Source organism: Amycolatopsis arida, assembly GCF_900115565.1.
GTDB lineage: Bacteria > Actinomycetota > Actinomycetes > Mycobacteriales > Pseudonocardiaceae > Yuhushiella > Yuhushiella arida.
Map to the genome: position 1 here is coordinate 340214 of NZ_FOWW01000005.1, position 55993 is coordinate 396206.

At 74.1% G+C, this 55993-nt stretch carries 55 protein-coding genes (2 of these 55 cut by a window edge); 17 read left to right on the plus strand and 38 right to left on the minus strand.

The window, feature by feature from the left end:
• Nucleotides 1-276, plus strand: partial view of a PspC domain-containing protein gene (locus BM051_RS17295; RefSeq protein WP_092531315.1) — the final stretch only. 966 nt of this gene lie to the left of the window's left edge; only the last 276 of its 1242 coding nucleotides appear in the window; its start codon lies off the left edge, out of view; its stop codon occupies nucleotides 274-276.
• Nucleotides 269-511 carry a hypothetical protein gene (locus BM051_RS17300; RefSeq protein ID WP_243859587.1) on the plus strand — a complete coding sequence of 81 codons (243 nt, stop codon included), beginning with the start codon at nucleotides 269-271 and terminating at the stop codon, nucleotides 509-511. The genes BM051_RS17295 and BM051_RS17300 overlap by 8 nt, the downstream gene beginning before the upstream one ends.
• Before the next feature lie 154 nt (nucleotides 512-665).
• On the opposite strand, the gene BM051_RS17305 is transcribed toward BM051_RS17300, so the two are convergent.
• Nucleotides 666-1442: a GIDE domain-containing protein gene (locus BM051_RS17305; protein ID WP_092531175.1), complete on the minus strand. Its 777-nt coding sequence runs from the start codon at nucleotides 1440-1442 to the stop codon at nucleotides 666-668.
• Nucleotides 1443-1467: 25 nt separating this feature from the next.
• Nucleotides 1468-3018: a glutamine-hydrolyzing GMP synthase gene (gene guaA, locus BM051_RS17310; protein WP_092531176.1), complete on the minus strand. Its 1551-nt coding sequence runs from the start codon at nucleotides 3016-3018 to the stop codon at nucleotides 1468-1470.
• Between the two features lie 193 nt (nucleotides 3019-3211).
• On the opposite strand from guaA, the gene BM051_RS17315 reads away from it, so the two are divergent.
• On the plus strand, nucleotides 3212-4243 hold the full coding sequence (locus BM051_RS17315) for a zinc-dependent alcohol dehydrogenase family protein (RefSeq protein ID WP_092531177.1): 1032 nt from the start codon (nucleotides 3212-3214) through the stop codon (nucleotides 4241-4243).
• Nucleotides 4244-4369: 126 nt separating this feature from the next.
• Nucleotides 4370-5818 carry an aldehyde dehydrogenase family protein gene (locus tag BM051_RS17320; protein ID WP_092531178.1) on the plus strand — a complete coding sequence of 483 codons (1449 nt, stop codon included), beginning with the start codon at nucleotides 4370-4372 and terminating at the stop codon, nucleotides 5816-5818.
• 9 nt (nucleotides 5819-5827) lie between these two features.
• Here the strand turns inward: BM051_RS17320 and BM051_RS17325 are convergent, their stop codons facing one another.
• The 3 genes from BM051_RS17325 to guaB all read right to left on the minus strand — a co-directional run bounded on the left by BM051_RS17325 (nucleotide 5828) and on the right by guaB (nucleotide 10366).
• Nucleotides 5828-7579, minus strand: coding sequence for an FAD-dependent oxidoreductase (locus BM051_RS17325; protein ID WP_092531179.1), 1752 nt, complete (start codon nucleotides 7577-7579; stop codon nucleotides 5828-5830).
• A 62-nt stretch (nucleotides 7580-7641) separates the two neighbouring features.
• A complete protein-coding gene (locus tag BM051_RS17330) occupies nucleotides 7642-8772 on the minus strand; it encodes a GuaB3 family IMP dehydrogenase-related protein (RefSeq protein ID WP_092531180.1) in 1131 nt (376 codons plus the stop codon).
• Between the two features lie 82 nt (nucleotides 8773-8854).
• Nucleotides 8855-10366, minus strand: coding sequence for an IMP dehydrogenase (gene guaB / locus BM051_RS17335; protein ID WP_092531181.1), 1512 nt, complete (start codon nucleotides 10364-10366; stop codon nucleotides 8855-8857).
• Between the two features lie 602 nt (nucleotides 10367-10968).
• Between guaB and BM051_RS17340 the strand changes: the two genes are divergently transcribed.
• Nucleotides 10969-11364 (plus strand): DUF5319 domain-containing protein, encoded by a 396-nt coding sequence (locus BM051_RS17340; protein WP_166677748.1) that lies wholly within the window; start codon nucleotides 10969-10971, stop codon nucleotides 11362-11364.
• Between the two features lie 83 nt (nucleotides 11365-11447).
• Here the strand turns inward: BM051_RS17340 and BM051_RS17345 are convergent, their stop codons facing one another.
• The 5 genes from BM051_RS17345 to BM051_RS17365 all read right to left on the minus strand — a co-directional run bounded on the left by BM051_RS17345 (nucleotide 11448) and on the right by BM051_RS17365 (nucleotide 15799).
• Nucleotides 11448-12356 (minus strand): anti-sigma-D factor RsdA, encoded by a 909-nt coding sequence (locus BM051_RS17345; protein WP_092531183.1) that lies wholly within the window; start codon nucleotides 12354-12356, stop codon nucleotides 11448-11450.
• 1 nt (nucleotide 12357) lies between these two features.
• On the minus strand, nucleotides 12358-12930 hold the full coding sequence (locus BM051_RS17350) for a sigma-70 family RNA polymerase sigma factor (RefSeq protein ID WP_092531184.1): 573 nt from the start codon (nucleotides 12928-12930) through the stop codon (nucleotides 12358-12360).
• 282 nt (nucleotides 12931-13212) lie between these two features.
• A complete protein-coding gene (locus BM051_RS17355) occupies nucleotides 13213-13809 on the minus strand; it encodes a response regulator transcription factor (RefSeq protein WP_003073605.1) in 597 nt (198 codons plus the stop codon).
• On the minus strand, nucleotides 13806-14804 hold the full coding sequence (locus BM051_RS17360; RefSeq protein WP_341770814.1) for a hypothetical protein: 999 nt from the start codon (nucleotides 14802-14804) through the stop codon (nucleotides 13806-13808). The genes BM051_RS17355 and BM051_RS17360 overlap by 4 nt, the downstream gene beginning before the upstream one ends.
• A complete protein-coding gene (locus BM051_RS17365; RefSeq protein ID WP_092531319.1) occupies nucleotides 14804-15799 on the minus strand; it encodes a MerR family transcriptional regulator in 996 nt (331 codons plus the stop codon). The genes BM051_RS17360 and BM051_RS17365 overlap by 1 nt, the downstream gene beginning before the upstream one ends.
• A gap of 360 nt (nucleotides 15800-16159) precedes the next feature.
• On the opposite strand from BM051_RS17365, the gene BM051_RS17370 reads away from it, so the two are divergent.
• Nucleotides 16160-16462 (plus strand): WhiB family transcriptional regulator, encoded by a 303-nt coding sequence (locus tag BM051_RS17370; protein WP_092531185.1) that lies wholly within the window; start codon nucleotides 16160-16162, stop codon nucleotides 16460-16462.
• A 102-nt stretch (nucleotides 16463-16564) separates the two neighbouring features.
• Here BM051_RS17370 and BM051_RS17375 read toward each other — a convergent pair whose 3' ends face one another.
• Complete coding sequence (locus BM051_RS17375) at nucleotides 16565-17194, minus strand: TetR/AcrR family transcriptional regulator (protein ID WP_092531186.1); 630 nt, start codon at nucleotides 17192-17194, stop codon at nucleotides 16565-16567.
• Nucleotides 17195-17288: 94 nt separating this feature from the next.
• Here BM051_RS17375 and BM051_RS17380 point away from each other — a divergent pair, with 94 nt between their 5' ends.
• Nucleotides 17289-18029, plus strand: coding sequence for an SDR family NAD(P)-dependent oxidoreductase (locus BM051_RS17380; protein ID WP_092531187.1), 741 nt, complete (start codon nucleotides 17289-17291; stop codon nucleotides 18027-18029).
• A gap of 1818 nt (nucleotides 18030-19847) precedes the next feature.
• On the opposite strand, the gene groL is transcribed toward BM051_RS17380, so the two are convergent.
• The 3 genes from groL to BM051_RS17395 all read right to left on the minus strand — a co-directional run bounded on the left by groL (nucleotide 19848) and on the right by BM051_RS17395 (nucleotide 22718).
• Nucleotides 19848-21467, minus strand: coding sequence for a chaperonin GroEL (groL, locus tag BM051_RS17385; protein WP_092531188.1), 1620 nt, complete (start codon nucleotides 21465-21467; stop codon nucleotides 19848-19850).
• Nucleotides 21468-21549: 82 nt separating this feature from the next.
• Entirely contained in the window at nucleotides 21550-21843 is a 294-nt protein-coding gene (gene groES / locus BM051_RS17390) for a co-chaperone GroES (protein WP_092531321.1), read from the minus strand.
• A 236-nt stretch (nucleotides 21844-22079) separates the two neighbouring features.
• Entirely contained in the window at nucleotides 22080-22718 is a 639-nt protein-coding gene (locus tag BM051_RS17395) for a LysE family translocator (protein ID WP_092531189.1), read from the minus strand.
• Between the two features lie 170 nt (nucleotides 22719-22888).
• Here BM051_RS17395 and BM051_RS17400 point away from each other — a divergent pair, with 170 nt between their 5' ends.
• Nucleotides 22889-24505, plus strand: coding sequence for an alkaline phosphatase D family protein (locus BM051_RS17400; RefSeq protein WP_177216960.1), 1617 nt, complete (start codon nucleotides 22889-22891; stop codon nucleotides 24503-24505).
• 145 nt (nucleotides 24506-24650) lie between these two features.
• Here BM051_RS17400 and BM051_RS30360 read toward each other — a convergent pair whose 3' ends face one another.
• Entirely contained in the window at nucleotides 24651-24776 is a 126-nt protein-coding gene (locus BM051_RS30360; RefSeq protein WP_279587056.1) for a hypothetical protein, read from the minus strand.
• Here BM051_RS30360 and BM051_RS28535 point away from each other — a divergent pair.
• On the plus strand, nucleotides 24775-25404 hold the full coding sequence (locus tag BM051_RS28535; RefSeq protein ID WP_134046202.1) for a hypothetical protein: 630 nt from the start codon (nucleotides 24775-24777) through the stop codon (nucleotides 25402-25404). The genes BM051_RS30360 and BM051_RS28535 overlap by 2 nt on opposite strands.
• Nucleotides 25405-25420: 16 nt before the next feature.
• Nucleotides 25421-27412, plus strand: a complete 1992-nt coding sequence (locus BM051_RS17410) for an N-acetylmuramoyl-L-alanine amidase (RefSeq protein ID WP_092531192.1) — start codon at nucleotides 25421-25423, stop codon at nucleotides 27410-27412.
• Between the two features lie 72 nt (nucleotides 27413-27484).
• On the opposite strand, the gene BM051_RS17415 is transcribed toward BM051_RS17410, so the two are convergent.
• On the minus strand, nucleotides 27485-28870 hold the full coding sequence (locus BM051_RS17415) for an XrtP-associated glycosyltransferase (protein ID WP_092531193.1): 1386 nt from the start codon (nucleotides 28868-28870) through the stop codon (nucleotides 27485-27487).
• Nucleotides 28867-29421, minus strand: a complete 555-nt coding sequence (gene xrtP / locus BM051_RS17420; RefSeq protein WP_341770815.1) for an exosortase P — start codon at nucleotides 29419-29421, stop codon at nucleotides 28867-28869. Before xrtP ends, BM051_RS17415 begins: the two co-directional genes overlap by 4 nt.
• A gap of 342 nt (nucleotides 29422-29763) precedes the next feature.
• Between xrtP and BM051_RS17425 the strand changes: the two genes are divergently transcribed.
• From BM051_RS17425 to wecB, 3 genes are all read left to right on the plus strand, one after another.
• Entirely contained in the window at nucleotides 29764-30552 is a 789-nt protein-coding gene (locus BM051_RS17425; RefSeq protein WP_092531194.1) for a choice-of-anchor protein CoaP, read from the plus strand.
• Between the two features lie 19 nt (nucleotides 30553-30571).
• Nucleotides 30572-30754 (plus strand): LPXTG cell wall anchor domain-containing protein, encoded by a 183-nt coding sequence (locus BM051_RS17430; protein ID WP_092531195.1) that lies wholly within the window; start codon nucleotides 30572-30574, stop codon nucleotides 30752-30754.
• Nucleotides 30755-30861: 107 nt separating this feature from the next.
• Entirely contained in the window at nucleotides 30862-31980 is a 1119-nt protein-coding gene (wecB, locus tag BM051_RS17435) for a non-hydrolyzing UDP-N-acetylglucosamine 2-epimerase (protein ID WP_092531196.1), read from the plus strand.
• Between the two features lie 293 nt (nucleotides 31981-32273).
• On the opposite strand, the gene BM051_RS17440 is transcribed toward wecB, so the two are convergent.
• Nucleotides 32274-32711, minus strand: a complete 438-nt coding sequence (locus tag BM051_RS17440) for a VOC family protein (RefSeq protein WP_092531197.1) — start codon at nucleotides 32709-32711, stop codon at nucleotides 32274-32276.
• 1 nt (nucleotide 32712) lies between these two features.
• A complete protein-coding gene (locus tag BM051_RS17445) occupies nucleotides 32713-33294 on the minus strand; it encodes a DinB family protein (protein WP_092531198.1) in 582 nt (193 codons plus the stop codon).
• 61 nt (nucleotides 33295-33355) lie between these two features.
• Between BM051_RS17445 and BM051_RS17450 the strand changes: the two genes are divergently transcribed.
• Nucleotides 33356-34318 (plus strand): helix-turn-helix transcriptional regulator, encoded by a 963-nt coding sequence (locus BM051_RS17450; RefSeq protein ID WP_092531199.1) that lies wholly within the window; start codon nucleotides 33356-33358, stop codon nucleotides 34316-34318.
• An 8-nt stretch (nucleotides 34319-34326) separates the two neighbouring features.
• Here BM051_RS17450 and BM051_RS17455 read toward each other — a convergent pair whose 3' ends face one another.
• From BM051_RS17455 to tsaB, 8 genes are all read right to left on the minus strand, one after another.
• Nucleotides 34327-34641 carry a helix-turn-helix domain-containing protein gene (locus BM051_RS17455; protein WP_134046204.1) on the minus strand — a complete coding sequence of 105 codons (315 nt, stop codon included), beginning with the start codon at nucleotides 34639-34641 and terminating at the stop codon, nucleotides 34327-34329.
• Between the two features lie 11 nt (nucleotides 34642-34652).
• Entirely contained in the window at nucleotides 34653-34856 is a 204-nt protein-coding gene (locus BM051_RS17460; protein ID WP_134046206.1) for a hypothetical protein, read from the minus strand.
• Nucleotides 34853-35089: a hypothetical protein gene (locus tag BM051_RS17465; protein ID WP_134046208.1), complete on the minus strand. Its 237-nt coding sequence runs from the start codon at nucleotides 35087-35089 to the stop codon at nucleotides 34853-34855. The genes BM051_RS17460 and BM051_RS17465 overlap by 4 nt, the downstream gene beginning before the upstream one ends.
• 93 nt (nucleotides 35090-35182) lie before the next feature.
• Nucleotides 35183-36385, minus strand: coding sequence for a helix-turn-helix domain-containing protein (locus BM051_RS17470; protein WP_092531203.1), 1203 nt, complete (start codon nucleotides 36383-36385; stop codon nucleotides 35183-35185).
• 76 nt (nucleotides 36386-36461) lie between these two features.
• Complete coding sequence (gene cutA, locus BM051_RS17475; protein ID WP_092531204.1) at nucleotides 36462-36791, minus strand: divalent-cation tolerance protein CutA; 330 nt, start codon at nucleotides 36789-36791, stop codon at nucleotides 36462-36464.
• A 57-nt stretch (nucleotides 36792-36848) separates the two neighbouring features.
• The gene (gene tsaD / locus BM051_RS17480) at nucleotides 36849-37895 is read right to left on the minus strand and encodes a tRNA (adenosine(37)-N6)-threonylcarbamoyltransferase complex transferase subunit TsaD (RefSeq protein ID WP_092531205.1); all 1047 of its coding nucleotides are present in this window, start codon (nucleotides 37893-37895) and stop codon (nucleotides 36849-36851) included.
• Nucleotides 37895-38398, minus strand: a complete 504-nt coding sequence (gene rimI / locus BM051_RS17485; RefSeq protein WP_092531325.1) for a ribosomal protein S18-alanine N-acetyltransferase — start codon at nucleotides 38396-38398, stop codon at nucleotides 37895-37897. Before rimI ends, tsaD begins: the two co-directional genes overlap by 1 nt.
• Nucleotides 38399-38400: 2 nt before the next feature.
• Nucleotides 38401-39069, minus strand: coding sequence for a tRNA (adenosine(37)-N6)-threonylcarbamoyltransferase complex dimerization subunit type 1 TsaB (gene tsaB / locus BM051_RS17490; protein WP_092531206.1), 669 nt, complete (start codon nucleotides 39067-39069; stop codon nucleotides 38401-38403).
• Between the two features lie 151 nt (nucleotides 39070-39220).
• Here tsaB and BM051_RS17495 point away from each other — a divergent pair, with 151 nt between their 5' ends.
• Both BM051_RS17495 and BM051_RS17500 read left to right on the plus strand, forming a co-directional pair.
• Nucleotides 39221-40687 (plus strand): acyl-CoA synthetase, encoded by a 1467-nt coding sequence (locus tag BM051_RS17495; protein ID WP_424923287.1) that lies wholly within the window; start codon nucleotides 39221-39223, stop codon nucleotides 40685-40687.
• Nucleotides 40680-42026: a carboxyl transferase domain-containing protein gene (locus BM051_RS17500; RefSeq protein WP_092531207.1), complete on the plus strand. Its 1347-nt coding sequence runs from the start codon at nucleotides 40680-40682 to the stop codon at nucleotides 42024-42026. The genes BM051_RS17495 and BM051_RS17500 overlap by 8 nt, the downstream gene beginning before the upstream one ends.
• Nucleotides 42027-42042: 16 nt before the next feature.
• Here BM051_RS17500 and tsaE read toward each other — a convergent pair whose 3' ends face one another.
• The 6 genes from tsaE to glmS all read right to left on the minus strand — a co-directional run bounded on the left by tsaE (nucleotide 42043) and on the right by glmS (nucleotide 49799).
• Nucleotides 42043-42546, minus strand: coding sequence for a tRNA (adenosine(37)-N6)-threonylcarbamoyltransferase complex ATPase subunit type 1 TsaE (gene tsaE / locus BM051_RS17505; RefSeq protein ID WP_177216955.1), 504 nt, complete (start codon nucleotides 42544-42546; stop codon nucleotides 42043-42045).
• Nucleotides 42522-43643, minus strand: coding sequence for an alpha/beta fold hydrolase (locus BM051_RS17510; RefSeq protein ID WP_092531208.1), 1122 nt, complete (start codon nucleotides 43641-43643; stop codon nucleotides 42522-42524). Before BM051_RS17510 ends, tsaE begins: the two co-directional genes overlap by 25 nt.
• Complete coding sequence (alr, locus tag BM051_RS17515; RefSeq protein WP_092531209.1) at nucleotides 43640-44815, minus strand: alanine racemase; 1176 nt, start codon at nucleotides 44813-44815, stop codon at nucleotides 43640-43642. Before alr ends, BM051_RS17510 begins: the two co-directional genes overlap by 4 nt.
• Nucleotides 44816-44893: 78 nt before the next feature.
• Entirely contained in the window at nucleotides 44894-46321 is a 1428-nt protein-coding gene (gene xylB / locus BM051_RS17520; protein WP_092531331.1) for a xylulokinase, read from the minus strand.
• Between the two features lie 168 nt (nucleotides 46322-46489).
• The gene (locus tag BM051_RS17525; RefSeq protein WP_092531210.1) at nucleotides 46490-47932 is read right to left on the minus strand and encodes an NAD(P)H-hydrate dehydratase; all 1443 of its coding nucleotides are present in this window, start codon (nucleotides 47930-47932) and stop codon (nucleotides 46490-46492) included.
• A 4-nt stretch (nucleotides 47933-47936) separates the two neighbouring features.
• Entirely contained in the window at nucleotides 47937-49799 is a 1863-nt protein-coding gene (gene glmS, locus BM051_RS17530; RefSeq protein ID WP_092531333.1) for a glutamine--fructose-6-phosphate transaminase (isomerizing), read from the minus strand.
• Between the two features lie 93 nt (nucleotides 49800-49892).
• Here glmS and BM051_RS17535 point away from each other — a divergent pair, with 93 nt between their 5' ends.
• Nucleotides 49893-50711: a dienelactone hydrolase family protein gene (locus tag BM051_RS17535; RefSeq protein WP_092531211.1), complete on the plus strand. Its 819-nt coding sequence runs from the start codon at nucleotides 49893-49895 to the stop codon at nucleotides 50709-50711.
• Here BM051_RS17535 and BM051_RS17540 read toward each other — a convergent pair.
• The 5 genes in view from BM051_RS17540 to BM051_RS17560 are tightly spaced (at most 25 nt apart) and all read right to left on the minus strand, a layout consistent with a single transcriptional unit that may run on beyond the window.
• Nucleotides 50708-51802, minus strand: coding sequence for a beta-ketoacyl synthase N-terminal-like domain-containing protein (locus BM051_RS17540; RefSeq protein WP_092531212.1), 1095 nt, complete (start codon nucleotides 51800-51802; stop codon nucleotides 50708-50710). The two genes, BM051_RS17535 and BM051_RS17540, sit on opposite strands and share 4 nt — an antisense overlap.
• A complete protein-coding gene (locus BM051_RS17545; RefSeq protein ID WP_092531213.1) occupies nucleotides 51799-52992 on the minus strand; it encodes a beta-ketoacyl-[acyl-carrier-protein] synthase family protein in 1194 nt (397 codons plus the stop codon). Before BM051_RS17545 ends, BM051_RS17540 begins: the two co-directional genes overlap by 4 nt.
• A 2-nt stretch (nucleotides 52993-52994) precedes the next feature.
• Nucleotides 52995-53246 carry an acyl carrier protein gene (locus BM051_RS17550; RefSeq protein WP_092531335.1) on the minus strand — a complete coding sequence of 84 codons (252 nt, stop codon included), beginning with the start codon at nucleotides 53244-53246 and terminating at the stop codon, nucleotides 52995-52997.
• 11 nt (nucleotides 53247-53257) lie between these two features.
• On the minus strand, nucleotides 53258-53812 hold the full coding sequence (locus tag BM051_RS29075; RefSeq protein WP_092531214.1) for a hypothetical protein: 555 nt from the start codon (nucleotides 53810-53812) through the stop codon (nucleotides 53258-53260).
• A 25-nt stretch (nucleotides 53813-53837) separates the two neighbouring features.
• A protein-coding gene (locus BM051_RS17560) for a WXG100 family type VII secretion target (RefSeq protein ID WP_092531215.1) crosses the window boundary here: on the minus strand, nucleotides 53838-55993 show its 3' portion. The gene runs 403 nt beyond the window's last position; only the last 2156 of its 2559 coding nucleotides appear in the window; its start codon lies beyond the right edge, outside the window; its stop codon occupies nucleotides 53838-53840.

A 55993-nucleotide genomic window follows, 5' to 3' on the forward strand; every position in this document is an offset into this window, starting at 1 on the left:
GACCTCGACCTGTCGGCGCTGCCGGCAACGGCCGAGGTGAGCACCGTGGTGTCGGTCGGCGCGGGCAACGGCACGGTGATCGTGCCGGACACCGCGGACGTGCGGTTCACCTGCGAGAGCTGGGCGGGTGAGCAGGACTGCCTCGACGAGCGGCAGTCGGGCATGGGCCTGCCGCCGGTGAGCGGCGAGAACAACGGCGGCGACGGGCCGGGCGGCGCGCGAATCGACCTGACCGTGCGGGCCGGGACGGGGAACGTGGAGGTGCGCCGTGGCTGACGGAGACATCGGGACCGAGACAGAGACAACCGGGACGACCGGGACCGAGCCGCGGCAGCGGCACCGGGTGGACCTGTTCACGCTGCTGGCCGGGGTGGCGGCACTGCTGGTGTCGGGCTACCTGCTGGCCGACGGCGACCGGTGGCTGCCGGACCTGGACCTGCGCTGGGTGCTGGCCGGCGGCGCGGTGTTCGTGGGCGTGCTGATGCTGACCGCGTCGGCCCGCCGCCGCTGACCGTCCGGCGGCCAGCGAGATCGACGAGCACACCCACCCCCATGGACGAGGGCACCATCCACTCCCCACCCCGATCCGAAGCCGCCTCGCGGTCGACACAATCAAGCTTCGGGGTGGGACCCCACACCCGCCGGGCGGCACCCGCCAGGGCGGTTCAGCCGATCAGCCCGGCCACGGTCAACGCGAGCCCGCCGAGCGTCGCCACCACGACGCCGACCGCGACGATCCGGTGGTGCAGCACCCGCTCGGCGCGGAGAGCCTGCTCGTCGCGGGTGGAGATGATGAAGTGTCCGCCGCGTTCGGGCTTGCCGATCACCAGCGGGCCGATCCGGTCGTGCACCTCGCCGAGGACGTAGAGCCGACGACCGGACCGGATCAGCCACTCCTTGTAGTGGTAGCCGATCGTGCTGTCCCCGCCGGACACCCCGGGCAACCGAATGCCGAACAGCTCGACGGACCGTCGACCGGAGGCGGGCTCGAACCGGTCGACCGTCTGCTCCGGTCGGTCCGGCTCGTTGCCGCCGGGATCGACGCCGATGGTGCGCCCCTGATCGTCGATCACCGCGTAGCCCTGCCACGAGGTGTACTCGGCGACCTTCTCGGTGGCGGTGCGGCGGATGCGCCGGCCGTCGCGGTACTCGATCTTCTCGTACTTCCGGTCCACCCGGTAGCGGTACCAGACGCACTCGGCCCCGCTGAGCTCGGCGACCAGCGGCCCGTCGGGGCCGGGGTGCGCGGCACCCACCACCTCGGCCACCTTCCGGAACGAGCCCTTGGCCCCCACCTCGTCCGACGCCGACCGGAACCGCTCCAGCTCCGGAACGGACAGCGTCTCCGTGCCGATCATGGTGTGCAGCTCGCTCTTCAGGTGCCGCATGAAGAAGAACCCGACGACGCCCGCGACGACCAGCACCAACCCGACGATCCACATCGCACTCACCCCCAGCCCGGTGCCGTCACTCCCACTCGATGGTCCCCGGCGGCTTGCTGGTCACGTCCAGCGCGACCCGGTTGACGTCGGCCACCTCGTTGGTGATCCGGGTGGAGATCCGCTCCAGCACGTCGTAGGGCAGCCGGGTCCAGTCGGCGGTCATGGCGTCCTCGCTGGACACCGGCCGCAGCACCACCGGGTGGCCGTAGGTGCGCCCGTCGCCCTGCACACCCACGCTGCGCACGTCGGCGAGCAGCACCACCGGGCACTGCCAGATGTCGCGGTCCAGCCCGGCGGCGGTGAGCTCCTCCCTGGCGATCGCGTCGGCGGCGCGCAGCGTGGCCAGTCGGTCGGCGGTGACCTCGCCGATGATCCGGATGCCCAGCCCGGGGCCCGGGAACGGCTGGCGGTGCACGATCGTCTCCGGCAGGCCCAGCTCCAGGCCCACCCGGCGGACCTCGTCCTTGAACAGCAGTCGCAGCGGCTCGACCAGCTCGAACCGCAGGTCCTCGGGCAGGCCGCCCACGTTGTGGTGGCTCTTGATGTTCGCGGTGCCCGCGCCACCACCGGACTCCACCACGTCCGGGTACAGCGTGCCCTGCACCAGGAACCGGTAGTCGCCCTTGGCCTTGAGGTCACGCTCGGCCTGCTCGAAGACCCGGATGAACTCCCGGCCGATGATCTTGCGCTTCTCCTCCGGGTCGGTCACCCCGGCCAGCGCGGTGAGGAACCGCTCCCTGGCGTCCACGGTGACCAGGTTCACCCCGGTGGCCGCCACGAAGTCCCGCTCGACCTGGGTGCGCTCGCCGGCGCGCAGCAGGCCGTGGTCGACGAACACGCAGGTCAGCCGGTCGCCGATGGCCTGCTGGACCAGCGCCGCGGCGACCGCGGAGTCCACCCCGCCGGACAACCCGCAGATGGCCCTGCCCTCGCCGACCTGGTCCCGGATCCGCGCCACCTGGTCCGCGACGATCGACGCGGTGGTCCACTGTGGACGAATTCCGGCGATGTCGTGCAGGAAGCGGCGGAGCACCTCCTGCCCGTGCGGCGAGTGCGCCACCTCCGGGTGGTACTGCACGCCGGCGAACCGGCGCTCGGGGTGCTCGAACCCGGCGACCGGCGCGCCCTCGCTGGTGGCGGTGACGGTGGCGCCCTCCGGCGCCTTGGTGACGCTGTCGCCGTGGCTCATCCACACCGGATGCCGGCCGGGCAGCTCGCGGTGCAGCACGCCGCCCTCGCCGAGCACCTTGACCTCGGTCCGCCCGTACTCGCGGGCCCCGGTGTGCTCGACGGCACCGCCGAGCGCGCCGGCCAGCACCTGGAAGCCGTAGCAGATGCCGAGCACCGGCACCCCCGACTCGACCAGCGCCGGGTCCACGCTCGGGGCACCCTCGGCGTAGACGCTGGAAGGGCCCCCGGACAGGATGATCGCCGCGGGCTTCCTGGCCAGGATCTCGCCGGCGCCGGCCGTGTGCGGCACGACCTCCGAGTACACCTGGGCCTCGCGGACCCGCCGCGCGATCAGCTGCGCGTACTGGGCCCCGAAGTCCACCACCAACACGGGTCCGTCGGCCACCCGCCTACCTCCTGCCTCGCGTGCCCGGCGGGTCCATCGTCCCAGGTGGGGTTCGTCGGGCCGCCGCCGCCCCGGCCGTGGCGGACGGCCCCTCCCACCACATATGTTGATCGGGCCTCGTGTTGATCGGGCCTTGTGTTGATCGGCCTTGTCGATCGGGCACTGCGACGCCGGACTCGGAAAGGGGAGCGCCATGCGGGCCACGGTGATCTACGGAGCGGGCGACGTGCGGGTGACCGACGTCCCCGACCCGAAGCTGGTCGAGCCGACCGACGCACTGGTGCGGGTGACCCACTCCTGCATCTGCGGCAGCGACCTGTGGCCGTACAAGAGCATGCCCCGCGTCGAGGAGGGCCAGCGGATCGGCCACGAGTTCCTCGGCGTGGTGGAGGAGGTCGGCGCCGAGGTGCGCGGCGTGCGGCCCGGCGACCTGGTGGTGGCTCCGTTCGTCTTCTCCGACAACACCTGCGAGTTCTGCCGCGAGGGCCTGCACACGTCGTGCGTCAACGGCGGCTTCTACGGAACGGACGGGGTGGACGGCGGCCAGGGCGAGGCGGTGCGGGTGCCGCAGGCCGACGGCACGCTGGTCCCGCTGCCGCCGACCGGCGACGAGGAGCTGCTCGCCTCGCTGCTCACCCTGTCCGACGTGTTCCCCACCGGCCACCACGCGGCGGTGACCGCCGGGGTGGGGCCGCGCACCACGGTCACCGTGATCGGTGACGGCGCGGTGGGGCTGTGCGCGGTGCTGGCCGCCCGCCGGCTGGGCGCCGAGCGGATCGTGCTGATGGGCCGGCACCCGGCGCGCACCGACCTCGGCGTGGAGTTCGGCGCGACCGACGTGGTCGCCGAGCGCGGCGCGGAGGGCGCGGCGCGGGTACGGGAGTTGACCGGCAGGGGCACGCACGCCGTGCTGGAGTGTGTCGGCACCGAGGAGGCGCTGGCGACCGGGCTGCGGGTGGCGCGGCCGGGCGGCCGGGTGAGCCGGGTCGGCGTCCCGCAGTACGAGCAGGGCTCGGTGGGGCCCGCGATGTTCCGCCGCAACGTCACGCTGACCGGTGGGATCGCCCCGGCCCGCGCGTACATCGAGGAGCTGCTGCCGGACGTGGTGGAGGGCCGGGTGCGGCCGGGCCGGGTGTTCGACCGCACCATCGGCCTCGACGACGTCCCCGGTGGCTACCGCGCCATGGCCGACCGCGAGGCCCTCAAGGTCCTCGTGAAGCCCTGACCCGCCCCGTGTCCAATGCCACCGATGCCACCAATGTCACCAAGGGGGGCCTTGGTGGCTCACCCGGGGGTGTGATGCCGGTGGGGCCGGTGGCCGCGGCGCTGGCACGGGCCTAGCGTGGCCGGCATGGACGACACGATCACCCCGCGGCCACGGCCCTGCTGGGTCGCCGGCCGGCCCGAGCAGGGCGCGAGCACCCTCGTGGTCACCCACCCCTTCGATGGCAGCGAGGTCGCGACGGTGTCGGTGCCCGGCCCGGAGCAGGTCGAGCGGGCCGTCGCCGCGGCCGCGGCGGTGGCCCCGGCATGGCGGGTCGCGCCGGCGTACCGGCGGGCCGACGCGCTGGAGCACGTCTCCCGTGGCCTGGCCGCGCGGGCCGACGAGCTGGCCGAGGTGATCACCGCGGAGAGCGGCAAGCCGCTGCGCTGGGCCGAGGTGGAGGTGCGCCGCGCGGTGTCGGTGTTCCGGGTCGCCGCCGAGGAGACCAGGGCCGACGACGGGGTGCTGCAGCGGCTGGACACCGACAGCGCCGGCGAGGGGCGGCTCGCGCTGGTCCGGCGGGTGCCGCGCGGGCCGGTGCTGGGCATCGCGCCGTTCAACTTCCCGCTCAACCTGGTGGCGCACAAGGTCGCCCCCGCGTTGGCCGTCGGCGCGCCGATCGTGGTCAAGCCCGCCCCGCGCACCCCGCTGTCCGCGCTGGTCCTGGGCGAGCTGCTGGCCGAGGCCGGCCTCCCGGAGGGCGCGTTCTCCGTGCTGCCACTGGGCAACGCCGAGACCGAGGCGCTGGTGTCCGACGAACGGCTGCCGGTGGTGTCGTTCACCGGCTCGGTTCCGGTGGGCTGGCGGATCGCCGACGCCGTGCCGCGCAAGCACGTCGTGCTCGAGTTGGGCGGCAACGCGGCGGCCGTGGTGCTGGCCGACTGGCCGGACCTGGACGGGGCGGCCGAGCGCGTCGCGACCTTCGGCACGTACCAGGCCGGCCAGTCCTGTATCGCCGTGCAGCGGGTGATCGTGGAGCGGGCGATCGCGGACGAGTTCGTGCCGAAGCTGGCCGGCGCGGTGCGGGCCCAGCCCGCCGGCGACCCGTACGACACGGCCACCTCGGTCGGGCCGGTGGTGGACGAGGCCGCGGCCGAGCGGATCGTCGCGTGGGTCGAGGAGGCGGTCGCCGGCGGGGCGCGGCTGCTCGCCGGCGGGGGTCGCGAGGGCACCACGGTGGCCCCGACGCTGCTCGCCGACGTGCCGGTGAGCGCCAGGGTCTGGGCCGAGGAGGTCTTCGGCCCGGTGCTCGCGGTGGCGGTGGTGGACTCGGCGGACGAGGCGTTCGCCGCGGTCAACGCCTCCGCCTACGGCCTGCAGGCCGGCGTCTTCACCCGCGACATGGAACTCGCCTTCCGCGCCGCCGCCGAGCTCGAGGTCGGCGGGGTGATCCTCGGCGACGTGCCCTCCTACCGCGCGGACCAGATGCCCTACGGCGGGGTGAAGGGCTCCGGCCGCGGCCGGGAGGGCGTGCCCGCCGCGATGCGCGACCTCACCGAGGAGAAGGTCACCGTGCTCACCGGCGTGGTGCCGTAGCCTCGTGGGCTAGCCGCGCTCGACGATCGGCAGCCGCAGGGCGGCCGGCGCGTGCGGGGGCACCGCGGGGTTCTTCGGGGGCACCGGGTCCAGCCGGCGGTAGCCCGCGCCCTGCTCCGGCCGCGGGTCCGGCTCGCCCTTGTTGGGCCAGAAGGAGAACGCCCGCTCCGCCTGCGCGGTGATCGTCAGCGACGGGTTCACCCCGAGGTTCGCGGTGATCGCCGTACCGTCCACGATGGACAGGTTCGGGTAGTGGAACACCCGGTGGTAGGGGTCGATGACGCCGTGCTCCGGGCTGTCGCCGATCGGGGCGCCGCCGATGAAGTGCGCGGTGAGCGGGATGTCGAACAGCTCGCTCCACGCGCCGCCGGCGACCCCGCCGATGTGCTCGGCGACCCGCAGGTTCGCCTCGTAGCCGGCACGGATGAACGTGGGGTTGGGCACGCCGTGCCCCTGGCGGGAGGTGTACCGGCGGCGGCCGAACCAGCCGCGCCTGGTGTAGGTGGTGATCGAGTTGTCCAGGCTCTGCATCACCAGCAGGATCACTGTCCGCTCACTCCACCGGTAGCCGTTGAGCAGCCGCGCGGCCCGCACCGGGTGGCGGACCATGAACCGCAGCGCCTGGCGCCAGCGCGGCACCGGCGAGTCGCCCTCGGTGGCGATGGTCTGCAGCAGGCTCATCGCGTTGCTGCCCTTGCCGTAGCGCACCGGCTCGATGTGGGTGATCTCGTCGGGGTGGATCGAGGAGGTGATGGCGACACCTCGGCTGAAGTCCCGCTCGGGGTCCACCGACGGCCGGGCGGAGCCGAGGATCGCCTCGGAGTTCGTGCGGGTGAGCTCGCCCAGTCGCGGGGAGAGCCGGGGCAGCGCGCCGCTGTCCCGCATCCGGTGCAGCAACCGCTGGGTGCCCCAGGTGCCGGCGGCCAGCACGACATGGTCGGCGGTGAGGGTGTGCCGGAACCGCCGGGAGGTGGTATCGGTCCTGCGGACGTCGACCTCGAAGGCGCCTCCCCCGCCGGCTACGCCCCCATTGGCGGGGGTAGCCCCACTGCGGCGCGGCCGCAGCGCGGTGACCGTGGTCAGCGGGATGACCTTCGCCCCGCCCCGCTCGGCGAGGTGGAGGTAGTTCTTCACCAGGGTGTTCTTCGCGCCGACCCGGCAGCCGGTCATGCACGAGCCGCACTCGGTGCACCCGGTGCGCTCCGGCCCGGCGCCGCCGAAGTACGGATCGGCGGCGCGTTCACCCGGCCGGCCGAAGTACACCCCCACCGGCACCGGGTGGTAGCTGCCGGTTACGCCCATGTCGGCGGCGACCTCGCGCATCACCTCGTCGGCCGGGGTGACCGACGGGTTGGTGACCACGCCGAGCATCCGGCTCGCCTGGTCGTAGTGCGGGGCGAGCTCGGCCCGCCAGTCGGTGATGTGCGCCCACTGCCGGTCGGTGTAGAACGGCTCGAGCGGACGGTAGAGCGTGTTGGCGTACACGAGCGAGCCGCCGCCGACGCCCGCACCGGCGAGGATCATCACGTCCTTGAGCAGGTGGATGCGCTGGATGCCGAAGCAGCCCAGCCGCGGCGCCCACAGGTACCGGCGTAGGTCCCACGAAGTCCTGGCGAACTCGTCGTCGGCGAACCGGCGGCCGGCCTCGATGACGGCCACCCGGTAGCCCTTCTCGGTGAGCCGCAGCGCGGCAACGCTGCCGCCGAAGCCCGACCCGACGACGATGACGTCGTAGTCCGTGGTGGTGTTACGCGCAGTCACACCTAAAGCCTAACCCGCGGGTAACACCCTGAACAGGGGCAAGTTACCGGCGAGTTGGCACCTCAGCAGCGGATGGTGAGGCCGACCTTCTGGAACTCCTTGAGATCGGAGTAGCCGGTCTTGGCCAGCGCCCTGCGCAGCGCGCCGAAGAGGTTGACCACGCCCTCCGCGTCGACCGAAGGGCCGTAGAGCAGGGTCTTCAGGTCGACCGGGCGGGCCGGGCCGCCGACCACCCGGGACCGCGGCAGCGAGGGGTGGGCCGCGGCGGCCGTCCAGTACAGGCCCTTGCCGGGCGCCTCGGTCGCGGCCGCGAGCGGGGCGCCGAGCATCACGGCGTCGGCGCCGCACGCGATGGCCTTGGCGATGTCGCCGGACACGCCGATTCCGCCGTCGGCGATGACGTGCACGTACCGGCCGCCGGTCTCGTCGAGGTAGTCCCGGCGCGCGGCGGCGGCGTCGATGATCGCGGTGGCCATCGGCACCCCGATGCCGAGCACCCGGTCGGTGCTGGTGACCCCGGGGCTGGAGCCGTGACCGACGATCACCCCGGCCGCGCCGGTGCGCATGAGGTGCATCGCCGTGCGGTAGTCGCTCACCCCGCCGGCGATGACCGGCACCTCGAGGTCGGCGATGAACTCCTTGAGGTTGAGCGGGTCGCCGTCCTTGGCGACGTGCTCGGCGGAGACGATGGTGCCCTGCACGACCAGGATCTCCACGCCGGCGGCGAGCAGGTCGGGGGTGAGCTCGGCGGCGTGCTGCGGGCTGACCCTGGCCGCGACGGTGACCCCGGCCTCGCGGACCGTGCGGATCGCCTCGGTGAGCAGGTCGGCGCGGATCGGCGCGGAGTGCAGCTCCTGCAGCAGCCCGACCAGCGCGGCCGAGTCGCCGTCCCGCGCGGTGCGGACGATGCGGTCAAGCACGTCCTCGGCGCCGGCGTGCCGGGCCCACAACCCCTCGGCGTTGAGCACGCCGAGGCCGCCGAGCTCACCGACGGCCACCGCGGTGGCCGGGGACACGACCGCGTCGGTGGGGTGGGTCACCAGCGGCAGGTCGAAACGGTAGGCGTCGATCTGCCACGCGGTGGACACCACCTTGGACGAGCGCGTGCGCCGGGAGGGCACGATCTCGATGTCGTCGAGCTGGTACGCCCGCCGCGCGGTGCGCCCCATGCCGATCTCGACCAGATCCCGCACGTGTGGTCCCTTCTCCGGCGCCGATGTTGCCGGCCCATTGTCGCGGCGCGGCCGGTGTCACCGGTGCGGGGGTGGGGTCCGATCAGCCCCGGGTGGTGTAGTTGGGCGCCTCGACGGTCATGGTCACGTCGTGCGGGTGGCTCTCCTTGAGCCCGGCCGCGGTGATCCGCACCAGCTTGGCCTGCTGCAGCTCGGGGATGGTGCGCGCGCCGGCGTAGCCCATGCCCGAGCGCAGGCCACCGGCGAGCTGGTGCACCACCGTGGCGAGCGGGCCGCGGAACGGGATGCGGCCCTCGATGCCCTCCGGCACGAGCTTGTCCTCGGAGAGCACGTCGTCCTGCGCGTAGCGGTCCTTGGAGTAGGACTTGCCACCGCCGCGGGACTGCATGGCGCCGAGCGAGCCCATGCCGCGGTAGGTCTTGTACTGCTTGCCGTTGACCAGGATGAGGTCGCCGGGGGCCTCCGCGGTGCCGGCGAGCAGGCTGCCGAGCATCACCGAGGACGCGCCGGCGGCGATGGCCTTGACGATGTCGCCGGAGTACTGGATGCCGCCGTCGCCGATCACCGGCACCCCGGCGGGCCGGCACGCCTGGTCGGCGTCGTAGATGGCGGAGATCTGCGGGACGCCGACGCCGGCGACGACCCGGGTGGTGCAGATCGAGCCCGGTCCGACGCCGACCTTCACGCCGTCGGCGCCGGCGTCGACGAGGGCCTGCGCGCCGGCGCGGGTGGCGACGTTGCCGCCGACGACGTCGACGGCCTCGCCCAGCTCCTTCTTCAGCACGGCCACGGTGTCGGCGACGGCCCGGTGGTGGCCGTGCGCGGTGTCGACCATCAGCACGTCGACGCCGGCATCGGCCAGCGCCATGGCGCGCTGGTGGCCGTCGGGACCGACGCCGACGGCCGCGGCGACGAGCAGCCGGCCGTCGGTGTCCTTGGTGGCGTTGGGGTACTGCTCGGTCTTGACGAAGTCCTTGACGGTGATGAGGCCGCGCAGCTTGCCGGCGCCGTCGACGATCGGCAGCTTCTCGATCTTGTGTCGGCGGAGCAGGCCGAGCGCGGCGTCGGCGGTGACCCCGACCTGGGCGGTGACCAGTGGGGCGGGGGTCATGACGTCGCGCACGAGCTTGCTGTGGTCGACCTCGAAGCGCATGTCGCGGTTGGTGATGATGCCCACGAGGGTGCCGGCGGCGTCGGTGACCGGGACGCCGGAGATGCGGTAGCGGGCGCAGAGGGCGTCGACCTCGGCGAGGGTGGCCTCCGGGGAGCAGGTGACCGGGTCGGTGACCATGCCGGCCTCGGAGCGCTTGACCACCTCGACGGCCTGGGCCTGCTCGTCGATGGGCATGTTGCGCTGGAGGACGCCGATGCCGCCCTGGCGGGCCATGGCGATGGCCATCCTGGCCTCGGTCACGGTGTCCATGGCCGCGCTGGCCAGTGGGACGCGCAGGCTGACGTTGCGGGTGAGGCGGGTGGCGGTGTCGACCGCGCTGGGCACGACGTCGGACTCGGCCGGAAGGAGCAGGACGTCGTCGAAGGTCAGGCCGAGCATGGCGAACTTGTCCGGGATCGCGGCGGTGAACTCGCTCGTCATGGCGGGGTGTGGGCCTTCCTTCGGGGTACCGGGAGTGGCGGTTCCGGTGTGCGGGACCTGCCTCGATGGTATCCGGCGGGACGGCGGCGCCTCCGCCCCGGGAGCGGCGCCGGCAGCCGCTCGCTCGGCCGGGTCCGAGCCGACGCCGGGCCCCGCTGGAGCGACGCTCGGTGAAGAGCCGAACCCGTTCCGGGAAGCCCCGCAAGCACGACCACCTCGACGTCCGGTAGAACGATCACCTGAGACAGCGCTTCGGCAAAAGGTGCTTGGTCGAAAAGCGCTTCGTCGACAAGGGAATTCGTCGACAGCGCTTCGTCGAAAACGACCCGCCACCGAGCACCCCCCACCCTTGGGGGGCGGCCCCGCTTCCAGCTTACCGGACCCGGTGGCCCGACCAGGGAGAAAGCGCTTTCTCCACAGCAGTTGCCCACATTCGGCGTTGCCTGTGGACAACTGCGGCGACGAGCCCCGTGGACCAGCGGGAAGCCGCCGACCGACCGGTCGAGCGAGCCTCCTCGCGCTGGTAGGCGCCCTGCTCCGATCGGGGGAAGGTGTGCGTTCGGCGAAGCCTACTGGACGTGTCCCAGGCAGCGCCCGGTACCGTGCAGGTCGTGCCACACGACGTGTTGCCCCCAGACCCGTTCGCCGACGACCCGGACGACCCGGCCAGGGAGATCGCGGCCCTGGAGGACGAGCCGGTCGAGCCGATCAGCGCCAGCGAGCGCGCCGAGCTGCTCGCCGACCTCTCCGACCTGGCGATGTACCAGGCACTGCTGGAGCCTCGCGGGGTACGCGGAATCGTGGTCGACTGCGGCGAGTGCGACCAACCGCACTACCACGACTGGCACCTGCTACGGGCCAGCCTCGAGCAACTCCTCTCCGACGGCCGAATGCGCCCGCACGAGCCGGCGTTCGACCCCAACCCCGCTGACTACGTCACCTGGGACTACTGCCGCGGCTTCGCCGACGGCGTCACCGCCACCGAGAGCGCCTACTAGGCCGGGCCCACTAGGCGGGCAGAGCCACCAGAACGCGAGGGCGCGGGACCGGCTGGTCCCGCGCCCTCGGTCGTGTTCGAGGCTCAGGTCGTCGGCACCTCGTTGGGCTCCTGCCCCGGGTCGTACCGCGGGCTGCTGCCCGACTCGCTGCCGTCCACCGGTGACGGGGACGGCGAGGACGAGGTGCTGGGTGTCGGCTGGTGGGAGCTGGTCTCCGGCGGCAGCGTCGGCTGCGGCTGCGTCGTCGCGCTGGGCGAGCTCGGCGACGTGGACGGCTTCGCCGAACCGCTGGTTCCCGGTGTCGCCGTGGGCCTGGTCGGCTGGACCGGCGCCGCCGGGTCGTGCAGCCGCATCGACAGTGCGAGGTGCTCGGCGCGCAGCCGCTCCGCCTCGTCGGGCGAGGACACCCCGGCCAGCGCGTGCTGCGCGTCTTCCAGCGCGCGCCGCGCCTCCTCGTACCGGCCTTGCGCGAGGGCCAGGTTCGCCGCGTCGAGGTCGGTCCGCACCGCCGCGGCGGCCTCCACCGAGCGGGCGTGGTCGGCGTAGAGCACCTTGGTCAGTGCCCAGAGGGTGTCCCCGGGCTGGGCGTCCCTGGCGGCGAGCCCGGTCCCGGTGAACCCGATGGCGAGCACGGCGGCCGCCGCCGCGACCGGCACCAGAAATCTGCGCCGGCGACCCGCGGCGGCGTTGCGTCTGGCCAGCGCCGCTCTCCGCACGGTGGTCACCGCGGTGTCGATGTCGACCAGCTCGCCGAACGGCACGCTGTCGACGTCCCGCCGCCAGGCCAGCAGCAGGGCGTTGAGCTCCTGGTCCCCCAGCCCGTCGGCGGCTCGCGGGTCCGACCCGCCGAGCGCGTCCAGCAGCGCGTCGTCGGCCTGCACCTGGGACAGGTCGTCCGGTGAGCCGCTGATGGTGGTCTCGACGACGTCGTCGGATCCTCTGGCGTACGCCTCGTCCCGCGCGCTCCCGCGCCGGCTGTGCTGTTCCGTCACTTCAGACCACCTCCTCAGCGGCCAGTACCTTGCGAAGCCGGGCCAGCGCCCGGTGCTGGGCCACCCTGACCGCGCCGGGGGTGGACCCCACGGCCTCGGCCGTCTCCTCGGCGGAGAGGCCCACGACGACCCGAAGGACCACGATCTCGCGCTGCTTCTCCGGCAGGACGCGGAGCAGCTGGGACATCCGCGCGTTCAGCTCGCCCTGGAGGGCCCGCTGCTCGGGGCCGACGCCGCCCTCCACCTCGTCGGGCACCTCGGCCACCGGCTCGGCGCGGTTGCGCGCCGCCGCCCGGTGCGCGTCGGCCACCTTGTGCTGGGCGATGCCGTAGACGAAAGCCAGGAAAGGGCGGCCCTGGTCACGGTACGAGGGCAATGCCGTGAGCACCGCGAGACACACCTCCTGGGCTACGTCGTCAGCCGAGGCGAACGAACGTTCCTGCCTTCCGACCCTGGCGCGGCAGTACCGCACCACGAGGGGGCGGATGGCAGCAAGAAGCCGATCCACTGCCTGGGGTTCACCCTCGACAGCGGCGGCGACCGACTCCTCCAGTCCGTCCCCCACATTGGCCATCGCAGACAACAGTCCCGGTGTTACGTGTAGGCGTGCAAAGAACCCGGCGTGCGGTTCAGACATCCCTCACGCCGGTGATACCCACCGTACCTTCCAGTCCTGCCGGCCTCGCTCACGGTTGCCACCGGCGCGTCCTGAAACTCCTCGCGGACCTAGCAGCTTACCCCAAGTGTTGCAAAATTCAACAACCTCGCGAAGCCGCGGAGCGGGCCGCGCCGGACGTAGGCACGTCGAGCCGGCACGCGACGCACGGGAGGCGTGGCGTGCCGGAAGGAGGATTCGTCAGGAGACGAGGCCGCGCCGGAAGCCGTGTGCGACGGCCTGCGCCCGGTCGCGCACGCCCAGCTTGCGGAACAGCCGCCGGGCGTGGGTCTTGACCGTGTCCTCGGACAGGTAGAGCTCGCGGCCGATCTGGCCGTTGCTCTTGCCCTGGCTCATGCCGCGCAACACCTGCAGCTCGCGCTCGGTGAGCTGGACACCGGGGTCGGACGGCTGCCGCGGCGCGGGGACCGAGGTGCTGGCCAGGGTGTGCGCGAGCGCGGCGACCAGCTCGGGGCGGGACGCGTCCCAACGGAGGTAGCCGCGGGCGCCGCCGGCGATGGCGGCGGCGATGCTGCCGGCATCGTCCGGCGCGCCGAACACGATGACGTTGGCCTGCGGGTTGGCGGAGACCAGCCGGCGGGTCGCCTCGACGCCCGTCGGCACGGCGCGCTGGGTGCCGACCAGCACGACGTCGACCGGCTGCCGGGAGTACCTGGCGAGCAACTCGTCACCGTGCGCTACACAGTCGATGCGACTGACGCCGGGGACGGCAGACATCACGCGGGTGAGCCCTTCGCGGACACTGCGTCGGTCGTCGCAGATCAAGACCGTCGTCACGGGGTTTCCTTCCTGCAGCCGGGTGACATTCCATATCCCCTATCGGACGCTTTAGGCTCAACCTTGACACGATCCGGTGGCTTTTTTTGAGAAAGCCTCGCCCGGATGTCGGTATGCCTGGTGTGAGCCAGGGAACACCCGCCGGTCGGGACCCAGGGTGACTCCAGGGCCAGCCGCCGCCCCACGCCGTCCGAGCGCAGTAACACAGCGTGCAACTCGTCGGTAACCAACGCCTGGTGCGCGGCCGCCCTCCGGCCGTCCAGGTCGGCGGCGAGCAGGCCGGCCGGCCAGGTCAGCGAGCGCAGCTCCCACCGGGCCGCGTGGTCCAGCGCGGCCTCGACCAGGCCGACCGCCCGCTCCCTGGCCGCGGGATCACCGGTGGCCGCCAGCGCCGCGCCGAGCACCAGGTGGGACTTGATGCCGTGCCGCACCGCATTCCGGTGGGCGGCCAGCTCCGCCGCGCGCTCCGCGGGACCGACCGCCGCCTCCGGCCGGCCGTCGGCGAGCTCCACCTCCGCGCCCACCCAGCCGGCCCGCACCTCCGCGCGCCAGCCGGCGGAGCGGGCGGTGGCCGCGGCGAGCAGGCGCCGGGCGGCGGTGGTCCGGCCGAGGGCGAGGTTGTCCGCGGCCAGCCCGAGCAGGGCATCGGCACGGGCACCGGCGGGGTCGAGGCCGTCCTGGTCGGCGGGGTCGGCGGGCCGGGCGCCGACCAGCGCGAGGGCGGCACCGTCGAGCGGACGGGCCGCGGCGTGCCCGCCCAGCTGCCGGCGGTGCGCGGCCAGCGTGGCCAGTGCCAGCGCGGCGAGCGTCCGGTCCCGCCCCCTGGCCAGCCCGCCGAGCAGGGTGGCCGCGGCGGCGTAGCACCCCTGCGCGCCGAGCAGCACCGCCGCCAACCAGCGCCGGCGGGGCGCTCCCTCGGCGGCCGCGGCGAGGTCCCGGCGCCCCGGGGGCGGCCCGGCCCCGAACGCGGCCGCGCGCAACCCGGCCTCGTCCATCACGGGTGCCCGAGCAGGACGTACTCGAGCCGGTCGACGGCGGCGGGCAGGTCGCCGAGCAACTCCACCTTCGCGGGCAGCGTGGCGGCGTCCCAACCGGACCCGCACGCGAACAGGCGGCTCCGCTGGCGGCCCCTGGCCAGCCGGGTGAACAGCCGCGGATCGGCACCGGGTCGAGCCGCCCACAGCACGACCGCGGCCGGCAGGCTGCGGCGGACCGCGACGGCCAGCGTGTCGGCGGGCATCGGGCTACCGAACAACTGGGCGAGCAGCCGGCGCTCGGCCAGCCCCGCGGCGAGCGCGTACAGCGGAAGGCCGTTGCGCTCCTCGGGCACGCAGCCGAGCAGCACCGGCCGCCGGTTGCGCGGCTCGGCGGGGACGGGGGTCGCCCGGACCAGCGCCGCGAGCACGCACTCGGCGAGCATGTGCTCCACCTCGACGCCGGCGGCGCCGACCCGATCCCTGCGGGCGAGCGCGGCCAGCACCGGCTCGACGATCTCCTCCCACGTCACCAGCACCCCCTCGGCCGCGATCGCCTCCGCGAGCAACCGCTGCACGGTGTGCACGTCCATGGCCAGTGCCGCGGCGCTGAGCCGCCGGGCGAACCGCGACGGGCCGAGCCCGGCGCCGTCGGCCGGCTCCTCGGCGGGCAGCACCACGGCGCCGTCGGGAGTGTCCACGCGTAGTGCCATGGTCGGCGGGGGCGCCGGCGCGGGCCGAGCGGACTCGGCGGGCGCGCACTTGGGCATCCTGGCGAGGGCATAGCGGGCGGCTTCGGCGGTGGACGCGCCGCTGAGCAGTGCCCGCTGCATCAGCTCGAGGCGGCCGATGTCGGCGGGACCGTACCGGCGGTGCCGTCCACCGGTGTGCCGGCTCGGGCCGACGCCGTACCGACGGTCCCAGGTGCGCAGCGTCGAGGGGGCCACGCCCAGCCGGCGGGCGACCGAAGCGACCGGGAGCGTGGGCTCGGCGGCGACGGCGGCGGCGACGGCAATGCCGGAATCAGCCCGCGCCGACCTGTCGCCGGCTGGCTCGTTCGGGCCAGGCTCCGATCCCACCTGCCCCAATATCCCGGGCGCGACCAGGTGCGGCAACCGTGCTGGTCACCGGGCCTCACACCTACGGGGGAAGCCTAATGGTTGAATCGCGAAGAATGCCTTGAACAACTATTGACGCGGTTCTAACGTTACGCGCGTTGCACCGAATGGAGTAGCGAGCGAAGGCGAGACGGTAGGGGGCGCGTCGTGCGGGAGGGGGAAGCAGGCCGCGCCTGAACGGTCGAGTTGACGCGAGCTCGAGTCGCACGAACAACTGCAGAGTCCGGCTGATGGAGCCGGACAGCGGAGGCGGTCACGATGGCAGACACGCGCAGGCTTCCTGGGCCGAACGCCGACATGTGGGACTGGCAGCTCGAGGGGGCGTGCAGGGGAATGGACAGCGGATCCTTCTTTCATCCGGACGGCGAACGGGGGCCGGCGAGGGCGCGCCGCGAGGCCAGGGCGAAGGCCGTGTGCCAGACCTGCCCAGTGCTGGAGATGTGCCGACAACACGCGCTGGCGGTGCACGAGCCGTACGGCATCTGGGGCGGGCTGTCCGAGTCGGAACGGGAGATGATCATCAAGTCGGGCAAGCGCACGCTGAGCCTGGCCGGAAGCTGAACTCGGCCACCGGCGCCCCGGCGGCGTCGGGGCGCCGGTGACGCCCTCGCGGTGGGGAGCTGATCCAGCGGCTCGGGTCGGACCTGGTGGTGCCGGGCCCGATCAGGGGCGGCCGATGCCCGGCCTCGCGGGACGGGTGAACGAGTCCCAGGCGCCCATCGCGGCGTCGACCACCGCGGCCAGCTCGCCGGTCGCCCGCCCGTCCCTGGCCTGGATGGACAGTCCGAACAGGACTGTTCCGTAGAAGGTGGCCATCGCCGCGGTGTCCACGCCAGCCGGCAGGTCGCCGTCGGCGACGCCACGGTCGAGGCGGGTCCGGATGTCGGCGAGGGTCTCCCGGCGCAGGGTGGCGAGGTGTTCGCGCACGCCGTGGTTGGCCGGGGTCGCCGTGGTGGCGGCGAGCACGACCATGCAGCCCGGCGGTAGCGCGGGATCGGTGTAGGCGGCGAGGTTGTCCCGCAGCATCGCCTCGATGGCCGCGCGCGCGGTCGGTTTCTCGGTGAGCGCGCGCCGGGTGTGGCCGCCGTGGGTAGCCCCGTACAGCGCGACAGCCTCCCGGAACAGCGCCTCCTTTCCGCCGAACGCGGCGTACAGGCTCGGCGAGTTGATGCGCATGGCAGCGGTCAGGTCGGCCAGCGAGGCGCCGTCGTAGCCGCGCTCCCAGAAGACCCGCATGGCCGCGGCCAGCGCCGCGTCCCGGTCGAAGCCGCGGGGTCGCCCTCGGGGTGACATCGGTCTCTTTCTGTATCGATTGGCACAAAAAAGCTTGCCCTTCGATCGTACCCCGCCGTATTTGTGTATCGACCGGTACAGAACTGGAGGGACGATGACGGGACTGGACGGCAGGGTCGCACTGGTGACCGGCGGGAGCCGTGGGATCGGGGCGGCGATCGCCACCCGCCTCGCGGCGGACGGCGCGGACGTGGCGATCACCTACGCGAGGGCGGAGGACCGAGCGGCGGAGGTCGTGGGGCAAATCGAGGGGCTGGGCCGCAAGGCGCTGGCGATCCGGGCGGACAGCGCTGACGCCGAGGCGTTGACCTCCGCGGTGGACAGCGCGGCCGGGGTGCTCGGCGGGTTGGACGTGCTGGTGAACAACGCCGGCATCTTCGCCGTGACGCCCGTGGAGGAGCTCGCCGTGGCCGACATCGACCGCATGTTGGCGATCCACGTGCGTGCGGTGCTGGTCGCGACCAAGGCGGCGGTGCCGCACATGACCCGTGGCGGGCGGATCATCAGTGTCGGCAGCAACCTCGCCGAGCGGGCCATCGGGCCGGGGCTCAGCCTGTACTCGGCGAGCAAGTCGGCGCTGCTCGGGCTGACCAGGGCGTTGGGGCGGGAGCTGGCGCCGCGCGGGATCACCGCGGTGGTGGTGCAGCCGGGCTCGACCGACACCGAGATGAACCCGGCCGGCGGCGAGCACGCCGCGGCACAGCTCGCGCTGAACCCGAGCGGCCGGTTCGCCGAGCCCGCCGACATCGCGGCGACGGTGGCCCACCTGGCCGGCGACGGCGGCCGGCTGATCACCGGCACCGCCATCACCATCGACGGCGGGCTGAACGCCTGACCCGGGGGACGAACCACAGTAGACACACGCTTTCCGGCGGCGAACGCGCGTTTCGGCGGGAGCGCACGTCCGGGCGAGAGCGCACATCCTGGCGAGAGTGCGCGTTCGGCGGACGCAGATCACCGGTGGGTGCGCATCCCATCCTTCGGTGGGCGCACGTCCCGGCGGGAGCGCACGTTTCGGCGGGAGCGCGCGTTTCGGTGAGCGCACATCACCGGTGGGCGCGCATCCCATCCCCGATGGGCGCACGTCCCGGCGGGCGTGCGCCCCCTGGGCGTGCGTCCCGGGGGTGGGCGTGCGTCCCCGGGTGGGCGTCCGTTCTGGGTGGGCGGATCTCTGGGATCGAAACCGAATTCGGGGTCACCTGCACCTTTCACGGGCAGCGTGGCTCTCGCCCGGGCGTCCGTTTCGGGGGCGGGGCGTCCGTTCTCGGTGTGGGCGCGCATTTCGGTGCGGAGGCGCCCGTTCCGCGAACATGCGCCTTACGAGGCTTAGGCGCGAGGACCGGGGCATCGACGCGGCCGTCGCCGACCTGCGCGCCGGCGGCGACGAGCTGCGCGGTTGCCCGCGCGTCGCGGCACGGCGGCGCGGGGACCAGCGTGGACGTGCGCGTCCCGGCGACGCGCATTTTCGGTGCGGAGGCGCCCGTTCCGCGAACATGCGCCTTACGAGGCTTAGGCGCGAGGACCGGGGCATCGACGCGGCCGTCGCCGACCTGCGCGCCGGCGGCGACGAGCTGCGCGGTTGCCCGCGTCGCGGCACGGCGGCGGGGGGACCAGCGTGGACGTGCGCGTCCCGGCGGAACATGCGTTCCGGCGCTGAGGTGTGCCTGATGGCGGGACGTGTGCGTTCGGCGCGGACGCGTGCACTGCGGTGGGGCACGCGTACCGGCGCGGACGCGTGCACTGCGGTGGGGCACGCGTACCGGCGCGGACGCGCCACCCCGCTGTCGGGCACCGGCCTCGCCCGCGCCCCGCAGCGGCACCAACCGCCATCCCACCGCGGTCTTCCGGAAGCCCGCAGAGCACTCGATAGCATGAACCCAGCCCGAATACCGCGAGTGGCGGCCCCCCTAAGCATCCCCCACCCGCTCCGGGGGCCGGCCCCGCTTCCAGTTTACCGGGGATGGGGGTCGGGGAGGGGTGGTGCGGAAAATGTGGACAACTTCGGGGCCCAGACGCTCCGTTCGTGTTGATGCGGGATTCTGAGGGTTCCGTTCGTGCCAGCTCGGGGTTTTGACGGTTCCGCTCGTGTCGATGCGCGGTTCTGGCGGCTGCGGTCATACCGGCGGGATCTGACCAATCCGTTCGTGCCGATGCACGGTTCTGGCGGCTACCGTGGCATCAATGCGAGGTTCGGCGGTTCTGTTCTGCCGATACGGGTTCCGGCGGCTGCGGTCGTAGCGGCTCGGAATCTGGCGGTTCCGGTCGTGCCGGGCACGTGGGGGGCCTTCGTACCGGGGCACGCACTGGCCGCGTAGTGGCATGCGCCGGAATCCCGCCCCAACGCCGATCGAGGTGACGGGTACAGCGGCGTCGGATCGGAGTGGGACGGGGAACGGGTGTTGCCCCTCCCATGATGACGGGCGCCCGAGCCGAAGTGGGGAGGGGAACGGCCGCGGCCCCTCCGCTGGGCGTGCCCGGAATCAGGTGGGAATGACGCCGGGCACGGGACGGCGCGCCGCCCGTGCCGAGCATCAGCGCGCTCGGCACGGACGCCGGCACACCACGGACCCCGAGCGCTCGGGAGGCGCGAAACACGAACGGGCCGGCACCCCGATCGAGGTGCCGGCCCGTCGCGCCGTACGTGAGCGAGGAGTCAGTGGGAGTGCCCGTGGCCGTGGCCCGAGCCCTCGCCCTCCTCCTCGGGCTTGTCCACCACGGACGCCTCCGTGGTGAGCACCAGCCGGGCGATGGACGCCGCGTTGGCCACCGCGGAGCGGGTGACCTTCACCGGGTCCACGATGCCGGCCGCGAGCAGGTCGGTCAGCTCGCCGGTGGCCGCGTTGAAGCCCTGTCCCCAGCTCTGCTCCTGCACCTTGGACACGATGACCGCGCCCTCGTAGCCGGCGTTGCTGGCGATCCAGTACAGCGGCGCGGTGAGCGCGTCGCGCACGATGGTGACGCCCAGCGCCTCGTCGCCGGACCGCTCCTTGGCGAACGCGTCCAGCTCCTTCACCGCGTGCACCAGCGCCGAGCCACCACCCGGCACGATGCCCTCCTCGACGGCCGCCTTGGTGGAGGCCACCGCGTCCTCGATGCGGTGCTTGCGCTCGTTGAGCTCGGTCTCGGTCGCCGCGCCCACCTTGATCACCGCAACCCCACCACCGAGCTTGGCCAGCCGCTCCTGCAGCTTCTCCCGGTCCCAGTCGGAGTCGGTGGTCTCGATCTCCTTGCGGATCTGGGCGATCCGCGCCTGGATGTCCTCCTTGGTGCCGGCGCCGTCGACGATCGTGGTGGTGTCCTTGGTCACCTCGATCCTGCGCGCCCGGCCCAGCGACTCCAGCCCGGTCTCGGACAGCTTGCGGCCGACCTCCGCCGAGATCACCTCGGCACCGGTGACCACCGCGAGGTCGTCCAGGAACGCCTTGCGCCGGTCACCGAAGAACGGCGCCTTCACGGCCACCGCGGTGATGGTCTTGCGCAGCGAGTTCACGACCAGGGTGGACAACGCCTCGCCCTCGACGTCCTCGGCGATGATCAGCAGCGGCTTCTTGGCCTCGGCGACCTTCTCCAGCAGCGGGAGCAGGTCGGCCAACGCCGAGATCTTCTCCCGGTGCAGCAGCACGTAGGCGTCCTCCAGGATCGCCCGCTGCTCCTCCGGGTTGGTGGCGAAGTGCGCGGACAGGAAGCCCTTGTCGAACTGCACGCCCTCGGTGATGTCGAGCTCGGTGGCCAACGTGGAGGACTCCTCCACGGTGATCACGCCGTCCTCGCCGACCTTCTCCACGGCCTCCCCGAGCAGGGCGCCGATGGTGGCGTCGCGCGAGGTGACGGTGCCGACCTGGGCGATGTTGTCCCGGCCCTTGACCGGCGTGGCCTTGGCCTTGAGCACCTCGATGACCTTCTCGGCGGCGGCCTCGATGCCGCGGCCGAGCTCGGCCGGGTTCGCGCCGGCCGCGACGTTGCGCAGGCCGACCCTGACCAGCGACTGGGCCAGCACGGTGGCCGTGGTGGTCCCGTCGCCGGCGACGTCGTTGGTCTTGGTCGCCACGTTCTTGGCGAGCTGGGCGCCCAGGTTCTCGTACGGGTCGGCCAGCTCGATCTCCCTGGCGACGGTGACACCGTCGAGGGTGATCGTCGGGCCGCCGAACTTCTTGTCGAGCACGACGTGCCGACCCCGCGGCCCGAGGGTGACCTTCACCGCGTCGGCGAGCCGGTTCACCCCGCGTTCGAGCGCGCGACGAGCGTCCTCGTCGAAGTTGATCTGCTTCGGCATCGGTATCCTCTCTTGGCGCGGAAAACGCCCCGAAGGCCCCGGAAAGGTGGGGCCGCCGGGGCGTCACCGCAGCCGTGGGTCGTCAGTTGATGACGGCCAGCACGTCGCGAGCGGACAGGATCAAGTAGTCCTCACCGTTGTACTTGACCTCGGTGCCGCCGTACTTGGAGTAGATGACGACGTCACCCTCCTTGACGTCCACCGGAATCCGGTTGCCCTTGTCGTCGATGCGCCCCGGGCCCACGGCCAGGACCTTGCCCTCCTGGGGCTTCTCCTTCGCGGTGTCGGGGATGACGAGGCCGGACGCGGTCGTCTCCTCGGCCTCGCTCGTCTGGACAACGATCTTGTCCTCGAGCGGCTTGATGTTCACGCTCACCGGGTTGACCTCCACGGGTCGTCGAAAGCGTTGGCAGGTTACGTAACTGTCGTGCGTTGCTCGAGTCCGGGCAGGCGCCCTTCGTCTCGCGGTTACGGCGCCTACCACCCCCGCCGTCGCGGGTGCCGGGGCGTGTTTGGTGCCGTGCGATTAGCACTCTAGCGATGGGAGTGCTAGCCGCGCAAGGAGGGTCCGGGGAACTGGGGAAACGCCTGAACAGCCCGTTCGGGGCGGGGTCAGCGGGCGGGGTCGTCGACGGCGAGGCGGACCGCGAGGCCGGCGAACACCGCCGCGGACATCCGGTCCAGCCAGCGCCGCACGGCCCGGTGGCGGGCCAGCAGGTCGGCCAGCCGGCCCGAGGTGAACCCGGTCAGCGCGTCCACGGTGAGCCCCACCACGATGAGCAGCGCGCCCAGCACCAGCATCTGCACCGGCACCGGCCACGCCGACCCCGGCGTGACGAACTGGGGCACGAAGGCGAGGTAGAAGATGATCACCTTCGGGTTGGCCAGGTTGGTCAGCACGGCCAGCCCGTAGACCTTGCGCAGCGAGCGCATCTCCGGCTGCCGCCGCACGTCCGGCACGTCCGGCCCCGACGAGCGCAGCGCGTCCACCGCCAGGTAGAGCAGGAACACCACACCGGCCACCCGCACCACGTCCAGCGCGGCCGGCACCGCCTGGAACAACGCGCTCAACCCGAGTGCCGCGGCGAGGCTGTGCACGGCCAGCCCGGTGGACATCCCCAGCGCGGCGACCACCCCGGCGCGCGGCCCTGCCGCCATGCCGTTGGCGACGATGTACATCATGTCCGGCCCCGGCGCGAGGCTGATCACCGCCGCCGCGCCGAGGAACGCGACCAGCAGACCCGGGTCCACGGCGCCACCTCCTCGTCGATGCGGGCACGGTAGGCGGCCGGCACCGGCTGGTCACGCCGTTTTCCGCGCGTTGGGACGCGGCTCGGATGTTCACCGCGAGATCACCTGATCGGGTAGCCACGGCCACCCGGCCGTCGCAAGCTGTGGACGTTCCGACTGACCCGACCACGATGGGGAGCCTTGCCGTGCCCGAACCAGGAGACAACCCGTCCCGTGTGACCACCCGCCGTACCGTGCTGGCCGGTGGTGCCGCACTCGGCGCCGCCGCGGTCGTCACCGGCGTGGCGCTGCCGGCCGCCGCCAGGACCGGGGCCGGCCGGCCCGGCACCGGCGACCCCTTCACCCTTGGCGTCGCCTCCGGTGAGCCCGACCAGCACAGCGCCGTGCTGTGGACCCGACTCGCCCCCGACCCGCTGGCCGAGGACGGACTCGGCGGCATGGGCGACCGCCGCGTCGAGGTGCACTGGGAGCTGGCCCTCGACGAGCGCTTCCGCAGGGTGGTCCGCCGCGGCCACGAGCGCACCGACGCCGACCACGGCTACGCGGTGCACGTCGAGGTCGCCGGGCTGCTGCCGGGCTGGGAGTACTTCTACCGGTTCCGGGTCGGCCGGCACGTCTCACCGACCGGCCGGACCCGCACGGCGCCGCTGGTCGGCGTGTTCGGCGCCGGCCTGACGATGAGCTTCGCCTCCTGCTCGCAGTACGAGCACGGCTACTTCACCGCCTACCGGCACCTCGCCGCCGACGAGCCCGACCTCGTGCTGCACCTCGGCGACTACATCTACGAGTACCAGCGTGGCGTCTACGTCTCGCCGGACGGCAACGTGCGCGACCACCGCGGCCCGGAGACGGAGACGCTGGCCCACTACCGGCAGCGGCACGCCCAGTACCGCACCGACCCGGACCTGCGGGCCGCGCACGCGGTGGCGCCGTGGCTGGTGGTGCCGGACGACCACGAGGTGGACAACAACTGGGCCGGCGACATCCACGAGAAGCCGGAGATCCCGCAGCCGAACTTCCTGGAGCGGAGGGCCAACGCCTTCCGCGCGTACTACGAGAACATGCCGTTGCGCCGGCGCAGCAAGCCGGACGGCTCGCACATCCAGATGTACCGGCTGGTGCGGTGGGGCTCGCTGGCCAACTTCCACATGCTCGACACCCGGCAGCACCGCGACGACCAGGCGTGCGACGACGGGTGGAAGGTGTGCGCCGACGCCGCCGACCCGGCCCGCACGCTCACCGGCCGGGAGCAGGAAGCGTGGCTGTTGCGCAACTTCCGCACGTCCCGGGCCCGCTGGGACGTCCTCGGCCAGCAGGTGTTCTTCGCCCAACGGCGCAACGCGGCCGGCGCGCAGAGCATGGACGCCTGGGACGGCTACCAGGGGTCCCGGGAGCGGGTGAGCCGCGGCTGGGTCGAGGCCGGGGTGCGCAACCCGGTGGTGCTCACCGGCGACGTGCACACACACTGGGCGAACGAGCTCAAGGCGAACTACGACGACCCGGACAGCCCGTGCATCGGCACCGAGCTGGTCACCACGTCGATCACCTCGGGCGGCAACGGCCGGGACTCCGACCCGAGCACCGACCCCAACCTCGCCCGCAACCCGCACATCAAGTTCTTCAACAACCAGCGGGGCTACGTCCGCACCCGGATCACCCGAGACGAGCTGCGGGCCGACTTCCGGGTGGTGGACAAGGTGACCGAGCCGGCGGCGCCGGTGCGCACCCGCGCGTCGTTCGTCGTCGCCGACCGCCGGCCGGGCCTCACCCCGGTGCATTCGAGCTGACCAGCGCACCACGACAGCCAGGCCCACCCGGCCCGTGACCGCCACCAAGGCCCCCTTGGTGGCGGTCAGCGCTCCCCACTGCGCGGGCTTCGCCGTTGTCGCGCAGCGAGGGCCCGACGGGGGCCTTGGTGGCGCGGGCAAGGATCTACGCGGGCCGTACGAAGGTGACCTCGTACAGGGCGGTGAGCCGCTGCGTCAGCCCCTCCCGGCTCCAACCGCGCTCGTCCAGCAGCCCGGCGACCATCTCGCTGGAGATGAGGGCCCACAGCATGGCCGCGGCGGTCGCCACCGTCCACGGCGCGGCCAACCGGCCCTCGCGCCGCAACCACGCGGCCAGTCGTCGGCAGTCGCGCAGCCGCAACTCGGTCACCACCTCGCGATGCCGCGCGGCGTCGGGATCGCGATGCTGGCCGCTGTTCCTGCTGCCGTTTCACCTGCAGCGCTCGGCCGGCGCCGCCTCCGCGCAGACCGGGCTGACGCTGCTGGTGTTCTCCGCCGCGCTGATGGCCTCCGGACTGCTCGGCGGCCTGCTCGCCGACCGGTACGGCGCGCGCCGGACCGCGGCGATCGGCGCGACGGTCGTCGCGGTCGGCCTTGCTGGCGCTGGTACCGCTCGGCCCGGACTGGGGACCGGCGCGGCTCGCCGTGCCGCTGGCGGTGGCCGGCCTGGGAGCCGTGTCCGCCGTTCGCGTCGCCGTGTCCGCCGTTCGCGTCGCCGTGTTCGCGTCACGCGGCGCCAACGCACCGACGCGAAGCGCGAACACGGTGACGTCAGGGGCGAACACGCCGGTGGGGTCGAGGGCGGTTCGGCGACGCGCTTCGGTCGGGCCGCCGAACGCGGCGTCTTTCTTACCTGTCCGGTGTTTTCTTTGTTAAGTTCTGACTTTCCCTGCCGCTGATTGGAGAGGGCCGCCCATGTCGCCCGTGGCACGATTAACCCGACCGACCCGACCATCGAGAACCGCACTGGCCGCCGCCGGCGCGCTCGTCGCCGGGCTGCTGCTCGGCGCGCCCGCCGCCGCCGAGACCGCCGAGACCGCGGCCGGCACCACCGACACCACCGCCGCCGACCAGCGGCGCCAGCACGCCTTCGCCGCGGCCGCCGCCGAGTTCGGCGTGCCGACCGAGGTGCTGCTCGCCGTCTCCTACCTCGAGTCCCGGTGGGACACCAACGCCGGCACCCCGAGCACCGCCGCCGGCTACGGCCCGATGCACCTCACCGACCTGCGCACCGCCGGCCCCGGCGGCAGCCACCACGACGAGGGCACCGAGGACCCGCGCGGCGACGACGCCCGGCCGACCCTGCACCCGGAGGAGCCCGCGCCCGCCGAGCCGGTGCCCGCGCTGCAGACCGTCGATCTCGCCGCCGAGCTGACCGGCGCCGACCCCGCCACGTTGCGCGCCGACCCCGCGCAGAACATCCGCGGTGGCGCCGCGCTGCTGGCGCACCACCAGCGCGAGCTCGGCATCCGCGGCACCGACCCCGCGGACTGGTACGGCGCGGTCGCCCGGTACAGCGGCGCCACCGACACCGCCGCCGCGGGCTCGTTCGCCGACGAGGTGTTCGACACCATCGCCACCGGCCAGCAGCGGGTCACCGACGACGGCCAGCGGGTGCGGCTGCCCGCCCGCCCCGGGCTGGTGCCCGATCGGGCGCAGCTCGACCGGCTCGGGCTGCGGCCCACCGACCGCGGCCAGGTGGAGTGCCCGAGCGACATCTCGTGCGAGTGGATCCCGGCGCCGTACCAGGAGTTGCCGAACGGCGGCTACGGCAACCACGACAAGGCAGACCGGCCGGCGAGCCAGCGGATCGAGTACATCATCATCCACGACACCGAGGGCTACTGGAACACCGTTCTCGACCTGGTGCAGAACCCGGAGTACGTGAGCTGGCACTACTCGCTGCGCTCGGCCGACGGCCACATCGCCCAGCACGTGCCGACCAAGGACGTGGCCTGGCACGCCGGCAACTGGTACGTCAACGCCAAGTCGATCGGCCTCGAGCACGAGGGCTTCGCCGCGCAGGGCACCTGGTACACCGAGGCGATGTACCGCACATCGGCCAAGCTGGTCCGCCACCTGGCGGCGAAGTACGACATCCCGCTCGACCGGTCGCACATCCTCGGCCACGACAACGTTCCCGGCATCACCCCGGATCGGGTGGCCGGCATGCACTGGGACCCGGGCCCCTACTGGGACTGGGCGCACTACTTCGACCTCCTGGGCGCCCCGCTGGACGGGCGAACCGTCGCGCCCGGCTCGCACCTGGTGCAGATGAGCCCCGACTTCGCCACCAACCGCCCGGCGTTCTTCGGCTGCGACCGCGCCGACCCCGCCGCGCCGTGCCCGTCCCGCGGCTCGGCCTCGGTGGTGCTGCGCACCGAGCCGCGGCCGGACGCGCCGCTGCTGTCCGACATCGGCCTGCGCCCGGACGGCTCGCCGGCGACGATGCGGGTCTCCGACATCGGCAGCCGCACCGAGGCCGGGCAGCGCTACGCCGTAGCCGAGGTCCGCGGCGACTGGACCGCCGTGTGGTACCTCGGCCAGAAGGGCTGGTTCCACAATCCGCGGACGGCACCGACCGCGCGGGTGGTGACCGGGAAGATGGTGGTGCCGCGGCCCGGCCTGGCGTCGATCCCGGTGTACGGGCGGGCCTACCCGGAGGCCGAGGCGTACCCGGAGGGCCTCACCCCGCAGCCGATCGTGCCGCTGCAGTACCGGCTGCCGGCCGGCCAGCGCTACGCCGCCGGCCCGGTGGTCCGCGCCGAGTACTACAAGGCCACCACGTTCGACCCGGCCGAGCACGTCGTGGTCCGCGGTCACACCCGGTACGTGCAGATCCAGTTCGGCCACCGGGTGGCGTTCGTCAAGGCGTCGGACGTGCTGATCCTGCCGGCGTTCCGCTGAACGCCATGAAGGCCACCTTCATCGCGTTCAGCGCGGTGAAGGTGGCCTTCATGGCAGTCGGGACAGCTCGGCTCAGCTGTCCAGTGCGACCTTCGCGCCGGCGGAGCGCTCCTTGTTCCGCCGGGTCTTGGCCCACCCGTTCCGGCCGCGGATCAGCCGGAACAGCGCCCGCCAGGACGTGATGTAGAAGGTGTAGATGTAGAGCGCGTAGGCCAGCCCCATGCCCAGCCCGCGCAGCAGGTTGTTGCTACCGAGGCACTTCTTCTGGTACACGGGCCCCCACACGACGAACGGCGCCAGCCCGAACGTGCCGTAGATGGCGAACAGGATCCACGCGCCACCGGTGAACCAGGTCCACATCTCCGCCGGGCTGCCCGCGGTGTTGACCAGCAGCACCACGAACGGCACCGGGTACAGCAGCGAACCGAACAGCTGCATCCACGGCTGGGCGAGGTAGTACATCATCTCCGCCGCGCCGAGCGTGGTGAGGTGCGGCGAGTCCCAGATCCGCCGGACGTAGCGGGCGCACTGCATGGTGCCCTGCCCCCATCGGGTGCGCTGGGTGAGGAACCGGCGCAGGCTGTACAGGCCCTCCTGGGAGACGTGCGAGTCGGGGGTGTACCCGGTGCGCCAGCCGGCGGTGAGCAGGTGCACCCCGAGCTCGAAGTCCTCCAGCAGCGAGCCCCGCCACGGCGCGCCCTCCGGCCCACCGATCGAGTGCAGCGCGGACAGCCGGGTGAACTGGCCGTTGCCGCCCATCGAGATCGTGCCGGTGTACCCGCGCGAGGTCTGGATGGCGGCGATCGCCGTGCGGAACTCCAGGTCCTGCAGCTGCGCCAGCTTGAGCCCGAACTTCCGCTTCCACCACGAGCCATCCGCCGGCTCGACGTCGCGGTTGTGCATCCACACGTCGAGCTGCACCGCGCCGATCGTGCCGTCGCCGAAGAGGTGGTCGGCGGCGCACACCTCCAGGCAGTTCGGCGCGGGGCGGCCGTCGGCGTCGACCACGCAGACGATCGCCTTGTCTCGCGGGATGTGCTTGCCGCACCAGTCCACCAGCGTGCGGTAGGCCTGGTTGAGCGCATCACCCTTGCCGGTGCGGGCGTTCGGGCGCTTGCGCTGGACGAGGTGGATGAAGGGGTCCGGGGTTCCGTCCCGGCGCCACAGCGACCGGACCACCCTGGCGGTGCGGTCCTCGGAGTCGTCGTCGACCACCCACACGTGCGCGAACGGAAAGGTGGTGCGCAGGTAGCGGACGGTGTCCCGGATGACCGTCTCCTCGTCCCGGCAGGGCACGAAGAAGTGCCAATCGAAGTCGCGGGGATCGCCCACTGGGCCGGGTTTCCGACGCAGGAAAGGCACGATGATCACCACGACGTAGACGATGAACGCCACGCTCATGGTGAGCGCGAACGCCTGGGTGATCGCGAGGAGGACCTTGACCGACTCGCCGCTCATGCCCGCCGTCGCTCGGCCTTCGACCTACGGGTGCCCAACCAGACGAACAACACCAGCGCAACGGCGCCGCCGATCACGCTGACCAGCGACCCGAGCAACGTGTGGCCCCAGTAATAGCCGCGGTCGACACCCATCCATTCCACCAAGCCGACGATCGTCAGGATCCGTCCCTGATTGACGACAACAATCGCGGCACAGGCGATGAACAATGAGACGAACAGCCGTTTCATGTTCTGCGGCTTCAGCCACAGAAATACGGCGGTCACCAGAAGGAGTGGAATCAACATGAACGCCGAGGAGCATTCCGGTGTCATCCGCAGTCCGAGCGGGTTCTCCCCGGACAGTCCGAAGTAAACGGTTTCCCGCTCGCCCACGACGTGGACGCCCTCGGACGTGACCACGTTCAGGACGAGCCCGGCGAGCCGGATCTCGAGCTCGCGGTAGAGCCGCTCCAGGACGACCAGCCCCACCACCGCCGCGAGGACGGCGCCGACGGCCAACTTCCCAGCAGGCGCCCAGGGTTTGGGCGCGGAGGTGCTCGCAACAGCCACTGTGGACCTCTCGCTCGCCGATGGGTGTGCGGGGGGTGGCGCGTCCGGCGCGCACCTCGCCCCGGCGCTCTATCGACCCGCCCGCGCGGTTCATTACAACCATCTTGGCGGAAATTGACGAACAGTGGCCCGCTGTGCCCTACATCACCTTCGCCACCTGCGAAAACAGAATCGGTAGTAGCTCGATCGGGTGATAAACCCCTCTACAGTGTTCCACTGAAGCGTGAAAGCTCGATAGAACGTGCGCGGCCCCGACTGATCGCCGGCGGGTTCTTCCGAGCGCGCGACGACGCGTGCCGGCACCGGCGTCGGCCGTCCCCGACAATTACGGAGGATCACTTGATGAAGACGCACAGACTGCGTCGAGGCGGGATCATGGCCGCCCTCGCCGCGGCGACCGTGCTGGTCAGCGCGGCCCCGGCCTACGCGGAGCCGGGCGACGGCTCGGCGTACGGCGCCAAGGTCGACGTGCAGTTGCTCGGCCAGGACGCCGTGCAGGCCGGCCCGTTCGCGGCCGCGAGCACCGAGGGCCCCACCCAGAACAGCTTCGCCGGCGTGAACCTCCCCGGCGTGCTGAAGACCGGTGTGATCAACACCGAGGCCGTCCGGGACGACGAGTCCGGCGCGGTCACCGCGAAGGCCAGCACGACCGACGTGGAGATCACCCTGCTGAAGGCCGCGCTGAAGGAGGCCGGCGTCAAGCTGGTCGAGGCCGTGTGCACCGCGACACAGGAAGGCGTCAAGGGCAGCACCCAGCTGGTCGGCGCGAACCTCGGCAAGCTGGGCGACGTGTCCAGCACCCCGGCCGCCAACACCGAGCTCGCGGTGAAGCTGCCGGGTGTCGGCAACATCGCCACGGTCATCCTCAACGAGCAGATCAAGAACAAGGACGGAAGCCTCACCGTCAACGCCGTCCACGTGAAGCTGCTCGGCGACGGCCTTGTCGGCGCCATCGGCTCCGGTGACGTGGTCGTCTCCTCGGCGACCTGCGGCCCGGCCGCACCGCCGATCCCGATGGCCTCCGGCGCCGGCCTGTGGATCGGGCTGGGCCTGGTCGCCGCCGTGGGCCTGCCCGCGGGCGTCTACGTCATCCGCCGCCGGCGCGGTGCCACGACCGAGGCCGCGGCCTGATCGGGCGAGGTGGTCGCTGATGTACAAGTTGCCTGGTGCTGGGGTCGGCGCGGCCGGCGGTAGCGTCGGCACGCTGGCCGCGACCGGTGCCGACATCGGCTGGTGGCTGGCCCTGGGTGCCCTGCTGCTCGTGCTCGGCACGGTGGCGGTCGTGGCGTCCTATCGGAGGAGCCGCCGGCTCGCCAGGACCGACCGGTCCTGAGAAACCCTGTCCCGGAGGACCCACCGGCAGCGCGCCGCTGGGTCCTCCGGGACCATGGGTGTCGACCACCCGTCCCGGCCATGGAAGGCCACGGAAGAGGAGTGCCCGTGGAGATCCTGCTGCTCGCCGGCACCCGGCCGGAGGCGGTGAAGCTCGCGCCGCTCGCGCTGGCGTTGCGGGCACACCCGACGTTGCGCCCGGTGCTGGTGCACAGCGGCCAGCACGAGGGGATGGTGGAGCAGGCGCTGCGAGCCTTCGGGCTGGCGGTCGACACCCGGCTCGACGTCCCACCCCGGGTGTCCGGCGGGCAGGCCGAGCTGGTGGCCGGCGTGCTGCCGGCCATGGACGCGGCGCTGGCCGAGCGGCGGCCCGCCGCGCTCGTGGTCCAGGGCGACACGGCCACCGTGCTGGCCGGCGCGCTGGCCGCGTTCTGGCGGGAGGTGCCGGTCGTGCACCTCGAGGCCGGGCTGCGGACCCACGACCTCGCCGCGCCGTTCCCGGAGGAGGGCACCCGGCAGATGGTGGCCAGGATCGCCGCGCTGCACCTCGCCCCGACCGAGCGGGCCGCCGCCGCGCTGCGCGCCGAGGGCGTTCCGGCGAACCGGGTGGTGGTGACCGGCAACACCGTCGTCGACGCGGTGCGCGACATCGCCGCCCGGGACCTGCCGCCCCGCGACCCGGCGTTGGCGGAGGTCGAGCGGGCGCTGGCCGCCGAGGGCGGCCGGCTGGTGCTGGTGACCTCGCACCGCCGGGAGTCCTGGGGCGAGCCCATGGCGCGCACGCTGTCCGCGGTGCGCCACCTGGTCGCCGACCATCCGGACGTGCGGGTGCTGCTGCCGGCGCACCCCAACCCGGCCGTCCGCGCGGTGGTGGACGCCGAGCTGGGCCGGGTGGCCAGGGTGGCGGTCACCGAGCCGCTGGACTACCCCGACCTGGTGCGCGCGCTGAGCCGGGCCGCGCTGGTGCTCACAGACTCCGGCGGCATTCAGGAGGAGGCGCCGAGCTTCGGCACGCCGGTGCTGGTGCTGCGCGAGGTGACCGAGCGGATGGAGGCGGTGCACGCCGGCTGCGCGTGGCTGGTGGGCACCGACCCCGAGCTGATCACCAAGACGGCCGCGGAGGTGCTGTCCGGGTCGCTGCGGACCAGGGCCGGGGCCAGCCCCTACGGCGATGGCACCGCGGCCGCGACCGCGGTCGACGCGATCGCCCGGTTGGTGACGCCCTGAGGGGGTACCTCGTCGCCGACCACGGGCCGTTGCATAGCGCCGACGCCTGCTATCTGGCGGTGGCGGACCGGCTCACCGGGCAGCCGGGCACCGAGGTGGTGCTGGGCACCTTCGACCGGCGGCGGCGCCGGGCCGCGCTGGACGTCGGCATCGCGATCACCGGAGGCCGGACCGCACGACGGCGAACGTCTGGCTCCGCTCCGCCAGCCGGGACGCCGGCCCGCCGCGGTGCCGGTGGCGTCGATGTCGCCGGAAGCTCGGTCCGGACGGCGCCGATGCCACCGCCGGGCTGGTCAGTCGAGGCAGAACTCGTTGCCTTCGGGGTCGGCCAGCACGAGGTGCCCGGCGCCGAGCGGGGGCTCGGGCTCGTGGCGCTCGAGCCGGGTGGCGCCGAGGGTGACGAGTCGCTCGGCCTCCGCCTCCAGCGCCGTCATCCGCGCGTCGCCCTCGAGCCCGGGTGCGGCGCGCACGTCGAGATGCACGCGGTTCTTGGCCTGCTTGCCCTCTGGCACCCGCTGGAAGAACAGCCGCGGCCCGGAGCCCTCGGGGTCGACCACCGCCGAAGCGTCGTTGCGGCGCTCGGGCGGCACGCCCATCGCCTCCAGGGCCTGCTCCCACGACGCGAAGCCCTCGGGCGGGTCCTGCAGCCGGTAGCCGAGGGCCTCGGCCCAGAAGGCCGCCAGCCCGGCCGGGTCGGCGCAGTCGAAGGTGATCTGAACGTCGCGGGCCATCTCAGCTCGCCTCCCGAGTCTGCTGGTGGGTGTGCAGGTAGAGGTCGCGGAGCAGGCACACCTCGGCCAGGTGATGGATCAGCTCGCGGTTGATGTGCAGGACCAGCTCCGCCAGTGGACGCTCGGCGTACGGTCCCTCCGCCTCCCCGCACGGGCGGGCGAGGCCGGCGTCGCCGAGGGACTCGACCCCGGCCAGCCACGTGGCGTACTCCGCGTCGAGCTGGGCCAGCGCCTCGTCGGTCGTCGGGGCGTAGGAGAAGGAGTAGTAGTCGGTGGGCGGGCGACCGAAGTGCGCGGCGTTGCGCATCGCGAGCACGCCGACGATCACGTGCCCGAGTCGCCAGGCGATCGTCGTGAACGGTGGCGGCTCGGGCGCCGGCGCCGCGAAGTCGATGGTCATCGCGCCGGACCCGCCCTGTATCGGCGCGGAGCCGGTGCCGCGCGGGCGCACGCTCCAGCAGCCGGGCACCGGCTCCCAGAAGTACTCGTCGTCGGTGAGTCCGTCGAGGCGATCGCGTAGCTGGTTGGTCCAGTGCCAGGCGGTCTGCTCGCGGAGCAGGGGGTTCCAGGTCAAGTCGGTCATGGTTCCAGCTTCTCGCAGATACCGGACAGGGTCGTTCCGTGATCCGTGGGACTATGGGCGGGTGACCGTCGAGGCGACGACCGAGCGGGTGCTGCGGTTGCTGGCGCTGCTACAGCGGCGGCCGTCCTGGACCGCCGCGGAGCTCGCCGCTGAGTTGGGAATCACCGATCGCTCGGTGCGCCGCGACGTGGAGCGGCTGCGCGCGGTCGGCTACCCGGTGCACGCCACGGCGGGCGTCGGCGGCGGCTACCAGCTCGGTGCGGGCACCCGCCTGCCGCCGCTGCTCCTCGACGACGAGGAGGCGATCGCGACGGCGGTGTCCCTGCGGATGGCGTCGGGGGGCACGGTCGCCGGGGCGGGCGAGGCGGCGCTGCGGGCGCTCGCCAAGCTCGACCAGGTGATGCCGCCCCGGCTGCGCGCCGAGGTGCGGGCGGTGCACGGCGCCACCGCGACCCTGGTCGGCCCCGGGGTCGAGATCGACGCCGAGCTGCTGGTGACGCTCGCGCGGGCCTGCCGCGACGCGGTGCGGGTGCGGTTCACCTATGCCGGTCGCGACGACGCCCGGGAGCGCGAGCGCACGGTCGAGCCGGTGCGGATGGTCGCCACCGGCCGCCGCTGGTACCTGATGGCCTGGGACGTCGACCGCGACGACTGGCGCACCTTCCGGCTGGACCGGATGCGCGAGGTGGTGCCGACGACCTGGCGTTTCCGGGCGAGGGAGCATCCGGACCCGGTCGACTACGTGCAGCGGTCGGTGACCGAGGCGCCGTACCGGTACCGCGCCCGCGTGCGGCTGCGTGCCCGACCCGAGTGGGTGCGGGAGCTGGTGCCGCCCCAGGTGGGACGCGTCGAGGACGATCGCGACGGGTGGTGCGTGCTCGTCGCCGGCGGGGAGGACCTGGACTGGCTCGCCATGCACGTGGCCCGGTTGGGATTCGAGGCGGAGGTGCTGGAGCCTCCGGAGCTGCGGGAGGCCGCCGCCCTGCTCGCCCACCGCCTCGCGGCGATGGCCGGGACCGGCTGACCGCCTGCTCACACCCCGTGGGGGTCGATCAGGGTGGGCGCGGACGGGACCGGCTTCGGCGGCCAGTGGGCGGGAAGGGCGTGGGTGAACACCCGGGCCGGGTGCAGGTCGAGCACGACGCACAGCCGCGTGAACTGGGTCAGCGTCGCGCCGCGGCGGCCGAGCTCGAACCGGCTGAGCTGGCTGGGGTGCAGCCCGGCGGCGCCGGCCACCACGGCCTGGGCCCGACCCCGGTCGCGGCGCAGGTCGGCGACGGCCGCGCCGAGCAGGACGACGGCGCGGTCGGCACACCGCCACTCGGCGGGGTTGGCGGCTGGGTTCATCGGCAGGGAACTCACGGGCGGTGGGGGCGGGACGGGTCGGTGTGCTCGGGATAGAGGTAGCGGCAGGTGACGCAGGTCGGCGGGGTGGCCATGCGGGCGTCGTAGGCACCGGGCCAGACCAACCAGCCGCACCCGGTGAGCAGCGCGTCACCCCGCCGCTCCACGACCACGTGCCACATCTGCGCGACCGTGCACCACCGTGGCTCGAGCCTCATCGCCGGCACGCGGCGCACACCGGGCAGGGGCGCCGGGCCGAGGTGGCGTCCTCGATCGAGGCGGTGTGCCCCAGCCCGCACCAGGTGCGCAACACCACCCCATCCCGGTTCTGGTGCGCCCACACCACCAGGTGCCGCCGCCCACCGAACGCGTAGTACCCCACCCGCGCCGGCACCATCCGATCGTCCACGACCACCGATGGGCCATCGTCAGTACTGTGGCGTTCTGTCATGGGGCGAACGCTAGGAGTGAGACCATCGGGCAGGTAGGACGCTCTGTCCCATTACCCGATCGGAGCCTTTTTCGTGCCGCGTCTACTGGAACGTCACGCCGAGGCCGTCACTCCAAGGCGCAGCGCGAGGTCCCGAAGCGGGGTGCTCACCCTTCGTTCGGTCTCGACCAACTCGGCGACGATCTGCCGGGGCAGCGACTGGTACTTGATCCAGTCGGGCGCGAGCTGCTCCGCGGTGAGCACGGTGTTCAGTGCCTTGTCGTGCTGCCCGAGCCGCAGGTGCGCCAGCGCGAGGTCGGCGAGGTGGCGCGCCCGGGTGGCCACCGGAAGCGCCGCGTCCCGCGGCAGCCGCTCGGCCGCGGACAGCGCGTCGGGAAAGTTGTCCTGCACCACGTGCACGTCCACCGCCAGCATGGCGACCTTCGCCGGCCCGAACGTTGACTGGTGGTCGGACCGCTCGTAGCCCAACCGGTCGGCCGTCTCGCCGGCGACGTCGAGCAGGTCCGCCGCCGCCGCACCCTTGCGGGCACGGGCGGCCGCCGTCGCGCCGGTGATCGCCAGCAAGCCGTACACCGCGAGCCGGGAGTCGTCCGCGGCTCCGTGCGGCTCGACCTCGCCCGCCGCGACGGTGCACACCCGTTCGGACTCCGCGTACCTGCCCTGAACGAGGAGCTGCCACGCGACCGAGACGCGCAGCGCGGCGTACAGCAACGGGTCGTCGCCGGATCGGGCCATCCGCAACGCCTCGCGGAGGGCCAACCACGCGGCGTCCAGATGTCCGAGATGGACGAGGGTGTCGCCGGCGGCCTGGTAGCCGCGGGCGAGGGCGTACGCGGCCTGGCTTCGCCGCTCGGCCGGCGCTTCCCGGTAGGTGGCCCGCAACCGGGGCAGCGCGGTGGGCAGTAGCTCGCTCAACAGCTCGTAGCGGCCCGCCCAGTAGGCACCCCACAGGTATCCGACGGAGCGCTCCGCCTCGTCCAGGGTCAGGGGCTCGTCGTCGACCGGGAGGTCGACGAGATCGTCGACCGGCGTGAGAGCGCGCCGAACGGCCACGACCCCGGCGTCCGACCTCGCGGTCGGTAGCGCCGCGGGCTTGCCGAGGAGGTCGGCGACCGTCACGTCGAGCGCCCTGGCGATGCGTTGCAGGCTGCCGATGCTCGCCGTGTGCCGTAAGCCCTGTTCGAGCTTGCGGATCAGGCTCACATCGACCTGGGCGGCGTCCGCCAGCTGCTGCTGGGTCATCAGCTTGCCGCGAAGCTGCCGGATTCGCGCACCCAGGTTCGTCCGATCGTCCATGACGCCAGCCCTGCCTGTCCGGTGACGACGTACTCCCTTAGCGTAGCCGGTTGTCGGCGGGGACAGCGCCAGGTCGCTAGTCGGTCCCTTGCTTGGTGGTTTCCACCAGCCAGCGCAGGTACCCCGAGGCCCCGGCGGCGATCTTCACCGCGGTGACCTCCGGGTTGGTCCAGGGATGCTCGGCGATCAGGTGGGCCTCCAACTCCGCGTACCGTTCGCTGGTGGTCCTGAACGTCGCGATCCACTCCTCGCCATTGCCTTCCTCGCCGAGGTGCCAGAAGTAGCTGGTCACCGGGCCATGCACCTGCGCGGTGGCGGCCAGCTTGGCACGCACGGCCGAGGCCGCGAGCATCGCGGCGGCCGCGCGGTCAGGAGTTGTCGTGGTTACCACGAGGTGATCGACCATGCGGCGAGGGTACCGCTGCGATCGCGACGGCCGGAGCCGCAAGTGTTCGAGCCAACGCTAGACGGTCACCGTCTCCACCGGGAGTGCCGGGTGGGCGGAGATGTCCAAACCGGACGGTTTCGCGCCGGAGGCCAGAACATGGGCACCCAGCGCGGCGATCATCGCGCCGTTGTCGGTGCACAGTCGCGGGCGCGGCACGCGCAGCTCGATCCCCGCCTCCGCGCAGCGCTGCGCGGCCAGCGCGGACAGCCGCGAGTTCGCCGCGACCCCACCGGAGATCACCAGCGTGCCGATGCCCAACTCGGTGGCCGCGCGGACCGCCTTCGCGGTCAGCACGTCGGCCACCGCCTCCTGGAACGACGCCGCCACGTCGGCCACCGGGACCTCCTCGCCGCGCCGCTCGGCCGCCTCGACCCACCGCGCCACCGCGGTTTTCAGCCCGGAGAACGAGAAGTCGAACTTCGGGTCCCGCGGCCCGGTCATCCCGCGCGGGAAGTCGATCGCGGCCGGATCACCCTCCCTGGCCGCCCTGTCGATCGGTGGGCCGCCGGGGTAGGGCAACCCCAGCACCCTGGCCACCTTGTCGTAGGCCTCCCCCGCCGCGTCGTCCACGGTAGAGCCCAGCTCGGTGATCCCCCCGGCGACGTCGTCCACCCGCAACAGCTGGGTGTGCCCGCCGGAGACCAGCAGCGCCAGGCACGGCGAAGGGAGCGGTCCGTGCTGCAGGGTGTCCACCGCGATGTGCCCCGCGAGGTGGTTCACCCCGTAGAGCGGCACGTCCAGCGACGCCGCGTACGCCTTCGCCGCGGCCACCCCCACCAGCAGCGCGCCGGCCAGCCCCGGTCCCGCCGTCACCGCGATCGCGTCCACATCGGACAGCTCGAGCCCGGCCGCGGCGAACGCGCGGTTCGCGGTGGGCACCATGGCCTCCAGGTGCGCCCTGCTGGCCACCTCGGGCACCACCCCGCCGAACCGGGCGTGCTGCTCGACGCTGGAGGCGACCTCGTCGGCCAACAGCTCCACCGTTCCGTCGTCGTGCAGCCGCACCAGCCCGACACCGGTCTCGTCACACGAGCTCTCGATGCCCATGACGATCCGCGACATCAGCCCGCCTCCTCCCGCTCGGCCCGGGACGCGTCCGGAGCCTCCGCGCCACCGAGCGGTGGCCGGCACATCGTGTAGGCGTCCGCGCCGGACGGCCGGTAGTACCGCCGGCGCACCCCGACCCGGTCGAAGCCGTGCCGCTCGTACAGCCGGATCGCCCGCTCGTTGTCCGTGCGCACCTCCAGGAACACCGGCGCGCGCAGCTCGTCGGCCCTGGCCAGCAGCGCGCGCAGCAGCAGCGTGCCGACGCCCCTTCCCTGGAACTCCGGGTCGACGCCGATGGTGTGCACGCTGGTCTCCCAGTCCCCCTGCCGCCCGGCGATCGCCAACCCGGCGTACCCGGCGAGCGCGCCGTCCTCGGTGACCGCGGCGACGTAGTGCCCGCCGGCGTCCAGCTCCGACCGGAACGCCGACGCGCTCCACGGACCGTCACCGACGAACAGGATCCGCTCGATCTCGACGCACCGCGGGATGTGCGCGCGGCGCAGCGGTTCCAGGGTCACCGTCATGCCGTGCTCACCCGCTTCGGGCGGCCGGGCTCCCGCGCGTCGGGCCGGCGCAGGTAGCGCGGGGTCAGCGGGGCCGGCTCGGCGCCGGCGAGCAGCTCGGGTGCCGCCGCCGCGACCAGGCCCGCCACGCCCGGATACGCCGGGCCGACGACGCGGGCGTCGAGCACGTCGCGGTACAGCTCGGCGCCGTGCCCGGCGGCGGGGCGCCCGGTCGCGCGTGCCGCAAGCTCCGCCGGCGGTGCCACGTGCGGGCCGTCCGTGCGGGTGCCGCTGGCGTCGTAGGCCGCCCAGTACACCTCGCGCCGGCGGGCGTCGGTGATCACGAGGAACGGCTCGCCGGTGTCCACCTCGGCGGCGATGCCGTCGAGGCTGCAGACCGGGTGGGCGGGGATGCCGAGGGCGTGCGCGAGCGCGGCGGCGGTGACCATCCCGGCGCGCAGGCCGGTGTACGGGCCGGGGCCGCTGCCGCACACGACCGCGGCGAGCTCCCGCGGCGTCACCCCGGCGTCCCTGGTCGCCTCGAGCACGTGCGGGGTGAGGAGCTCCCCGTGGGCCCGGGGGTCCACCGTGACCCGGGTGCCGAGCACGGTCGTCCCGGCGCGCTCCAGGGCGACGACCCCCGTGGTGACCGCGGGGGTCGCGGTGTCGATGGCGAGAACCAGCACCCGTCGAGCGTACGACCACGCCGAACGCGCCTCGCGCCAACCTCACCCGAAGCCCCGAGCCCCGGCGCGCCCCGTGCGACCGGGGTGGCCTCGGGCACGCGGGGCGGCATCATGGTGGGCGGATCGACGGACGTCACGGCTTGGAGGTCGGGTGGACGTGCTGCTGCCGGCATTGACGGACCCCGCGGCGGCGGAGCGGACCGCGCTGCGCGTCACCTCGCCGAACGCGGGCGAGGTGACGCTGAGCTACCGGGAGCTGGCCGCGGCCGCCGGCCGGCTCGCCTCCGCGCTCGCCGGGACGCCGCCCCGGGTGGCGGTGTGGGCGACCCCGACCGCGGAGACCGCCGTCGCGGTGGTGGCCGCGTTGCTGGCCGGCGTGCCCGCGGTGCCGGTCAATCCGAGGATCGGCGAGCGCGAGCTGGCGCACATCGTCGCCGACAGCGCGCCGGCCAGCGTCCTCGCCGCGCCCGGCGCCGAGCTGCCGCCGGCGCTGGCCGAGCTGCCGCGCACCGACGTCGCGCTCACCGGCGACGTCGCCGCGCCGCTCCCGGAGCCGGACGCCGAGGTCCCCGCGCTGGTCGTCTACACCTCGGGCACCACCGGCCCGCCGAAGGGCGTCGTGCTGCCCCGCCGGGCGATCGCCAGCACGCTCGACGCCCTCGCCGACGCGTGGCGGTGGACCGCCGACGACGTCCTCGTGCACGCCCTTCCACTGTTTCACGTGCACGGCCTCGTGCTCGGCATCCTCGGCCCGCTGCGCCGCGGCGGCACGGTGCGCCACCTCGGCCGGTTCGCCACCGGCGCGCTCGCCGCCGCGCTGCGGGACGGCGGCACGATGGTGTTCGGGGTGCCCACGATGTACCACCGAATCGCCGACGAGCTCGGCACCGACCCCGAGCTCGCCACGGCGCTGGCCGGCGCGCGGCTGCTGGTGTCCGGGTCGGCGGCGCTGCCGGTGGCCGACCACCAGCGGATCACCGCGGCCACCGGGCAGCGCGTCGTGGAGCGGTACGGGATGACCGAGACGCTGATGAACACCAGCGTGCGGGTCGACGGCCCGCCCCGGCCGGGCACGGTCGGCGTCCCGCTGCCCGGCGTGGAGCTCCGGCTGGTGGACGACGCCGGTCACCCGATCGAGGCGTCCGACGGGGAGACGGTCGGCGAGGTCCAGGTGCGCGGGCCGAACCTGTTCACCGAGTACCTCAACCGGCCGGACGCCACCGCCGCCGCGTTCACCGGCGGCTGGTTCCGCACCGGCGACATGGCGGTCCGCGAGCCCGACGGCGCGCTGCGGCTCGTCGGCCGCAGGGCCACCGACCTGATCAAGAGCGGCGGCTACAAGATCGGCGCCGGCGAGATCGAGAACGCGTTGCTGGAGCACCCGGCGGTCGCCGAGGCGGCGGTGACCGGCGAGCCGGACCCGGACCTCGGTGAGCGGATCGTGGCCTGGGTGGTGCCCGCCGGGCCGCGGCCGGACGAGGCGGAGCTGGTCGACCACGTCGCGCGGCTGCTGGCGCCGCACAAGCGTCCCCGCGTGGTGCGCTTCCTCGACGCGCTGCCCCGCAACGACATGGGCAAGGTGCTGAAGCGGGCCTTGGACGGTCGACAGCATGGGTGAGTCGGCCCGGGCGCTGCTCGACCGGGTGAGCGCCGGGTTCACCGAGCTCGCCGCGGACCTTCCCGACGAGTCCGGGGTGGACGGTCCGATCGGCTGGACGGGGTACGGCGAGGCCAGGGCGCGGGCGCGGGCCCGCACCGGCGAGCGGGAGTCGGTGGTCTGCGGCACCGGCCTCGTCGGCGGAGCGCCCGCGGTGCTGGTGGCGTTCGAGTTCGGCTTTCTCGGCGGCTCGCTCGGTGGTGCCACCGGAGCCAGGATCGCGGCCGCGTTCGCCAGGGCGCGGGAGCTGCGCCGGCCGCTGGTCGCGCTGGTCGCCACCGGTGGCAGCCGGATGCAGGAGGGCATGCGGGCGCTGTCCCAGCTGCAGCGGATCGCGGCGGAGAGCGCCCGGAACCGGGAGCTCGGCCTGCCGCTGGTCGCCGTGCTGCGCGACCCGACCACCGGGGGCGGGTGGGCCACCCTCGGCGCGGGCGCCGACGTGACGCTGGCGGTGGCCGGCGCGCAGGTCGGGTTCGCCGGGTCGCGGGTGCGGCCGCCGGGCGACCATGCCGCGTACACCGCGGAGAGCCAGCTCGCACACGGCCACGCCGACCGGGTGCTGGCGCCGGCGGAGGTGCCGGACGTGCTGGGCCGGTGGGTGCGGCTGCTCGGCACGCCGAGCACGGAGCCCGCCCCGCCGCCGGCGGCGCTGCGCCCGGTGGAGGCCCCGGCGACCGGCTGGGCGGCGGTGCGGGCGGCCCGCGTCAGGCACAGCGGAGCCGGGACCCGCGCCGACGCCTACCTGGACGCGTACTTCGCGTGGCGGGAGGACATCAGCGGCGACCGGTGCGGTGGCGTCGACACCGGGGTGCGCTGCGGGTTCGGCTGGCGGGCAGGACGCGCGGTGGCGTACGCGGCGCAGTGCGGCACGCCGACGGCACCGGCCGGCTTCCGTGCCGCGGCGCGGCTGGTCCGGCTCGCCGACCGACTCGGCATCCCGGTGCTCACCCTGGTGGACACCCCGGGCGCGGCCAACGACGCGGCGGCCGAGCGGGCCGGGGTCGGGCCGGCGATCGCCGAGCTGTTCGGCGCGGTGGCGGCGGCGCGGGTGCCGGTGACCACCCTGGTCATCGGCGAGGGCGGCTCGGGTGGCGCGCTCGCCTTCGCCGCGCCGGGACGCACCTGGGTGACCCCGGACAGCTACTTCTCGGTGACCTCGCCGGAGGCCGCCGCCGCGATCCTCAAGCGCCCGCCCGAGCAGGTGCCCGCGGTGGCCGACCAGCTCCGGCTACGCCCCCAGGACCTCGTCGACCTCGACATCGCCCGCGGCATCGTCACCCCGGTCCCACCACCCGGCTGAAACGCCGCCGGCGCGGTCAGCCGGCGAGGCGGGTGGCCGGTAGGCGGTCGGTCCAGCAGCCGGACGGTTCGAGGTCGACCACGCGCACGTCGTCCGGAAGGCGGTCCAGCCGGACCACCAGGTGGTCGGCCGAGAGGCGCTCGGCGATGCCCTCCCCCCACTCGACCACCACGGCCGAGCGGTCCAGGTCCGCGTCCAGGTCGAGGTCGTCGAGCTGGGCGAGGTCGCCGCCGAGCCGGTAGGCGTCGACGTGCACCAGCGGCACCGGGTCCGGGCGCTCCGCGGTGGTCGGCCCCGCCGGGTGCACCCTGGCCAGCACGAACGTGGGCGAGCTGACCCGCCCGGACACCCCGAGCCCCTCGGCGATGCCGCGGGTCATCGTGGTCTTGCCCGCGCCGAGCGGCCCGGCCAGCAGCACCAGGTCCTCGGCCCGCAGCAGCCGGCCGAGCTCCCGGCCGAACGCCACGGTGTCCTCGGCCGTCGGCAGTCGTCGGCTCACCTCCGCCACCACCTCGCCCATCCTCGTCGCCGCCATCCTTCCCCCGACCACGGCACGCGCCGCGCGCCGTCCACGCCGGCACAGCGCTGCAGCAGGTCGATCAGCGCGCTGTTCACCAGCTCCGGTTGCTCCAGCTGCACCATGTGCCCGGCACCGCGCACCCGCACCAGCTCCGCGTCCGGCAGCTCCGCGGCGATCCGCTCGGCGTGCGCGAACGGGGTCAGCCGGTCGTGCGCCGCCCCGACCACCAGCACACTGGTGTGCTTCAGCCCCGCCAGCGCCGCGTACCGATTGTGGCTGCCGAGGGTGTCCACGAAGGACACCAGCTGCCGCACCTTCGTCGTGGCGAGCATCTCCTGCATGAAGTCCACCAGCGCGGGGCTGACGTCCCGCCCGCCGAAGGCCAGCCGGCGCACCGCGCCACGGGTGAGCTGGCCACCGGCCGCGCGGACGAACTCGACCAGCCCGGGCTGCCACCCGGCCAACCCGCCGACCCCGCGGGTCAGCGGGTTGTACTTCGACAGCAGCGACCGGGGCAGCCCGCGGGCGCCCACCTCGCCGGCCGCGGTGGCGAGGAACGCGACGCCGCACACCCGCTCGGCGAACAGCTCCGGCCGCCGCTGGGCCAGCTCCATGATCACCATGCCGCCCATCGAGTGGCCGACCAGCACGATCGGCCCCTCCGGCGCGACCGCGCGCAGCACGGCGTCGAGGTCGGCGGCCAGCTGCTCGATCGTGCTCGTCTCCGGAATCGCCTCCCCGGACAGCCCGTGCCCGCGGTGGTCGTAGTACACCTGCCGCACCCGCGGCAGCCGCAGCGCGGCGAGGTCCCGTCGCTGGAAGTGCCAGCTGCGCTGGGACAGCGCGAAACCGTGCACGCCGACCACGGTGAGCTCCGGCACACCGCCGTCCTCGGGGTCCACTTCGGACACCGCGAGCGGTGTGCCGTCGTCGGCGGCCACGGTGGAGGCCCGGTCGGTGGGCAGCCGGCCGAGCGGCTCGCCGGCCAACGGGTCGACCCGGCCGCGCCGGTGCTGGGTGGCCAGCGCCAGCGCGGTGGCCGTCGGGCCGGTGAGGACGGCGCCGGTCACCCCCAGGATCCGCCGGGGCACGCTCATCCCGCCGCGTCCCCGCCGGCCGTGCCCTCGTCGACCCCGCCCTCGTTGAGGTAGCGGCGCCGCACCCGTGGCCGGTACATGCCGGTCACGATCTCGTAGTCGATGGTGCCGATCACGTCGGCCCACTCGGTCGCGGTCGGCTCCCCCGTGGCGCCGCCGCCGAACAGCACGACCTCGCTGCCCTCCGGTGGCTCGTCGTCGCCGCAGTCGACCACGATCTGGTCCATGCACACCCGCCCGGCGATGGGCCGGCGCCGGCCGGCCAGCCACACGTCCATCCGGTTGGACAGGGTGCGCGGCACACCGTCGGCGTACCCCACCGGCACCAGCGCGAGCGTGGTGTCCCGCGGGGCGGTCCAGGTGTGCCCGTAGGAGACGGACTCGCCGGCGACGACCCGCTTGGTGAGCACCACCGTGGAGCGGAAGGTCATCGCCGGGCGCAGGTCCTCCCGCTGGGGCACGGGGTTGAGGCCGTACACGGCGATGCCCGGGCGGACCAGGTCGAAGTGCAGGTCGGGGCGGGTGAGCGTGGCCGCGGAGTTGGCCAGGTGCCGCATCGGCCGCAACCCGGCGTCGAGGGCCTGGGCGTAGGCGTCGGCGAACCGCTCGGCCTGCCGGTCGATCGAGGGGTGCCCGGGCTCGTCGGCGCAGGCGAGGTGCGACCACACGGCGACCACGTCGAGGTCCGGCTCGGCCGCGGCGGTCTTGACCAGCTCGGCCCACCGCTGGGGCGGGCATCCGTTGCGGCACAGCCCGGTGTCGATCTTCAGGTGCACCCGGGCGCGGGTGCCGGCCCTGGCCGCCGCGCCGGCGATCCGCGCCAGCTCGGCGGTCGAGCTGGCCGAGAGGTCCACGCCCTCGGCGACACCGGGCGCGAAGTCGACGTCCGGCGGGTCCAGCCAGCTCAGCAGGGGCGCGGTGACGCCCGCCGCGCGCAGCTCCAGCGCCTCGGCCAGCGAGCTGGTGCCCAGCCAGGTGGCGCCCGCGGCCAGCGCGGCGCGGGCGACCGGCAGCGCGCCGTGCCCGTAGCCGTCGGCCTTGACCACCGCCATGGTGGCGGCGCCGGACGCCGCGGCCCGACCGGCGAGGAGCGCCACGTTGTGCCGGACGGCGGCCAGGTCGATCACGACCTCGGCGCGGGGGGCGGGGTGGTGCGCGGTTGGAGTGCTCATGACATCGCCGAGTTTCCCATAGTGGCTGGACAGGCCGACTCGGGAGTGTCCGAGCGCACGGTGGTCGGGTCGGCGGCGTCAGCCGTGCATCCGGCCGCGGGCCTCGGCGTGCCGCTGCCGGATCCGCTCCCCCTCGGCGGCGTCGCCCGCGGTGGGCTCGGGCAGCTCGCGCAGCGACCGGGCCGACCACTCGGGTGGCTCGGCGGCGCCGGACAGCGCCCATGCGGCCTGCCGGGCCGCGCCGATCGCCACGTGCTCGGCCGGCTCGGGCACCGCGACCGGCACGCCGAACACGACCGGGGCGGCGGCCCGCACGCTCTCCGCGCGGGCCGCGCCGCCGATGAGCAGCACCCGGCGCGGCTCCAGGCCGTGCCGGGCCACGGCCTCCAGCCCGGCGGCCAGCCCGCAGAGCATGCCCTCCACGGCCGCGCGGGCCAGGTTCTCCGGGGTCATGGCGGCGCGGCGCAGGCCGGTGAGGGTGCCGGTGGCGTCGGGCAGGTTGGGGGTGCGCTCGCCGTCGAGGTAGGGCAGCAGGGTGAGGCCCTCCGCGCCGGCCGGCGCGGCCAGCGCGAGCCGGTCCAGCTCGGCCAGCTCGACACCGAGCATCGCGGCGGTCGCGGTGAGCACCCTGGCCGCGTTGAGGGTGCACGCCAGCGGCAGGAACCGGCCGGTGGCGTCGGCGAACCCGGCGACCAGCCCGGAGGGGTCGCGCGCGGGGTGGGGGCTGGTGCCGAACACGGTGCCGCTGGTGCCCAGCGACACCACGACGTCGCCGGCCTCGGCGCCCAGCGCGAGCGCGGCGGCCATGTTGTCGCCGGTGCCGGCGGAGACCAGGACCCCGTCGCCGGTGTGCCCCGCCGGCTCGGCCGGATCGAGCACGGCCGGAACGTCGGGGGTGCGCCCGCCGAAGGCGCGGGCCAGCAGGTCGGTTCGGTACTCGCCGGTCGCCGGGGCGAAGTAGCCGGTGCCGGAGGCGTCGCCGCGGTCGGTGGTCGGGGCGCCGGTGCCGCCGAGCAGCCGCCAGGTGAGCCAGTCGTGCGGCAGCACCACACGGGCGACCCGGTCGGCCAGCTCCGGCTCGTGCTCGGCCATCCAGCGCAGCTTGGTGACGGTGAAGCTGGCCACCGGCACCGAGCCGACGGCGTCGGCCCACGCGGCCGGTCCGCCGAGCTCGGCGGTGAGGTCGGCGGCGGCCGGTGCGGAGCGGGTGTCGTTCCACAGCAGCGCCGGCCGGACCACGTGGCCGTGCTCGTCGAGGGTGACCATGCCGTGCTGCTGCCCGGCCACGCCGAGGGCCCGGACGCCGTCGAGGAGTCCGCCGGCGGTGGCGGTGTCCAGCGCGCGCCACCACACCTCGGGGTCGACCTCGGTGGCGTCCGGGTGGGCGGCCCGGCCGGTGCGCACCAGCTGCCCGGTGCGCGCGTCACACACCACGACCTTGGTGGACTGGGTCGACGAGTCGACCCCGGCGACCAGGACGGCGTCGGTATCGGGGAGATCGGACATCCCCGCCATTCCTACCAGAGCACGACCCCGCCGTGACCCACTCGACCGCGCCCGCCCCCGCCCGGTCCGACGTCGGTCGGCTCCGGCTGCGCCGCTCGGACCAACCCGGCGACGCGAGCGGCCAACACGGCGACGCGAGCGGTGAACACGGCGGGGTTGCGCGGCTGGTCAGTGGAGGGAGCGGACGGCGCGGATGGCGGCGGGGATGGCGTCGAGCACGCCGGAGGCCGGGACCGGGGCGCCGGCGGCGGCGATGGCCGCGGCCTCGGCGTGCACCCTGGCGGCCGCGCCGGCGGCGAGCCAGGGCTCCAGGCCCGCCGCGACCAGCGCGCCCAGCATGCCGGACAGCACGTCGCCGGAGCCGGCGGTGGCCAGCCACGACCCGCGCGGCGTGTTCACCAGCGCCCTTCCGTCCGGGGCGGCCACCACGGTGCAGTGCCCCTTCAGCAGCACCACCGCGTCAAAGCGGGCCGCCGCCGCGCGGGCCGCGGCCACCCGGTCGGCCCCGACCTCGGCGCCGGTCAGCCGGGCGAACTCCCCGGCGTGCGGGGTGAGCACCAGCGGCGTGTCCGGGTCCCGCGCGTCGAGCACCTCCTCGTGTGCCGCGATGAGCGTGATCGCGTCGGCGTCGGCGACCACCGGCACGCCCTGGCCGAGCGCGTACTCCAGTACCTCGCGGCCCTCCCGGCCGGTGCCGATCCCCGGCCCGACCATCCACGCCTGCACCCGCCCGGCGTCGGTGATCGAGCCGGTGGCCACCACCTCGGGCCAGTGCGCGCGGACCGCGTCGGCGGCCGGCCCGGCGTAGCGCACGAGCCCCGACTTGGCCCGCACCGCGGCACCGGCGGCCAGCACCGCGGCACCCGGGTAGGCCGCCGACCCGGCCGCGATGCCCGGCACGCCCTGGCTGTACTTGTCGTCGCCGGGGCCGGGCAGCGGCCAGGCCGCGGCGACGTCGGCGAGGTCCAGCCACACCAGGTCGGGCTCGCCCAGCTCGTCGCCGAGCCCGATGTCGACGAGATGCACGTCGCCGCAGCGCTCGGGGTTGAGCGCGTGCACCGGCTTGCGCGCGCCGAAGGTCACCGTGCGGGTGGCGGTGATCGCCGGCCCCGCGACGGCGCCGGTGTCCGGGTCGACGCCGCTGGGCAGGTCCACGGCGAGCACGGGCGCGGTGAGGTGCGGCAGCAGTGCCGCGGCGTCCGGGCGCAGCGGGCCGGACGCGGAGATCCCGACGATCCCGTCGACCACCAGGTCGGCCCGCTCCAGCGCGCCGGCCCACCCTGCCGGCGGCAGCACCCTGCCGCCGGCGCGGCGCAGCGCGGCCAGGCCGGCGCGGTGTGCCTTCTCGGGCTTGAGCAGCACCGCGGCCACCCCCACGCCACGGCGGCGCAGGAACGCGCCGGCCCACAGCGCGTCGCCGCCGTTGTTGCCGGCGCCCACCAGCAGCACCACCCGCGTACCGGCGACCCGCCCGGTGTGCTCGGCGAGCAGCTCCGCGGCGTGCACCGCCACGCCGAACGCGGCCCGGCGCATCAGCGCGCCCTCGGGCACCCGCGCGAGCAGCCGATCCTCGGCGGCGCGCACCCTGCCGGTGGTCCAGACGCCCCGCACGGCCCTACTCCACGGTCACCGACTTGGCGAGGTTGCGTGGCTTGTCCACGTCGTAGCCGCGGGTGCGGGCGATCTCGGCGGCCAGCACCTGCAGCGGCACGGTGGACACCAGCGGCTGCAGCAGCGTCGGCACCGCCGGGATCTCGACCAGCTCGTCGGCGAACGGGCGGACCCGGTCGTCGCCCTCCTCGGCGATGACGATGGTCCGCGCGCCGCGGGCCTGGATCTCGCTGATGTTGGACACCAGCTTGGCGTGCAGCACGCCCCTGCCCTTCGGCGAGGGCATCACCACGACCACCGGCAGCCCGTCCTCGATCAGCGCGATCGGCCCGTGCTTGAGCTCGCCGGCGGCGAACCCCTCGGCGTGCATGTACGCCAGCTCCTTGAGCTTCAGCGCGCCCTCGAGCGCGACCGGGAAGCCGACGTGCCGGCCGAGGAACAGCACGGCCTTGGAGTCGGCGATCCGCCGGCCGAGGTCGCGCACCTGCTCGGTGGTGGACAGCACCTTCCGCACGGCGGCCGGCATGGCCTCCAGCTCGGCGAACTCCCTGGCCACCTCGTCCGGGTACTTCGTGCCACGGGCCTGCGCGAGCGCGAGCCCGACCAGGTAGTTGGCGGCGATCTGGGCGAGGAACGCCTTGGTGGACGCCACCCCGATCTCCGGGCCGGCGTGGGTGTAGAGCACCGCGTCGGACTCGCGCGGGATCTGCGCGCCGTTGGTGTTGCACACGGCCAGCACGCGGGCCTTCTGCTCCCGGGCGTGCCGCACCGCCTCCAGCGTGTCGGCGGTCTCCCCGGACTGGGACACCGCGACGACGAGAGTGTCGCGGTCCAGCACCGGGTCGCGGTAGCGGAACTCGCTGGCCAGCTCGACCTCCACCGGGAGCCGGGTCCAGTGCTCGATCGCGTACTTGGCGACCAGGCCGGAGTGGTAGGCCGAGCCGCAGGCGACCACGAACACCTTGTCGACGTCGCGCAGGTCCTGGTCGGCCAGCCGCTGCTCGTCGAGCACGATCCCGCTGCCGTCGAAGTGCCCGCGCAGCGTGTTGGCCAGCGCGTCGGGCTGCTCCTCGATCTCCTTGAGCATGAAGTACTCGTGGCCGCCCTTCTCGGCGGCGGAGAGGTCCCAGTCGACGGTGAACGGCCTGCCCTGCGCGGGCTCCCCGGCGAAGTCGGTGACCGTGTAGCCGTCCCGGGTGATCACCACGAGCTGGTCCTGGCCCAGCTCGACGGCCTCCCGGGTGTGCTCGATGAACGCGGCCACGTCGGAGGCCACGAACGTCTCGCCGGCGCCGACGCCGACCACCAGCGGGGAGGACCGGCGCGCGGCGACGATCAGGTCGGGCCGGTCGGCGTGCGTGACCACCAGGGTGAACGCGCCCTCCAGCCGGCGGCACACGGCGCGCACGCTGGCGGGCAGGTCACCGGCGGTGTCGCCCTCGGCGTAGGCGCGGGCGATGAGGTGCGCGGCCGTCTCGGTGTCGGTGTCGCTGCTCAGCTCCACGCCCGCGGCCTCCAGCTCGGCGCGCAGCGCGGCGAAGTTCTCGATGATGCCGTTGTGCACCACGGCGACCCGCTCGGTGGCGTCGCGGTGCGGATGGGAGTTCCGGTCGACCGGCGCGCCGTGGGTGGCCCACCGGGTGTGGCCCATGCCGGCGGTGCCGGCGAACCCGTCCCTGCCGACCGCGTCCAGCTCGGCCTCCAGGTTGGCCAGCTGACCCGCCTTGCGCTCGACGGTCAGCCGCCCGGCGCCGTCCAGCACGGCGACGCCCGCCGAGTCGTAGCCCCGGTACTCCATCCGGCGCAACCCGCCGAGCACCACGTCCAGCGCCGGCCGGTGGCCGACGTAACCCACGATTCCGCACACGCCCACCAGCGTAACGAGACGCCGTCGCCGGGCCCGGCGCGGGCGGGACCGCCGGCGGGTGCGCGAGCGCCGGTACCAGTAAGGTGCGGATCCATGGCCGGCAAGCCCAGGCAGCTGCTCGAGGAGCTGTCCCACGACGGACCGCACGACGTGCTCAGGGGCGACCTCGCCCTGGTCGGGCTTCCCGGCGTGGTGTTCACCCCGAGGTCCGGGCTGGGCCTGCCCGCGGTCGCGTTCGGGCACGGTTGGCTGCAGCCGGCGCGGCGCTACCTCGGGCTGCTCCGACACCTCGCGAGCTGGGGTGTCGTCGCCGCCGCGCCGGACACCCAGCGCGGCCCGGTGCCCTCGCACCGGCTGTTCGCCGCGGACCTGCGGGACACCCTGGAGATGGTGACCACCGTGCGGCTCGGACCGAGCGGGATCAGTGTCGACCCGGAGCGGCTCGGCCTCGCCGGGCACTCCGTCGGCGGCGGCGCCGCGGTGCTCGCCGCGGCGCAGGAGGGCGGCCCCGCCGCGCGCTGCGTGGCGACGGTCGCCGCGACGCAGACCCTGCCGCCGGCCACGGACGCCGCCGGCCGCCTCGACGTCCCGGGCCTGCACCTAGTGGCCGACGACGACCTGGTGGCCCCGGCCGTGGCCAACGGCGAGGCGATCGCCAGTGCGTGGGGTGGCCCGGTGCGGTTGCGCACGCTCGCCAAGTCGTCGCATCTGGGGGTGACCGAGGGTGGCCACTGGAGCCAGCTGCTGCTGCACGGCAAGCCGCACCGCGGCACGCAACGCCTGGTGCGCGCGCTGTTCACCGCGTTCTTCCTGACCCACCTCACCGGCACCGACGCCTACCTGCCACTGCTGGAGGCCGACGTGAAGGGCGCGCCGATCACCTTCGAGCGCGAGCGGCAGGCCAGCCGCTAGCCGGGCGCCCGCAGCAGCGCGCCACCCACGACCCCGGCCGGGTCCACCGCGGTCGCCAGCGCCACCCCCGGTCGCAGGGCCAGCGCGGTGAGCACCTGGAACGGGCCGGTGGCCGCCCCGACGTCCCCGACCAGCGCGCCGGGCCGCAGCGCGGCCTCCGGTTCCCGGCCGAGCACGTCGACCACCGCCGCCCGCTCGGCCTCGGCGAGCGGGCCGCCGGCCGCGCCGGGCAGGGCCAGCCGCACCTCGACCGCGGCCACCCCCGCGGCCGCGAGCAACCGCCGCAGGCACCTGGCGAGCGCGGCCCGCGGGTCGCCGTCGACGGCCACCGCGGTGTCGGTGGCGAGCACCTCGGCCAGCGGCGGCCGGTCGCCCGCGGGCTCCAGCAGGAACACCGCGGCGCCCTCACCGAGCGGGTCCCCCGCGTCGGACTGCCGGTGCCACTCCCACCGCGCCCGCTCCAGCCAGGCGCGCGCGGGGCCGTACTCCTCCACGGCTCCGCACACCAGCGCGTCGGCCCGGCCGGTGGCGAGCAGCCGGGCCGCGTACCGCAGCACCGCCACCCCGGACAGCCGCCCCGCGGCCACCGTGCTGTTCGGCCCGCGCAGCCCGTGCCAGCTGGCGCACCGGGACGCGGCGCTGTTCATCAACGCGAACGGCAGCTGTGCGGGATTGACGAAGTAGGGCCTGCGCCGGGTCAGCGAGTCGCGGGTGAAGTTGTGCTGGGTCTGCGCGCTGCCCGACGTCGTACCGAGCACCACCCCGACCCGATCCGTGCCATGAAGGCCACCTTCATCGCGTTGAACGTCATGAAGGTGGCCTTCATGGCGTTGGGGCACGCCGAGCGCGCCGACCGCGGCTATGGCCATCCCGCTGGCCCGGTCCATCGACCCGGTGCCCTTCGGGCCCAGCGCGGCCACGACGTCGAAGTCCGCCGCCCGGAACGCCTCCCCCGGTGGGGCGCCCTCCGGGGCGGCGACGCGCGGCGCGGGGCGGCCGGCGCGGACGGCCGCGACGAAGGCGTCCCGGTCGGCGCCGTAGGCCGAGACCGCGGCCCACCCGCTGATCGCCAGGTTCGGCACCGCTGTCATTCCGGCCCGCCGAACAACACGACGGCGTTGTTGCCGCCGAACGCGAGCGCGTTGTTCTGCACGATCCGTGGCGCCACCGGCCGGGCCACGTTGGGCACACAGTCCACCGCGCAGGCCGGGTCCGGGTGCTCGTGGTTGATCGTCGGCGGGAGGAACCCGTGCTCGATGGCCAGCACGCAGCCGGCGGCGGCGAGCGCGCTGGCCGCGCCCATGGTGTGCCCCAGCATCGACTTCATCGACACCGTCGGCGGCGGCTGGGGACCGAACACCCGGTGGATGGCCGCGCACTCGGTGGCGTCGTTGACCTTCGTGCCGGTGCCGTGCGCGGAGATGAGGTCCACCTCCCCGGGCCGCACCCCCGCGTCGGCCAGCGCCAACTCCATGCACCTGGCGACGCCGTCCTGGTCGGGGGCCACCGGGTGGCCGGCGTCGCAGGTCAGCCCGTGGCCGAGCACCTCGGCGTAGACGTGGGCGCCGCGGGCTCGTGCCGCCGCCAACGGCTCCAGCACCAGCATCGCCGCGCCCTCGCCGGTGAGGATGCCGCCGCGGTCGCGGTCGAACGGCCGGCAGCGCTCGGGGTCGACCGCGCCGAGCCGGTAGAAGCCGGTGAACGTCGTCCGGCACATCGCGTCGGCGCCGCCGCACAGGGCGAACTCGGCGACACCGGTGCGCACCGCGTCGAACCCGTCGCCGATGGCGTAGTTGCCGGCCGCGCACGCCGTGCCGAGCGTGGTCGGCTCGACGTCGGAAAGGCCGAGCTCGCGGGCCACCGCGACGGACAACAGGTGCGCCGGCACCCGCGCCGCGCCGGCCGGGTCCATCGCCTCGGGGCCGGCACGCACGGCCGTCTCGGTCAGCCGCTCGCCCTCGTCGGAGCCGCCGTCGGTGGTGCCGACGGCCACCAGACCGCGCCGGCCGGTGTCCAGTCCGGCGTCGGCGGCGGCCTGCACGGCCGCGGCGGTGGCGAGTTGAGCGGCCCTACCCAGCTCGGCCACCGGCACCTGGCGGATCCACCGGTGCGGGTCGAAGCCGACGACCTCGCAGCCGGTCGCGTGCGCGAAGCCGGCGGTGTCGAACGCGCTGATCGGCCGGGCACCACCGCGCCCGGCGCGCAGGCCCGCGGCGAACTCCGCGGCGCCGGTGCCGATGCTGGACACCACCCCCAGCCCGGTGACGGCCACCCGGCGCACGGTCAGCGGTCCAGTGCCTCGGTGAGAACCTCGTACACGCCGCGCAGGGTGACCAGGCGGTCGAGCGCGTCCTCGTCGATCTCGACGTCGAACTCGATCTCCAGGTTGGCGAGCAGCTCGATGAGCTTCATCGAGTCGGCCTCGAGGTCGTCGACGAAGTGGTCGGTCTCGCGGACCCGCCCGGTGTCGACCTCCAGCACGCGGCACACCACCTGCCTGATCTCGTCGGCGCGCCGCGCCACCACCGCGTTCATCGCCCGCTCGCTCACTTCATCCAGCTGTTGTTCGAGAAGTCGTCGTCGTCGAAGGCCGGCTCGGGCCGGGCGTGCCGGCCGCGCCGGCGGAACGGCTCGGGGTCGAGCCGCCGCTCGGCGGCCGGCGGCTCCGCCGCGGGCCGGCCGGGGGGTGGCGGAGCCGGTTGTGCCTGGGGTGGCGGTACCGGGCTCGGCGGGGCCGGGGTCGACGGGGCCGGGGTCGACGGGGCCGGTGGCTCGCCGGTGGGCGCCGGTGTGCCGGCGAGCCGGGCGATGTCGTCGGCCGGCCGCTCGTCCTCCTCCGGGCCGAAGCCCATGACGTTGTCCCGGCTGGCCCTGGTCTTCTCGGTCGCCCAGCCACCCGCGCCGCGCTGCCGGCGGCCGAGCTCGCCCATGTGCTTGGCGACCTTCTCGGCGACCCTGCCCTGCGCGACGAGGTTCTCCCGTGCCTGCTGCCGCGCCTGCTCGGCGTTGCGTTCCCGCAGCGCGCGGCGGTCCGTCAGCTCGCGGGTGATCCCGCTCAACCGGGAGATCGCCGCCGCCGCCCTGCCCTCGGCCACCGTCACCCCTCGCTCTCCGTGTACGCCGACGTCACCGGTCGAACCGGACCGACCGCTCGCCCTCGTCGTTCAGCGACCCGCTGATCCGGTTCGCCGAGCTCCCGGTGTCGAAGATGCCGCCGTCGATCCGGTACGGGTTCGAGCCGCGCTCCTGGTCGCCGCCGCCCCCGCCACCGACGCCCATGGCACCCATGCCGCCACCCATCATGCCCATGCCGCCCATGCCGGCCGCACCGGCACCGGCGCCCGCGTCACCGAGCCCGCCGGGCGCGGAGCCCAGCCCGGCGCCGACACCGGCCGGCTGCGCCGCCCCGGGGGCGGCCGCCGCGCTCTGCGACCCCTCTTCCAGCGGTGCGCCGTCCGATGCGCCGCCACCGCCGAACCCGGCGTCGCCGAGGAGCCCGCCGCCGCTGCCGCCGCCCACGGCCGCGGGCGTGGTCCGCTCGGCGGCGTCGTCGGCCGGCTCGGACCCGGTATCCGCTTCGGCGCCCACACCGGCGCCGGCCGCCCCGGCCTCCGCGAGACCACCCATGTCGCCGGGGGCGCCACCGCCCCCGGCGGCGACACCGACCGCCGCGGGCGGGCGGTCGCCGGCTGCGGGCTTGGTCTCGATCCCACCGTCACCGCGCTCGACCCCCAGCCCGTCCGGCCCGACCTCGGCCCGGCCGATCCGCGCCTCGCCGCCGACCCGCGGGCCCTCGCCGGGGCGCGGCTCGCCTGGCCGGGCGCCGGCCGCGGACTCCTCGCCGAGCGTGTAGGTGGTGGGCTCACCGGTGCCGTCGTCGACGGTGACCACGGTGGGCCCTTCCGGCCCTTCCGGCTGCTCCGCGGTGATCCTGAGGTCGCCGTCCTCGATGTGGATCTTGCCGTCCGGCCCTGGCCGGTACACCTGCTCGCCACCGGGCCCGCCGCCCCGGGGGCCGAACTCGCCCTGGCCCGCGGTGTCGCCGCCCGCCACGTCGCCGGCCTCGTCGCCCGCCTTGTCCTCGCCGGTGCCGAAGTCCAGCTGGTAGTCCTTCACCGCGCCGGAGCCGTCGTCGACCGAGATCGCCATGTCCCCGGACTCGTCCGGCTCGGAGATCTCGATCTTGTGGTCACCCTGCTCGACGGTGAGGGTGTCCCGGTCCTCACCGAGGTCCTTGACGGCCTCGCCGGTCTCCGGGTCGATCGGGTACGGCTCGCCGGTCTCCGGGTTCACCTCCAGCGGCTCGCCGGTGACCGGGTTGGTGCCGGCCTCCGGCTTCTCCGTGCCGGGCGTCTCCGGCGTGCTCGCGGACGGCGGGGTGCCCCCGCCACCGGGCATGCCGCCGCCCGGGGTTCCGCCGCCGGGCGTGCCACCCCCTGGCGTGCCACCGCCGGGGGTGTCGCCCGGGTTGGGGTTCGGGTTGGCCGGGCCCGGGTCCCGCACCTCGGGGAACTTGTTCTCGTACTCCTTGAGGTAGTTGGCCAGCTCCTCCCACGCGGCGTCCACCGCCTCGACGGTGTCGTCGCACACCTGCTCGAACCGCAGGTAGAGGCCCTGCGCCCCGCTGCTGCCGTAGAGGTCGGGGTTCCACGACTGGCGGATCCACTTCTTGCACTCGCTGATGACGTAGGCCTTGTTCTCGTCGTTGAGGCCGCAATCGTCACTCCGGATGGTCGACTCCAGGTTGCTGCCGCACACGGAGTCCACCCACGCGGCGACCTCGAGCACCTGCTCCTGCGAGTCGAACTCGCCCCTGGCCAGCTTCATCACCTTGCCGGCGATGTCCTTGGTGGCGCTGCCGAGGGTGTCGGTGTAGAGGGCGAGCACCTCGTCGGCCTTGGCCTTGCACGCGTCGTACACCGTCTGCACGGCCGCCTCGATCACCTGCGGCGCGCCGGCGAGGTGCTCGATCAGTTCGTCGGCGTGCGGCTGGATGTCCTTGCCGTACTTGTCGTAGGAGGCGTTGGCGCCGGCGCCGGTCCAGTCCTCGTACAGCGAGTTGAGCTGCCCGTCGGAGGTCCGCTTGAGCTCGGACAGCACCGTGTGGGCGTCGCGCAGCTTCTCGGCCTCGTCGAGGAACTTCGCGAAGTCGATGCCCTTCTGCTCGTCGAACCGCTGTTGGATGTCGCGGTCGAACTGCAGCGGCCCCTCCACCCCGCGGGAGTCCTCCGGCACCTGCTCGTCCACCGGCAGGAAGTCGCGGAACACGTCGAGCGCGGGCT

Bases quoted from the DNA above. Each gene is read 5' to 3' on its own strand.
- BM051_RS17470 (WP_092531203.1), bottom strand. From the start codon at position 36,385: ATGGACGATCGGACGAACCTGGGTGCGCGAATCCGGCAGCTTCGCGGC.
- BM051_RS17540 (WP_092531212.1), bottom strand. From the start codon at position 51,802: ATGACAGCGGTGCCGAACCTGGCGATCAGCGGGTGGGCCGCGGTCTCG.
- BM051_RS28535 (WP_134046202.1), top strand. From the start codon at position 24,775: ATGGCCGCGGCGGTCGCCACCGTCCACGGCGCGGCCAACCGGCCCTCG.
- BM051_RS17400 (WP_177216960.1), top strand. From the start codon at position 22,889: ATGGGGAGCCTTGCCGTGCCCGAACCAGGAGACAACCCGTCCCGTGTG.
- BM051_RS17375 (WP_092531186.1), bottom strand. From the start codon at position 17,194: ATGTCACCCCGAGGGCGACCCCGCGGCTTCGACCGGGACGCGGCGCTG.
- BM051_RS17370 (WP_092531185.1), top strand. From the start codon at position 16,160: ATGGCAGACACGCGCAGGCTTCCTGGGCCGAACGCCGACATGTGGGAC.
- BM051_RS17510 (WP_092531208.1), bottom strand. From the start codon at position 43,643: ATGAGCGTGCCCCGGCGGATCCTGGGGGTGACCGGCGCCGTCCTCACC.
- BM051_RS17305 (WP_092531175.1), bottom strand. From the start codon at position 1,442: ATGTGGATCGTCGGGTTGGTGCTGGTCGTCGCGGGCGTCGTCGGGTTC.
- tsaD (WP_092531205.1), bottom strand. From the start codon at position 37,895: ATGTCGCGGATCGTCATGGGCATCGAGAGCTCGTGTGACGAGACCGGT.
- BM051_RS30360 (WP_279587056.1), bottom strand. From the start codon at position 24,776: ATGCTGTGGGCCCTCATCTCCAGCGAGATGGTCGCCGGGCTGCTGGAC.
- BM051_RS17425 (WP_092531194.1), top strand. From the start codon at position 29,764: ATGAAGACGCACAGACTGCGTCGAGGCGGGATCATGGCCGCCCTCGCC.
- BM051_RS17410 (WP_092531192.1), top strand. From the start codon at position 25,421: ATGTCGCCCGTGGCACGATTAACCCGACCGACCCGACCATCGAGAACC.
- alr (WP_092531209.1), bottom strand. From the start codon at position 44,815: ATGAGCACTCCAACCGCGCACCACCCCGCCCCCCGCGCCGAGGTCGTG.
- BM051_RS17535 (WP_092531211.1), top strand. From the start codon at position 49,893: ATGGCCGGCAAGCCCAGGCAGCTGCTCGAGGAGCTGTCCCACGACGGA.
- groL (WP_092531188.1), bottom strand. From the start codon at position 21,467: ATGCCGAAGCAGATCAACTTCGACGAGGACGCTCGTCGCGCGCTCGAA.
- xylB (WP_092531331.1), bottom strand. From the start codon at position 46,321: ATGTCCGATCTCCCCGATACCGACGCCGTCCTGGTCGCCGGGGTCGAC.
- BM051_RS17440 (WP_092531197.1), bottom strand. From the start codon at position 32,711: ATGGCCCGCGACGTTCAGATCACCTTCGACTGCGCCGACCCGGCCGGG.
- BM051_RS17320 (WP_092531178.1), top strand. From the start codon at position 4,370: ATGGACGACACGATCACCCCGCGGCCACGGCCCTGCTGGGTCGCCGGC.
- BM051_RS17430 (WP_092531195.1), top strand. From the start codon at position 30,572: ATGTACAAGTTGCCTGGTGCTGGGGTCGGCGCGGCCGGCGGTAGCGTC.
- BM051_RS17550 (WP_092531335.1), bottom strand. From the start codon at position 53,246: ATGAACGCGGTGGTGGCGCGGCGCGCCGACGAGATCAGGCAGGTGGTG.
- BM051_RS17380 (WP_092531187.1), top strand. From the start codon at position 17,289: ATGACGGGACTGGACGGCAGGGTCGCACTGGTGACCGGCGGGAGCCGT.
- BM051_RS17460 (WP_134046206.1), bottom strand. From the start codon at position 34,856: ATGAGGCTCGAGCCACGGTGGTGCACGGTCGCGCAGATGTGGCACGTG.
- tsaE (WP_177216955.1), bottom strand. From the start codon at position 42,546: ATGGGCGAGGTGGTGGCGGAGGTGAGCCGACGACTGCCGACGGCCGAG.
- BM051_RS17500 (WP_092531207.1), top strand. From the start codon at position 40,680: ATGGGTGAGTCGGCCCGGGCGCTGCTCGACCGGGTGAGCGCCGGGTTC.
- guaB (WP_092531181.1), bottom strand. From the start codon at position 10,366: ATGACGAGCGAGTTCACCGCCGCGATCCCGGACAAGTTCGCCATGCTC.
- BM051_RS17360 (WP_341770814.1), bottom strand. From the start codon at position 14,804: ATGGACGAGGCCGGGTTGCGCGCGGCCGCGTTCGGGGCCGGGCCGCCC.
- BM051_RS17315 (WP_092531177.1), top strand. From the start codon at position 3,212: ATGCGGGCCACGGTGATCTACGGAGCGGGCGACGTGCGGGTGACCGAC.
- BM051_RS17350 (WP_092531184.1), bottom strand. From the start codon at position 12,930: ATGGCCAATGTGGGGGACGGACTGGAGGAGTCGGTCGCCGCCGCTGTC.
- BM051_RS17415 (WP_092531193.1), bottom strand. From the start codon at position 28,870: ATGAGCGGCGAGTCGGTCAAGGTCCTCCTCGCGATCACCCAGGCGTTC.
- BM051_RS17455 (WP_134046204.1), bottom strand. From the start codon at position 34,641: ATGAACCCAGCCGCCAACCCCGCCGAGTGGCGGTGTGCCGACCGCGCC.
- BM051_RS17465 (WP_134046208.1), bottom strand. From the start codon at position 35,089: ATGACAGAACGCCACAGTACTGACGATGGCCCATCGGTGGTCGTGGAC.
- BM051_RS17445 (WP_092531198.1), bottom strand. From the start codon at position 33,294: ATGACCGACTTGACCTGGAACCCCCTGCTCCGCGAGCAGACCGCCTGG.
- cutA (WP_092531204.1), bottom strand. From the start codon at position 36,791: ATGGTCGATCACCTCGTGGTAACCACGACAACTCCTGACCGCGCGGCC.